General features: G+C 73.3%; 53 protein-coding genes, 4 tRNA genes and 1 pseudogene (2 of these 58 cut by a window edge). 28 read left to right on the top strand and 30 right to left on the bottom strand.

The window, feature by feature from the left end; genetic code table 11:
- Window positions 1-20, bottom strand: the beginning of a protein-coding gene (locus tag CHF15_RS20990; protein WP_089225371.1) for a hypothetical protein. 724 nt of this gene lie to the left of the window's left edge; the window shows 20 of its 744 coding nt (coding positions 1-20); it begins with the start codon at window positions 18-20; the stop codon falls past the left edge of the window.
- Between the two features lie 212 nt (window positions 21-232).
- On the opposite strand from CHF15_RS20990, the gene CHF15_RS20985 reads away from it, so the two are divergent.
- Window positions 233-679: an ATP-binding protein gene (locus tag CHF15_RS20985; protein ID WP_018558220.1), complete on the top strand. Its 447-nt coding sequence runs from the start codon at window positions 233-235 to the stop codon at window positions 677-679.
- 62 nt (window positions 680-741) lie between these two features.
- Here the strand turns inward: CHF15_RS20985 and CHF15_RS20980 are convergent, their stop codons facing one another.
- Together CHF15_RS20980 and CHF15_RS20975 are read right to left on the bottom strand one after the other, a co-directional pair.
- Window positions 742-2,229, bottom strand: a complete 1,488-nt coding sequence (locus CHF15_RS20980) for an aminopeptidase P family protein (protein WP_089225370.1) — start codon at window positions 2,227-2,229, stop codon at window positions 742-744.
- A 45-nt stretch (window positions 2,230-2,274) separates the two neighbouring features.
- A complete protein-coding gene (locus CHF15_RS20975; RefSeq protein WP_089225369.1) occupies window positions 2,275-3,666 on the bottom strand; it encodes a PP2C family protein-serine/threonine phosphatase in 1,392 nt (463 codons plus the stop codon).
- A 591-nt stretch (window positions 3,667-4,257) separates the two neighbouring features.
- Between CHF15_RS20975 and CHF15_RS20970 the strand changes: the two genes are divergently transcribed.
- Together CHF15_RS20970 and CHF15_RS20965 are read left to right on the top strand one after the other, a co-directional pair.
- Window positions 4,258-4,911: a bifunctional DNA primase/polymerase gene (locus tag CHF15_RS20970; RefSeq protein ID WP_089225368.1), complete on the top strand. Its 654-nt coding sequence runs from the start codon at window positions 4,258-4,260 to the stop codon at window positions 4,909-4,911.
- Between the two features lie 148 nt (window positions 4,912-5,059).
- The gene (locus CHF15_RS20965; RefSeq protein ID WP_245938941.1) at window positions 5,060-5,590 is read left to right on the top strand and encodes a hypothetical protein; all 531 of its coding nucleotides are present in this window, start codon (window positions 5,060-5,062) and stop codon (window positions 5,588-5,590) included.
- 215 nt (window positions 5,591-5,805) lie between these two features.
- Here the strand turns inward: CHF15_RS20965 and CHF15_RS20960 are convergent, their stop codons facing one another.
- The 3 genes from CHF15_RS20960 to CHF15_RS20950 all read right to left on the bottom strand — a co-directional run bounded on the left by CHF15_RS20960 (window position 5,806) and on the right by CHF15_RS20950 (window position 8,443).
- A complete protein-coding gene (locus CHF15_RS20960) occupies window positions 5,806-6,777 on the bottom strand; it encodes a DUF5926 family protein (protein WP_089225367.1) in 972 nt (323 codons plus the stop codon).
- Between the two features lie 110 nt (window positions 6,778-6,887).
- A complete protein-coding gene (locus CHF15_RS20955) occupies window positions 6,888-7,409 on the bottom strand; it encodes an ATP-binding protein (protein ID WP_089225366.1) in 522 nt (173 codons plus the stop codon).
- A 158-nt stretch (window positions 7,410-7,567) separates the two neighbouring features.
- Window positions 7,568-8,443, bottom strand: coding sequence for a glycerophosphodiester phosphodiesterase (locus tag CHF15_RS20950; protein WP_089225365.1), 876 nt, complete (start codon window positions 8,441-8,443; stop codon window positions 7,568-7,570).
- A 154-nt stretch (window positions 8,444-8,597) separates the two neighbouring features.
- Between CHF15_RS20950 and CHF15_RS20945 the strand changes: the two genes are divergently transcribed.
- From CHF15_RS20945 to pip, 6 genes are all read left to right on the top strand, one after another.
- A complete protein-coding gene (locus CHF15_RS20945) occupies window positions 8,598-10,190 on the top strand; it encodes a S1C family serine protease (protein ID WP_089225364.1) in 1,593 nt (530 codons plus the stop codon).
- Between the two features lie 61 nt (window positions 10,191-10,251).
- Window positions 10,252-10,338 (top strand) — tRNA-Ser (locus tag CHF15_RS20940).
- A 460-nt stretch (window positions 10,339-10,798) separates the two neighbouring features.
- Window positions 10,799-11,083: a hypothetical protein gene (locus CHF15_RS44430; RefSeq protein ID WP_143681601.1), complete on the top strand. Its 285-nt coding sequence runs from the start codon at window positions 10,799-10,801 to the stop codon at window positions 11,081-11,083.
- A 771-nt stretch (window positions 11,084-11,854) separates the two neighbouring features.
- A complete protein-coding gene (locus CHF15_RS20930; protein WP_143681600.1) occupies window positions 11,855-12,133 on the top strand; it encodes a hypothetical protein in 279 nt (92 codons plus the stop codon).
- A gap of 225 nt (window positions 12,134-12,358) precedes the next feature.
- The gene (locus CHF15_RS20925; RefSeq protein WP_089225361.1) at window positions 12,359-13,726 is read left to right on the top strand and encodes an FtsK/SpoIIIE domain-containing protein; all 1,368 of its coding nucleotides are present in this window, start codon (window positions 12,359-12,361) and stop codon (window positions 13,724-13,726) included.
- A gap of 76 nt (window positions 13,727-13,802) precedes the next feature.
- Window positions 13,803-14,765, top strand: a complete 963-nt coding sequence (pip, locus tag CHF15_RS20920) for a prolyl aminopeptidase (RefSeq protein WP_089225360.1) — start codon at window positions 13,803-13,805, stop codon at window positions 14,763-14,765.
- A 52-nt stretch (window positions 14,766-14,817) separates the two neighbouring features.
- On the opposite strand, the gene CHF15_RS20915 is transcribed toward pip, so the two are convergent.
- Window positions 14,818-16,302, bottom strand: a complete 1,485-nt coding sequence (locus tag CHF15_RS20915) for a multicopper oxidase family protein (RefSeq protein WP_089225359.1) — start codon at window positions 16,300-16,302, stop codon at window positions 14,818-14,820.
- Window positions 16,303-16,778: 476 nt separating this feature from the next.
- Between CHF15_RS20915 and CHF15_RS20910 the strand changes: the two genes are divergently transcribed.
- From CHF15_RS20910 to CHF15_RS20880, 7 genes are all read left to right on the top strand, one after another.
- A complete protein-coding gene (locus CHF15_RS20910; RefSeq protein ID WP_089225358.1) occupies window positions 16,779-17,084 on the top strand; it encodes a hypothetical protein in 306 nt (101 codons plus the stop codon).
- A 203-nt stretch (window positions 17,085-17,287) separates the two neighbouring features.
- Window positions 17,288-18,190 (top strand): Zn-ribbon domain-containing OB-fold protein, encoded by a 903-nt coding sequence (locus CHF15_RS20905; RefSeq protein WP_089225357.1) that lies wholly within the window; start codon window positions 17,288-17,290, stop codon window positions 18,188-18,190.
- A 16-nt stretch (window positions 18,191-18,206) separates the two neighbouring features.
- Window positions 18,207-18,593 carry a MaoC/PaaZ C-terminal domain-containing protein gene (locus CHF15_RS20900; protein WP_089225458.1) on the top strand — a complete coding sequence of 129 codons (387 nt, stop codon included), beginning with the start codon at window positions 18,207-18,209 and terminating at the stop codon, window positions 18,591-18,593.
- The gene (locus tag CHF15_RS20895) at window positions 18,590-19,780 is read left to right on the top strand and encodes a lipid-transfer protein (protein ID WP_089225356.1); all 1,191 of its coding nucleotides are present in this window, start codon (window positions 18,590-18,592) and stop codon (window positions 19,778-19,780) included. The genes CHF15_RS20900 and CHF15_RS20895 overlap by 4 nt, the downstream gene beginning before the upstream one ends.
- A gap of 109 nt (window positions 19,781-19,889) precedes the next feature.
- Window positions 19,890-20,909 carry a DUF1906 domain-containing protein gene (locus tag CHF15_RS20890; protein ID WP_245938939.1) on the top strand — a complete coding sequence of 340 codons (1,020 nt, stop codon included), beginning with the start codon at window positions 19,890-19,892 and terminating at the stop codon, window positions 20,907-20,909.
- Window positions 20,910-21,105: 196 nt separating this feature from the next.
- On the top strand, window positions 21,106-21,630 hold the full coding sequence (locus CHF15_RS20885) for a SigE family RNA polymerase sigma factor (RefSeq protein ID WP_089225355.1): 525 nt from the start codon (window positions 21,106-21,108) through the stop codon (window positions 21,628-21,630).
- Window positions 21,631-21,708: 78 nt separating this feature from the next.
- On the top strand, window positions 21,709-23,358 hold the full coding sequence (locus CHF15_RS20880; protein WP_089225354.1) for a long-chain fatty acid--CoA ligase: 1,650 nt from the start codon (window positions 21,709-21,711) through the stop codon (window positions 23,356-23,358).
- A 72-nt stretch (window positions 23,359-23,430) separates the two neighbouring features.
- Here the strand turns inward: CHF15_RS20880 and CHF15_RS20875 are convergent, their stop codons facing one another.
- Both CHF15_RS20875 and CHF15_RS20870 read right to left on the bottom strand, forming a co-directional pair.
- Window positions 23,431-26,769 carry a hybrid sensor histidine kinase/response regulator gene (locus tag CHF15_RS20875; RefSeq protein WP_179279890.1) on the bottom strand — a complete coding sequence of 1,113 codons (3,339 nt, stop codon included), beginning with the start codon at window positions 26,767-26,769 and terminating at the stop codon, window positions 23,431-23,433.
- 244 nt (window positions 26,770-27,013) lie between these two features.
- Entirely contained in the window at window positions 27,014-27,454 is a 441-nt protein-coding gene (locus CHF15_RS20870; protein ID WP_089225353.1) for an SSI family serine proteinase inhibitor, read from the bottom strand.
- Window positions 27,455-27,640: 186 nt separating this feature from the next.
- Here CHF15_RS20870 and CHF15_RS20865 point away from each other — a divergent pair.
- From CHF15_RS20865 to CHF15_RS20855, 3 genes are all read left to right on the top strand, one after another.
- A tRNA-Ser gene (locus tag CHF15_RS20865) sits at window positions 27,641-27,731 on the top strand.
- Window positions 27,732-27,912: 181 nt separating this feature from the next.
- A tRNA-Arg gene (locus CHF15_RS20860) sits at window positions 27,913-27,985 on the top strand.
- A gap of 265 nt (window positions 27,986-28,250) precedes the next feature.
- Window positions 28,251-28,463, top strand: a complete 213-nt coding sequence (locus CHF15_RS20855; RefSeq protein ID WP_089225352.1) for an EF-hand domain-containing protein — start codon at window positions 28,251-28,253, stop codon at window positions 28,461-28,463.
- 15 nt (window positions 28,464-28,478) lie between these two features.
- On the opposite strand, the gene CHF15_RS20850 is transcribed toward CHF15_RS20855, so the two are convergent.
- Together CHF15_RS20850 and CHF15_RS20845 are read right to left on the bottom strand one after the other, a co-directional pair.
- Entirely contained in the window at window positions 28,479-29,318 is an 840-nt protein-coding gene (locus tag CHF15_RS20850) for an MEDS domain-containing protein (protein WP_179279889.1), read from the bottom strand.
- A 110-nt stretch (window positions 29,319-29,428) separates the two neighbouring features.
- Window positions 29,429-30,310: an LLM class F420-dependent oxidoreductase gene (locus CHF15_RS20845; RefSeq protein ID WP_089225350.1), complete on the bottom strand. Its 882-nt coding sequence runs from the start codon at window positions 30,308-30,310 to the stop codon at window positions 29,429-29,431.
- Window positions 30,311-30,520: 210 nt separating this feature from the next.
- On the opposite strand from CHF15_RS20845, the gene CHF15_RS20840 reads away from it, so the two are divergent.
- The gene (locus tag CHF15_RS20840) at window positions 30,521-31,261 is read left to right on the top strand and encodes a response regulator transcription factor (protein WP_089225349.1); all 741 of its coding nucleotides are present in this window, start codon (window positions 30,521-30,523) and stop codon (window positions 31,259-31,261) included.
- 59 nt (window positions 31,262-31,320) lie between these two features.
- Here CHF15_RS20840 and CHF15_RS20835 read toward each other — a convergent pair whose 3' ends face one another.
- From CHF15_RS20835 to CHF15_RS20815, 5 genes are all read right to left on the bottom strand, one after another.
- Window positions 31,321-31,791, bottom strand: a complete 471-nt coding sequence (locus CHF15_RS20835; RefSeq protein WP_089225348.1) for a PPOX class F420-dependent oxidoreductase — start codon at window positions 31,789-31,791, stop codon at window positions 31,321-31,323.
- 25 nt (window positions 31,792-31,816) lie between these two features.
- Window positions 31,817-32,650 carry a YceI family protein gene (locus tag CHF15_RS20830; RefSeq protein ID WP_089225347.1) on the bottom strand — a complete coding sequence of 278 codons (834 nt, stop codon included), beginning with the start codon at window positions 32,648-32,650 and terminating at the stop codon, window positions 31,817-31,819.
- A gap of 146 nt (window positions 32,651-32,796) precedes the next feature.
- A complete protein-coding gene (locus CHF15_RS20825) occupies window positions 32,797-35,301 on the bottom strand; it encodes an MFS transporter (protein WP_245938938.1) in 2,505 nt (834 codons plus the stop codon).
- Window positions 35,302-35,312: 11 nt separating this feature from the next.
- On the bottom strand, window positions 35,313-35,768 hold the full coding sequence (locus CHF15_RS20820) for a MarR family winged helix-turn-helix transcriptional regulator (RefSeq protein WP_089225345.1): 456 nt from the start codon (window positions 35,766-35,768) through the stop codon (window positions 35,313-35,315).
- A 146-nt stretch (window positions 35,769-35,914) separates the two neighbouring features.
- Window positions 35,915-36,850: an aldo/keto reductase gene (locus CHF15_RS20815; RefSeq protein ID WP_089225344.1), complete on the bottom strand. Its 936-nt coding sequence runs from the start codon at window positions 36,848-36,850 to the stop codon at window positions 35,915-35,917.
- 106 nt (window positions 36,851-36,956) lie between these two features.
- Here CHF15_RS20815 and CHF15_RS44980 point away from each other — a divergent pair, with 106 nt between their 5' ends.
- Window positions 36,957-37,133, top strand: a complete 177-nt coding sequence (locus CHF15_RS44980; protein ID WP_018558259.1) for a hypothetical protein — start codon at window positions 36,957-36,959, stop codon at window positions 37,131-37,133.
- Between the two features lie 95 nt (window positions 37,134-37,228).
- On the opposite strand, the gene CHF15_RS20810 is transcribed toward CHF15_RS44980, so the two are convergent.
- The gene (locus tag CHF15_RS20810) at window positions 37,229-40,000 is read right to left on the bottom strand and encodes a helix-turn-helix transcriptional regulator (RefSeq protein ID WP_089225343.1); all 2,772 of its coding nucleotides are present in this window, start codon (window positions 39,998-40,000) and stop codon (window positions 37,229-37,231) included.
- A gap of 146 nt (window positions 40,001-40,146) precedes the next feature.
- Between CHF15_RS20810 and CHF15_RS20805 the strand changes: the two genes are divergently transcribed.
- Window positions 40,147-40,821 carry an esterase/lipase family protein gene (locus tag CHF15_RS20805; RefSeq protein WP_089225342.1) on the top strand — a complete coding sequence of 225 codons (675 nt, stop codon included), beginning with the start codon at window positions 40,147-40,149 and terminating at the stop codon, window positions 40,819-40,821.
- 85 nt (window positions 40,822-40,906) lie between these two features.
- On the opposite strand, the gene CHF15_RS20800 is transcribed toward CHF15_RS20805, so the two are convergent.
- The 10 genes from CHF15_RS20800 to CHF15_RS20760 all read right to left on the bottom strand — a co-directional run bounded on the left by CHF15_RS20800 (window position 40,907) and on the right by CHF15_RS20760 (window position 46,933).
- Window positions 40,907-41,662 carry a hypothetical protein gene (locus CHF15_RS20800; RefSeq protein WP_089225341.1) on the bottom strand — a complete coding sequence of 252 codons (756 nt, stop codon included), beginning with the start codon at window positions 41,660-41,662 and terminating at the stop codon, window positions 40,907-40,909.
- A gap of 69 nt (window positions 41,663-41,731) precedes the next feature.
- Window positions 41,732-42,637, bottom strand: coding sequence for an RNA polymerase sigma factor SigF (locus CHF15_RS20795; protein ID WP_089225340.1), 906 nt, complete (start codon window positions 42,635-42,637; stop codon window positions 41,732-41,734).
- A gap of 169 nt (window positions 42,638-42,806) precedes the next feature.
- Window positions 42,807-43,730 (bottom strand): RNA polymerase sigma factor SigF, encoded by a 924-nt coding sequence (locus CHF15_RS20790; protein WP_089225339.1) that lies wholly within the window; start codon window positions 43,728-43,730, stop codon window positions 42,807-42,809.
- A gap of 161 nt (window positions 43,731-43,891) precedes the next feature.
- The gene (locus CHF15_RS20785; protein ID WP_089225338.1) at window positions 43,892-44,188 is read right to left on the bottom strand and encodes a Dabb family protein; all 297 of its coding nucleotides are present in this window, start codon (window positions 44,186-44,188) and stop codon (window positions 43,892-43,894) included.
- 31 nt (window positions 44,189-44,219) lie between these two features.
- Window positions 44,220-44,384, bottom strand: a complete 165-nt coding sequence (locus CHF15_RS44975) for a hypothetical protein (protein WP_018558266.1) — start codon at window positions 44,382-44,384, stop codon at window positions 44,220-44,222.
- 357 nt (window positions 44,385-44,741) lie between these two features.
- A complete protein-coding gene (locus CHF15_RS20780) occupies window positions 44,742-45,107 on the bottom strand; it encodes a hypothetical protein (protein WP_089225337.1) in 366 nt (121 codons plus the stop codon).
- A 261-nt stretch (window positions 45,108-45,368) separates the two neighbouring features.
- Window positions 45,369-45,455 (bottom strand) — tRNA-Ser (locus tag CHF15_RS20775).
- Window positions 45,456-45,465: 10 nt separating this feature from the next.
- A complete protein-coding gene (gene tadA / locus CHF15_RS20770; RefSeq protein WP_089225336.1) occupies window positions 45,466-45,921 on the bottom strand; it encodes a tRNA adenosine(34) deaminase TadA in 456 nt (151 codons plus the stop codon).
- A gap of 38 nt (window positions 45,922-45,959) precedes the next feature.
- The gene (locus tag CHF15_RS20765) at window positions 45,960-46,502 is read right to left on the bottom strand and encodes a tRNA adenosine deaminase-associated protein (protein ID WP_089225335.1); all 543 of its coding nucleotides are present in this window, start codon (window positions 46,500-46,502) and stop codon (window positions 45,960-45,962) included.
- A gap of 221 nt (window positions 46,503-46,723) precedes the next feature.
- Window positions 46,724-46,933: a hypothetical protein gene (locus CHF15_RS20760; RefSeq protein ID WP_089225334.1), complete on the bottom strand. Its 210-nt coding sequence runs from the start codon at window positions 46,931-46,933 to the stop codon at window positions 46,724-46,726.
- A gap of 145 nt (window positions 46,934-47,078) precedes the next feature.
- On the opposite strand from CHF15_RS20760, the gene upp reads away from it, so the two are divergent.
- Window positions 47,079-47,714, top strand: coding sequence for a uracil phosphoribosyltransferase (upp, locus tag CHF15_RS20755; RefSeq protein ID WP_089225456.1), 636 nt, complete (start codon window positions 47,079-47,081; stop codon window positions 47,712-47,714).
- An 84-nt stretch (window positions 47,715-47,798) separates the two neighbouring features.
- Here the strand turns inward: upp and CHF15_RS20750 are convergent, their stop codons facing one another.
- A complete protein-coding gene (locus CHF15_RS20750; RefSeq protein WP_089225333.1) occupies window positions 47,799-48,476 on the bottom strand; it encodes a LytR C-terminal domain-containing protein in 678 nt (225 codons plus the stop codon).
- A 132-nt stretch (window positions 48,477-48,608) separates the two neighbouring features.
- Window positions 48,609-48,905, bottom strand: a complete 297-nt coding sequence (locus CHF15_RS20745; protein ID WP_018558273.1) for a type II toxin-antitoxin system VapB family antitoxin — start codon at window positions 48,903-48,905, stop codon at window positions 48,609-48,611.
- 97 nt (window positions 48,906-49,002) lie between these two features.
- Between CHF15_RS20745 and CHF15_RS20740 the strand changes: the two genes are divergently transcribed.
- Complete coding sequence (locus CHF15_RS20740) at window positions 49,003-50,553, top strand: helicase HerA-like domain-containing protein (RefSeq protein ID WP_089225332.1); 1,551 nt, start codon at window positions 49,003-49,005, stop codon at window positions 50,551-50,553.
- Window positions 50,554-50,555: 2 nt separating this feature from the next.
- Here CHF15_RS20740 and CHF15_RS20735 read toward each other — a convergent pair whose 3' ends face one another.
- Window positions 50,556-51,152: an HhH-GPD-type base excision DNA repair protein gene (locus tag CHF15_RS20735; RefSeq protein ID WP_089225331.1), complete on the bottom strand. Its 597-nt coding sequence runs from the start codon at window positions 51,150-51,152 to the stop codon at window positions 50,556-50,558.
- A gap of 142 nt (window positions 51,153-51,294) precedes the next feature.
- Between CHF15_RS20735 and CHF15_RS20730 the strand changes: the two genes are divergently transcribed.
- The 4 genes and pseudogenes from CHF15_RS20730 to CHF15_RS20715 all read left to right on the top strand — a co-directional run.
- Window positions 51,295-51,720: a DUF7144 family membrane protein gene (locus CHF15_RS20730; RefSeq protein ID WP_089225330.1), complete on the top strand. Its 426-nt coding sequence runs from the start codon at window positions 51,295-51,297 to the stop codon at window positions 51,718-51,720.
- 132 nt (window positions 51,721-51,852) lie between these two features.
- Complete coding sequence (locus tag CHF15_RS20725) at window positions 51,853-54,102, top strand: family 2 encapsulin nanocompartment cargo protein terpene cyclase (protein ID WP_089225329.1); 2,250 nt, start codon at window positions 51,853-51,855, stop codon at window positions 54,100-54,102.
- Window positions 54,103-54,470: 368 nt separating this feature from the next.
- Window positions 54,471-54,728, top strand: a pseudogene (locus CHF15_RS20720) (malto-oligosyltrehalose synthase); the annotation flags it as partial.
- Between the two features lie 273 nt (window positions 54,729-55,001).
- Window positions 55,002-55,071 carry the beginning of a hypothetical protein gene (locus CHF15_RS20715; RefSeq protein ID WP_089225328.1) on the top strand. 1,214 nt of this gene lie beyond the right edge of the window, so the window shows 70 of its 1,284 coding nt (coding positions 1-70); it begins with the start codon at window positions 55,002-55,004; its stop codon lies off the right edge, out of view.

Below are 55,071 nucleotides of genomic sequence, written 5' to 3'. Positions count from 1 at the left end.
GCGCGCACGGGAGAAGACATGACGGGCGTCATCCTCTCACCGCGCACCCCTCTTGCGAACGGCGGGGCCCGGAACACGCCGGTCTGTGCTATGGCGTCCGGTGCCGTTCCTACACCCGCCTGTGGAGCGGGGGCATCCGCCGTATGGCTGGCATCACGTCAACGCCACGCTTACCGACCGTGTTTCGGGGCAATACGTATCGGTATGTCGAGCCGCAGCCAGGAGGCTGAGCATGAGCATCTGGTGGTCCCTCCATTTGCGGCGCGAGGCTGCGAGCGTTCCGCTCGCCCGCCGGCTCCTGCTGGGGACGATGGAGACGGCCGGGGTGGACCCGGACATCTCCTACGACCTGTCCGTCGCCCTCACCGAGGCCTGTGCCAACGCCGTTGAGCACGCCGCCCACGGCGAGTACCGGGTGACGGCCCGCATCGAGGGCGACCGTTGCCGCATCGAGGTGGCGGACTCCGGCCCGGGCTTCGCCCCGGACCTGCGCCGTACGCACCACTCCGTACGCCCGCTGGCGAAGAAGGACCAGCACGCCGAGCACGGGCGCGGACTCTTCCTGATCGAGGCCCTGGTGGACCACGTCCACTTCCACAACCGTCCCGGACACGGGGCGGTGGTCAGTTTCGACAAGATCCTCAAGTGGCGGGACGACTCGCTGCTCAAGGTCTCCTGACGCACGGAGGCCGGGGCCGCACGGAGGTCCGTGCGCCCCGGCCGTCCGTCCGGGTGGCGGGGTCAGCCCTTGAGGGCCGCCATCCAGCGCTCGACCTCGTCGGAGCGGCGCGGCAGGCCGTCGCTGAGGTTCCGGTTGCCGTCCTCGGTGACGAGGATGTCGTCCTCGATGCGGACGCCGATGCCCCGGTACTCCTCCGGCACGGTCAGGTCGTCGGCCTGGAAGTACAGACCCGGCTCGACGGTGAGGACCACGCCCGGCTCCAGCGTGCCGTTGACGTAGGTCTCCGTGCGGGCGGCGGCGCAGTCGTGGACGTCCAGGCCCAGCATGTGGCCGGTGCCGTGCAGCGTCCAGCGGCGCTGCAGGCCGAGCTCGAGGACGCGCTCGACCGGGCCCTCCAGCAGGCCCCACTCGACGAGCCGCTCGGTGAGCACCCGCTGGGCGGCGTCGTGGAAGTCGCGGTAGGCCGCGCCGGGGCGGACCGCGGCGATGCCGGCCTCCTGGGCGTCGTACACGGCGTCGTAGATCTTCCGCTGGATGTCGGTGTACGTGCCGTTGACGGGCAGCGTGCGGGTGACGTCGGCGGTGTAGAGGGTGTGGGTCTCCACGCCGGCGTCGAGCAGCAGCAGGTCGCCGGGGCGGACCGGGCCGTCGTTGCGCACCCAGTGCAGGGTGCAGGCGTGCGGGCCGGCCGCGCAGATGGAGCCGTAGCCGACGTCGTTGCCCTCGACGCGGGCGCGCAGGAAGAACGTTCCCTCGATGTAGCGCTCGGAGGTCGCCTCGGCCTTGTCGAGGACCCGGACGACGTCCTCGAAGCCGCGGGCGGTGGAGTCGCAGGCCTTCTGCAGCTCGCCGATCTCCCACTCGTCCTTGACCAGCCGCAGCTCGGACAGGAACTCCTTCAGCTCGGCGTCGCGCTCGGCGGTGACCTTGTCGGTCAGCGCCGCCTCGATGCCGGCGTCGTAGCCGCGGACGACCCGGACCGGGCCGGTGGCCTCGCGCAGCACGTCGGCGACCTTGCGGACGTCGGCGCACGGCAGGCCCAGCAGGACCTCGCCCTCGGTCAGGCTGTGGCGGCGGCCCGTCCACAGCTCGCCCTGGCCGTCCAGCCAGAACTCGCCGTTCTCCCGGGAGGAGCGGGGGAGCAGGTAGGCGGTGGCGTCGTGAGATCCGTCACCGTTGGGCTCCAGGACCAGGACGGCGTCCTGGGTCTGGTCGCCGGTGAGGTGCACGTACTCGCTGGCGGCACGGAAGGGGTACTCCGTGTCGTTGGCGCGGGTGCGCAGGTTGCCGGCCGGTACCACCAGCCGCTCGCCGGGGAAGCGGGCGGACAGCGCCGCGCGCCGCTTGGCGGCGTACGGTGCCTGCTCGATCGGCTGCAGATCGCGCAGCTCGGTGTCGGCCCAGCCGGACTTCATCACCTCGGTGAGCTCGTCGGAGACGGCCGGGTACAGGCCGTTCTTCCGCCGCTTGATGGGCTCGTCGCCTTCCGGGGTCTCCGGAGCGCGGTCCTCGACCACGTCGTGCCTCCTCGCTGTAGACCACCCCATCGTAAGTGGGCGCGGAAGACGGCCGGCTGCGGTCCCCGCCGGGGCTCAGTCGAAGCGGGCGGCGAGCAGGACGACGTCCTCGGTCGGGTGGGGGTCCTCGTGGTCGTCGGGGAGCATGGTGTGCAGGACGTGCTCCGCCAGCTGCGCCGGGTCGTCCCGGGCGCTCCGCGGGGCGGACGCCGCGGCCGCGTGCAGGCGGGCGAAGGCGCGGTCGACGGGATCGCCGGTGCGGTGCAGCAGGCCGTCGGTGTAGAGCAGCACGGTCTCGCCGGCCAGCGCCCGGAACTCGACGCTGGGCGCCTCCCAGCAGCTGAGCATGCCCAGCGGCGCGGACAGCGAGGTCTCCACGTACTCGACCCGGTGCGCGCCGACGACCAGCGGGGGGCAGTGCCCGGCGCCGGCCACCACGACCTTCCGGGAGGCCGGCTCGGCATAGGCGAACAGTGCCGTCGCCGACCGGGCGGGCTCGGTCAGCCGCAGCAGCAGCTCCAGGTCGGAAAGGACCGCGACCGGGTCCTCGCCCTCCATCACCGCGTACGCCCGCAGCGAGGCCCGCAGCCGTCCCATCGCGGCGACCGCGCTCATGCCGCCGCCGCTCACCCCGCCGACCGACAGCCCCAGCGCCCCCTCGGGCAGCGGGAGGGCGTCGTACCAGTCGCCGCCGCCCCCGGCGGCCGGGCGGTGCCGCACGGCCAGCCGGACCCCCGGGACCCGCGGCAGGCGGGTCGGCAGCAGCTCCTCGCGGAGCGTGGCGACGGTGGCGCGGCTCCGGTCGAGTTCGAGCAGCCGGGCGAGATGCTCGGCGGCGTGGCGGCAGTACAGGCCGATGAGGTGGCGCCGGCGCTCGCCGGGTTCGGCGGGCTCGTCGTAGAACCACAGTGCCGAGCCCAGCCGGCCGGCGGAGTCGGCGGAAAGGCGCAGGGCGTAGCTGGCGCCGAAGCCGAGGCGCAGGGCGACCTCGCGGTGGCGCCGGCCGATCCCGGGCTCGCGGCACAGGTCGGTGTGGATCTCCTCCGCGGGCACCGCCTCGGGTGCCGCGGGCAGCGGGACGGTCTCCAGCGCGCCGAGTTCGGCCGGTCCGAGACCGAGGCCGACGACGGTGGGCGGACCCATCCGGTCGACGGGGGAGACGGCGGCCAGACCGCGCCGGGCGCCGACCAAGGCGCCGCCGGCGCGCAGCAGTTCCCGCAGCGCGTCCTGCAGCGTCGCGGTCCCGGCCAGCCGCTCGGTGAGCTCGTGCAGGGTGGTCAGGTCCGAGACCCAGGAGGCCAGCCGGTCCTGGGCGGCCGCGAGCGGGTCGGCCGGATCCGGCGTCGCGGAATGCGCGTTCGGGTCACCCGGCGGGCATTGCTGTTCGACCGTGGGGGAGGCAGTGTGCGCCGGTGCCGGAATGGGTGGGTCGATTCCGGCCACTTTCGGTAGGCGCGCCGCGCTCATGGCCGCCGGCTTTCACGCTTTTCGTCGTGACGCGGCGACGCCTCCGCAGAGCAGCGCATTTCCGTCAATAGCATCGCAAACCCCCAAGCTCGTGCTGCGCCGCTGTCAAGGGATTCCCTTCTACCGCCTACTCGTGGGTGTGTCCAGGATTGCCCAGGTAGATGGGCTGGTGTCGGCGAGTCCGAGGAGATGCAGGACTATGGCCGAAAAAGGGCACCGCGTGCCACAATTAGTTGTCGACTGAAGGGGTTCGACAGCGCGTCATATCCGTCGCAGTGGGTACGTACGGGATGGGAGTTGGCGGCCTCAGGAACCCGGCGCCCTGCCAGGGCGTCGTAGATGGAGACGGTCGACCCTCCCTCCCCGTGGCGGGGTTGTTGCACGGCCGGCGGGACCGCACAGAGCAGCAAACGCAAGCACACGCAGCAGTTCCCAGCACTCCGCAGGACGAACAAGCGCCAGTGTGCGCCACCCCCCGCCAGGTTCCACGCTCGGCTCGAGACGTGATGCGCTGCCTCGTAAGCGGTGTGTTCCAGATTACGTTGTGTCATGGGCAGATCCCTGAGCGCTAACGGAAAGGAACGAGCGCAGATGCGCGAGATCCTCGGAAAGCGACGCAAGAGCAGTCCCGAGCTGCTGCGTGCGGCGCTCACATGCGCCGAACGGTGGCACTGGCCCGTGGTACCCGGAGCCGGTACGGACGCAGGCGGCGGATGCGCCTGTCTGCGTCCCGACTGTCCGGTGCCGGGCGCCCATCCGCACGATCCGGGCCTCCTCGCGGCGACCCGCGATCCACGGATGGTCCGCTGGTGGTGGACGCGGCGGCCGGACCAGCCGCTCGTGCTCGCCACGGGCGACCGGGTCTCGGCGGTGAGCCTGCCGGCCGTCGCGGGGGCGCGGGCGCTGGGCGTCTTCGACAAGCTGGGGGTGCGCACCGGCCCGGTCGTGGCCACCCCCACGCGCCTGGCGGTACTGGTGGAGCCGTACTCCCTGGAGGAACTGGGGGAGTTGCTCGACCGCCACGAGTGGGTCCCGACCTCGCTGCGGTACCACGGCGAGGGCGGCTACCTGCTTTTGCCGCCCTCCCCGGCCGGATCCGGCGGCACCGCGGGGGCCCGCTGGGTCCGGCAGCCGGTGGTGGACCCGGGCGACCGGGCACCGTGGCTGCCCAGTGTGCGGGTGGTCGTCGACACCCTGGTGCAGGCGGGGCGCACGGCGCCGGACGGCAGCCGGCTCTCGTACTGACCGGTGCCCCGCGGCGGGGCTCGGAGAAGGTGCGTGACGGCCGCCGCCGCGGTCGGTCGTCACTCGTTCGGGTAAGAGCGGGGGCCGTTGCCCGGGGAACGGGCAACGGCCCCCGTCGCATGTCCGTTTCTCCCGCTATGTTCTGTGCATGATGCGTGCGCCGAACCTGCGGATGGCCGCCCTCGCCACGGTCGTGGCGGTCGCCGCGATGCTGCCCCTGACCGGCGCCACCGCCGGGCCCGTCCTCCCCGCCGTGCCCATGGACCTGACGACGGCCATCACCGACGGCAAGCCGCTGTCAAGCGACTCCAGTGTCTTCGACAGCCTGCCGAAGCTGGCCGGATCCGAACGCCAGACCGCATCCTGCGGGCCCCAACTCACCTCACCGCAGGGCCTGGAGGCGCAGACCTGCACCATCGGCGAGGACGGCGACACCTGGGCGCGCACGTACTACAGCAACTCCACGGGCCGGCCCCTGGACGGCGTGCTGACCCTCATGCTGCCCGACGGCCGCACGGTGCAGGTGCGGTGCGCCATCACCGCGGACCGGGGAAGCGGGAACTGCGAGACGCCGCGTGAGCCGACGGTGGCGGGGGCGGCGGAGCCGTACATGGCGGTGGCGGAGATCGCCGAGCAGGATGGGGAACACCCGCTGCTGCGCAGCGGATCCGGGCACTGAGCCGGACAACCGACCCGGACATGGAAACGTCCGGTCGCTGGCGACGGGGGATGCACCAGCGACCGGACTGTTTAAACGGTAACAAGACTTCGCCCGTACGCAAATCCGGGGTACGGGTTCAGGCCCGGGTTCCGGGCCCGGCCGGCAGCGGCTGTGACCAGGATCACCCGGTGGGGACGATGGCCCGAACTGCCGCCGCCGGCAAGGGAGACCGGTCAGCTCAGGGTGATCTGCCGGTTGGTGAAACCGCTGCGCGCCCGCCGCTCCTCCGCCGTCAGCGGGGCCGTCCGCTCCAGCGCCTCGGCCAGCCGCTCGCCGAAGGCCGCCGCCGGCTTCTCGACCTCGTCCGCCGAGACGCCCGTCGGCAGGTCCCACACCGGGACGACCAGCCCGTGCGCCCGGAACGAGCCCACCAGCCGCGTGTCCTCGCCCAGCGACGAGGCACCGGCGGCGTGCAGCCGGGCCAGCGCGTCGAGCAACTGCTCCTCGGGGTGCGGCATGACCCAGCGCAGGTGGTTCTTCTCCGGGGTCTCGCACCAGTACGCCGCGTCGACCCCGGTCAGCCGCACGGTCGGGATCACGGCCGCGTTCGCCCGCTCCAGCGAGGCGGCGACCTCACCGGTGGCGGACTCCGCGTGCTCCAGCCAGAACTCGAAGCCGGTGTGCACCACGGGCTCGAACGCGGCGCCCAGGTCCAGCAGATCCTGCAGCCGGGGACCGTCGGGTGCCGGGCGCTCGCCGCCCACCGGGTTGCCCGGCTCGGCCTGCAGCGAGCGGAGCAGGGTGTCGGCCAGGTCCCGGCTGATGTCCCCGGAGGCGGTGTCGTTCTGCAGGCCCAGCAGCACCGCGCCGGTGTCGCGGCGCAGCCCCGGCCAGGCCATCGGCAGCACGGTCGCCAGCGTGACGGACGGCACGCCCTCGGGCAGCGGGTCCCTGAGCGTCAACTCGGCCGTGGCGGCGGGCACCAGCTCGCGCAGCGCCACCCAGTCGCACTCGCCCGGCAGGCCCTCGAAGGGACGCCGCACCAGCTCGGTCACCGCATGTGCCGCCTCACGGCCGTGGCACGCCTTGTAACGCCGCCCCGAACCGCACGGGCAGGGCTCCCGGGCACCGACCGCGGGGATCTCCCCGTCGGTGATCTGCGGACGGGCGGGGGCCTTCGTCTTCGTCGGGCGCTTCTTCGCCATGGCTCGATCTCTCCCGGTAACGGCGGTGTTCCGGCCGTGAGCCTAGCGCCACGCCGTCCGTCCTCATCGGAGGTCGCGCCCGTGCGGACCGGGCAACTGCCCGGCGGGGCCTACGGAAGGTCGTCGAAGGGGTCCGCGAAGTCGATCGGGATGTCGAGCTGGGGCACGAGGTCGTCGCGTCGCGCGTGCCGGCTGCGCACCGCGAGCATCGCCCACACCGTGACCTCGCCGGGGGCGTCGCGCACGCCCCAGCGCAGCGACAGGTTCCGTACGATGCCCAGCCCGCGGCCGCCGCGGGCGGTGAGCGAGGGACTGGCCGGGAGCGGGCGGGTCGGCCCGCCGCCGTCGGTGACCTCCACCGTCAGCAGGCCGTCCTCGTCGATCCGCCAGGATGCCCTGATGCCGCTGCCGCCCGGGGACGGCGCGTCCTCGCCCAGCGGCCGGGCGTGCCGGCAGGAGTTGCTGAGCAGTTCCGACAGGATGAGCACCGCGTCGTCGACGGCCGGCTCCGCGACCCCGTGCGCGCACAGTTCCTTGCGCAGCCTGCGCCGCGCCTCGGCCACGCCCGCCGGACCATGAGGCAAGGCCATGGTCGAGGACGTCGGCACCTCCTGGGCCACCACCAACGCCACCCCCGAGACCTCCTTCACCCCACGCCACGGGATGGATGCCCTCTCGTTCTCGGCCGGAAACCGGCCAACTGCGATCTCTTGGGGCACACACAACGATCGAACAGGTTCCGAACGCGCCGGTGCACACCGCCCGGGACGGGCGATCGCCCCTATTCCCTTCAGCAGCGCCCGAGTTGGGCCAGCACCTGGCGCGGGCGGTTGGTGATGACGGCGTCGACGCCCAGCCGTACGCAGAGTTCGACGTCCTCGGGTTCGTTCACCGTCCACACGTGCACTCGGTGCCCGGCCTCGTGCAGCCGCTCCACGTACCCCGGGTTGGCGCGCAGGATGCGGATGCCCGGACCGGCGATTGCCACCCCCGCCGGCAGCCGGCCGTCGCGGTGCCGGGGCAGTACGTACTGCATCAGGAAGACGGTCGGCAGTTCGCGCGAGGCCATCCGGATCCGGCGCAGGGAACGCGAGGAGAAGCTCATGACGCGGACCCGGGACGGCTCGCCCGGCTCGGGCCACAGCATCCCGAACCGGTCCAGCAGCTCCACCAGCCGCTCCTCGACCTGGCCCGCCCAGCGCGTGGGGTGCTTGGTCTCGATCGCCAGCTCCACCCGGCGGCCGGTGTCCGCGACCAGTTCCAGGAGCCTCTCCAGGGTCAGCACCCGGCTGAGCTCGTCCGGGTCGCCGTCGAAGCGGTCGGGGGCCTCGGCGTCCGCGTCGAGGAGGGAGCGCAGCTCAGCGGAGGGGCGCCGCCGCGTCCCGCCGGCGCGTCCGGTGCCCGGCTCCGCCTTCCAGCTGCCGAAGTCCAGGCTCCTGAGGTCGGCCAGCTCCAGCGCGGAGACCGCGCCCCGGCCGTTGGAGGTGCGGTTCACCCGGCGGTCGTGCACGCAGACCAGCGTGCCGTCGGCGGTGAGGCGTACGTCGCACTCCAGGGCGTCCGCGCCGTCCTCGATGGCCTTCCGGTAGGCGGCGAGCGTGTGCTCCGGGGCGTCCTCGGACGCTCCCCGGTGAGCCACGACCTGGATCGCGCGGAGATCGGTCACCGGGCTATCGTGCCATCCGCCGGACCGGGATCCGCCGCTGCTTACGGCGGCCTGACACCCGGTGGGAAAAGCTGTGTCCATCATGACGGTCGTCGTACGTACCGTAGCCGTAACCGTACGCACGGCATACAACGCATATCCGAGGAGAACAGCCGTGAGCACCGAGAACGAGGTCGGCCCGGTCCCGGCGGCGCTGCCGACGCAGCCGCCCGCTGACACTGTGTCCGCCGCTCCCGCTGCGCCTCCCGCGCCCCCGGCCTCCGAGCCCGCCGCCACGCCGCCCGCCGCGCCTGCCGCTCCCCCGGTCCAGGCGCAGGCGCCGTCCCCGGGCCCGGCCGCCCCCGCGGTGGCGGAGGCTCCCCCGGCCCCCGCGGCGCCGGAGCCCGTGGCGCCGGCGGTGTCCCGGGCGCCCGAGGCCGCTCCCCCGGCCGCCCCCGCGGCACCGCCCGCCGAGGTGCACACCGCGCCCCTGCCGCCGGTCGCGCCGCCGCCCACCCAGCCGTACGGCGGTCCTGCCGGTCCTGCCGGTCCTGCCGGTCCCACCGGTCCCACCGGGCCCTTCGGCGCCATGGGCCCCATGGGCCCGTCCGGTCCCGCGGGCCCGGTCTGGGGCGCGCCGGTGCCGGCCGCCCCGGCGCCCAAGAAGCGCGGCACCGGCGGCCTGGTCGCCGCCGTGCTGGTCGCCGCGCTCGTCGCGGGCGGCATCGGCGGCGGGGTCGGCTTCTGGGCCGCGGACCGCAACGACAACGCCTCGACCACCGTCTCCTCGGTCGGCAACCCCAAGGACCTCAGCCGCGCGGCCGACTCGGTCGCGGGCATCGCCAAGCAGGCCCTCCCCAGCGTCGTGACGATCGAGGCCACCGGCCGCCAGGAGAGCGGCACCGGTACCGGCTTCGTCTACGACAAGGAAGGCCACATCCTCACCAACAACCACGTCGTCGCCCCGGCCGCCGACGGCGGCAAGCTGACCGCCACGTTCTCCGACGGCAAGAAGTACGAGGCCGAGGTCGTCGGCCGCGCCCAGGGGTACGACGTCGCCGTCATCAAGCTCAAGGGGGTCACCCCCGACAAGCTCACCCCGCTCGCCCTCGGCGACTCCGACAAGGTGGCCGTCGGCGACTCCACCATCGCCATCGGCGCCCCCTTCGGGCTCTCGGGCACCGTCACCACCGGCATCGTCAGCGCCCTGCACCGTCCCATCGCCTCCAGCGACGGCGAGGGTTCCAACGCCTCCTACATGAGCGCCATACAGACCGACGCCTCGATCAACCCGGGCAACTCGGGCGGACCCCTCCTCAACTCCGAGGGCGCGGTCATCGGCATCAACTCCGCCATCCAGTCCACCGGCGGGAACGACGGCGCCGCCCAGTCCGGCAGCGTGGGCCTGGGCTTCGCCATCCCCATCGATCAGGCCCGCCGTGTCGCCGAGGGCCTGATCAAGACCGGCGAGCCCGTCTACGCGGTCATCGGCGTGCACGTGGACTCCAGCTACAACGGGGAGGGTGCCAAGATCGCCACCGGCGCCGACGCCGTCACCGCGGGCGGCCCCGCCGACCAGGCCGGCCTGCGCGCCGGAGACGTGATCACCAAGTTCGACGACACGGTGGTCGACTCCAGCCCCACCCTCATCGGCGAGATCTGGCAGCACCAGCCCGGCGAGAAGGTCGACCTCACGTACACCCGTGGCGGCCAGACCCGCACGGCCACCGTCACCCTCGGCGAACGCAAGGGCGACAGCGCCAGCTGAGCCGACCCGTTAGGCTGTCCCCCGCGCCGCCCGGCCCACCACACCGGACTCCGCGGCGCGGGGAGAGTTGCCCGAGCGGCCTAAGGGAACGGTCTTGAAAACCGTCGTGGCAGCGATGTCACCGTGGGTTCAAATCCCACACTCTCCGCACAGGCCGGCGAAGGCGCTGGACAGAAGGGGTGCCCCAAGACACGGGGGCGCCCCTTCTTCGTGCGTGGTGGCGCCGTACCTTCCCCGTGGTTTCCCGTCTGATCGGGCACGGAAGGGGCACGCACGGGTCGCTCGCGCAACCTGAGGCCGGTGCCGGCCCAGAACAATCATGAAGGCGGGGGAAGGCCATGGGGACCTACCGGCAGACCGTTGTGGACCTGGATGCCTCACCGGAAGAGGCGGTGGCGTGGGGCGACCGTGGTAGGGAGTGGCTTGAGGCGGAAGGGCTCATCCGTCCGGTGCCGTGGCAAGACGGTGTGGTGCAGTTGGCCGGGCCACGCTGGCGGGAGGCCGTCGACCTGGTCCCGCCGGACTGGCGGGCCCGGATAAAGGAGTTGGAGGAGGAGCCTTGCGGGGAGTTGCGGGTCGTGGCGGGTCGCACCGTCTTGCTTGCCGGTATGGGCAGAGTCCCTGACCCGATCTGTCCTCGCTGCCAGAGCGCGACCTCCACCTGGTCCGGTGAGGTCATCGACACCTGGTACACCACGGGCGCCGCTGACCTCGGCTGCCCGGCTTGCGCTCGCCGCGTCCCGCTTCCCGACTGGGACTGGACACGCGACTACTTCGCCTTCGCCTACCTCGGCTTCGAGTTCGACGACTGGCCGCCCCTTGATCCCCATTTCACCGCCGCCTTCGGAAAGGTGCTGGGGCACCGCATCCGGGTGCTCGCGGGAAAGTGGTGAGACCAGAGCAGAGGTCGGCGTACCGGCTTCGGGCGGGAGATGCCATGGGGCGAGAGTCGGGGCCCGTACGCTGACCGCGAATGGGGCCGGCTCCTCCCCTGCCCCATGGCGGTTGCGTGGTTGCCTGAAGCCGACCTGAGGCCGTGGAGCCGACCGCCCGAGCCACGCGCCGCCCGTTCTTCCCTTCGTGGCTCGCGCGGCGAGCGGAGCGAGCCCTTGACGAGGTGGAGAAAACCGTCGTGGCGGCGATGCCACCGCGGGTTCAAATCCCGCACTCTCCGCGCACGGGCTCGGCGAAGGCGCTGGACAGAAGGGGTGCCCTCAAGACACCGGGGCCTTCTTCGTGGTTCCGCGTCTGATCGGGCACGCCAGGGGCGCGTCGGTCGTCAGGCGCCAGCCGGCCTCGGTGGTCCGCCAGGCAGCGCGGCTCCCGGTCGGCGGCCTTATCGGTCGCCTACACGCTGGGGGAAGGTATGAAGAACCGTCAGCCATCGCAACGATGTCGCCGTGGGTTCACATCCGAGGCGCTGAACGGAAGGGGTGCCCCAAGACACGGGGGCGCCCCTTCTTCGTGCGCGACCGGCACTCTGCTCCCTCTCGCTCGCCCTCCCGGTTTTCACCGGCCGCGCCCGGAGCGCGGAACGCGGGCTCGCACCTGGTGATGTGCGATGTCGATGGGGTCTGTTCCCGATCTTCACACACGGCACTTGCCGAACATAGGCTCGCCCGGCTCGGTTCGTTCGTCGAGGAGACGGTGGCATTTTGGTCGGCATGCGCACGACGCGTTGGTGGGTTGCCCACTGGTCCGGGGCATTGCTCTCCCTGATCTGCATGGTGTCGGCCGTGTGGTGGCTGATCGCGATGGAGTACGACGCCCAGCTTCCCGCGTGGACCCGGGTGGGACGGATGGTGCAGAGGTCGCGCCCCGAACGCATCGCGCCCGTGCTCATCGTTTTGGGCGCTTTCGCTCTGCTGTACTTCGGACACGAGCTCCGCTCCGCCCTGCGTGACCGCCGCCGATCGCGGGTTCCGCACGTCGACGCCCGGTGACCGGCGGGTGTGAACCTCCGGCCGCTCGGGCGCGCGTGGAACGCGGTCATCGTCCGGACGGGGCGCGGCCCCGCGGGTGGAACCCCGGTGTCGGTGACCGGGGGGCGGGGGCGGGGCTGGGAGAATACGCTTAACGGTCAAACCGGTCATGGGATCTGCTCGCGTGCCGCGGGCGGGCACTGAGCCGGTGCCGGCCGCCGTCCCGAACGGCAAGGGCTGATCACCATGACGGGTGTCGCGCTCCTGGGTCTGCTGCTGGCCACGGCCGGTGGCCTGGCCTACGGCCGTCAGCGGTTCCCGGTCGCGTTCTGGCTGCTGTTCGGGCTGCCGCTGGCCTGGGGGCGGTTTCTGTCGACCTACGGTTCCACGATGGTGGCCTGCGGGCTGGCCGTACCGCCGTCGCGGGCGCGGGCGCTGGCGGGGTGGGCGGTGGGGCGCCGGGAGGCCCGGCCGGTGCCGCCGAGGATCCGCCGGTTGGGCGGCTCGCTGACCGGCCTGCGGGTGCGGCTGCGGCTGCCGGGCGGGCTGGAGCCGGCCGACGTGACCGCCGCGTCCAGCCGCCTGCGCCACGCGTGGGGCGTGCACGCGGTGCACGTGGTCGAGCTCGGGCCCGGGGTGGTCGAGTTGCGGATGACCGGCTACGACGTGCTCCGCGACGTACGGATGCCGCGTCGCCTGCCGTCCGGGCCGATGGTGGTGCCGGTGGCGCTGCGGGACGACGGGACCGCCTTTGTGCGCAACTACCGGGAGATCCCGCACGCCCTCACCCTCGGGGCGAACCAGTCGGGCAAGTCGGTCTACCAGCGCAACCTGATCATGAACCTGGCCAGGCTGCCGGTGGCCCTGGTGGGGATCGACTGCAAGGGCGGGGTGGAGCAGATCCCGTACGCGGCCCGGCTGTCGGCCCTGGCGACCGACCGGGAGCAGGCGGCGGAGCTGCTGGACGCGCTGGTGGGGGAGATGGAGCACCGCTTCGCGCTGCTCAAGGAGTGCCAGCGCACGGCGCTGGACAGCCCCGACGAGGAGGTGGCCTCCGACATCTGGGGGCTGCCCGCGTACGTGCGGCCGGTGCCCGTCGTGGTCCTGGTCGACGAGGTCGCCGAACTCTTCCTCAGCGCGACGAAGAAGGACGAGGAACGCCGGGACCGGATGGTGGCGAACCTGATCCGGCTGGCCCAGCGGGCCCGCGCGGTCGGCATCTACCTGGAGATCTGCGGGCAGCGCTTCGGGGTCGAGCTCGGCAAGGGCGCCGCCACCCTCCGGTCCCAGCTCTCCGGGCGCGTCGTGCACCGCGTCAACAAGCAGACCGCCGAGGTGGGTCTGGGCGACATCTCGTCCGAGGCGACGACCGCCGCGACCGCCATCGCGCGGGACCGGGTGGGCGTCGCGGTGGCGGGCGACGCCTCCGGCGGCTGGTCCCACATCCGTACCCCGCTGGTGTCGATCGCCGAGACCGCGGCCGTCTGCCGGGCCCACGCCCACCTGGTGCCCGACCTGCCGGCCCTGGACCGCCACCGTCCCTCCGCGCGGGGCGAGGAGGACGGACCGGCGGAGCCCGGGCCCTTCCCCCGGCCCCGCTCGGGCCCCGAGTGACGCCGGGCCCGGCGGCGCGTCGCGTGAACGGCTAGCCTCGCGGGGTCGTTCGCCGGTGCAAAGGAGGGGGATCGTCATGGCAGCAGCGGGATTTCCGCCGATCGAGCCGTACGCGTCGGGGCTGCTCGACGTCGGAGACGGGCAGCGCGTCCACTGGGAGACCAGTGGCAACCCGGAGGGCAAGCCGGTCCTGTGCGTGCACGGGGGCCCGGGCTCCGGGGGCAAGAGGGGCAGCAGGAAGACCTTCGATCCGGCGGTGTACCGGATCGTGCTCTTCGACCAGCGGGGGTCCGGGCAGAGCCTGCCGCACGCCTCGGACCCGGCGGTGTCGCTCGAGCACAACACCACCGAGCACCTGATCGCCGACATGGAGCGGCTGCGCGAACACCTGGGTGTCGAGCGGTGGATGCTGTACGGGGGCTCGTGGGGCTCGACGCTGATCCTGGCGTACGCGCAGCGGTACCCCGAGCGGGTGTCGGAGATCGTGATCGTCGGGGTCACCACGACCCGGCGGGAGGAGATCGACTGGCTCTACCGCGGCGTGGCCCGGCTGGTGCCGGGCCCGTGGGAGGCGTTCCGGGACGGGGTGCCGCCCGGGGAGCGGGACGGCGACCTCCCGGCCGCGTACGACCGGCTGCTCGGCAGCCCGGACCCCGCGGTGCGGGAACGCGCCGTACGCGACTGGATCACCTGGGAGAACGCGGTCATCGCCCACGAGACCAACGGCAAGCCGGGGGCCTACGGCGACCGGCCGGACGACGACCTGGTCGCCTTCGTACGGATCTGCGCACACTACTTCGCCAACGGCGCCTGGCTGGAGGAGGGGCAGTTGCTGCGGGACGCGCACCGGCTCGCCGGGATCCCGGGGGTGCTGATCCACGGGCGTCTTGACCTGGGCAGTCCGCTGACGACCGCGTGGGAGCTGGCGAAGGCGTGGCCCGGAGCGGAACTCCAGGTGATCGACGACTCCGGACACACGGGCAGCCCCGCCATGGGCGAGGCGGTCGTGGCGGCGGCGCGGCGCTTCGGCGCGCGCTGACCGTGCGCGGGAGGGCGCGGGAGGGCGCGGCCGTACCGCCCCTCCCGCACGGTCACTTGCCGCGGTCGCGGGGCGGGACGATGTCGAGGATCGCCATCATCCCCATGTCCTCGTGGTTGAGGATGTGGCAGTGCAGCACCGTCCGGCCGGTGAAGTCCGTGAAGGGGACGCGGATGACGACGTTGCCGCGGGCGGGCACGTTGACCGTGTCGAACCAGCGGTGATCCGGGTCGGTGGCCTTCCCGTCGGTGCTCATCAGCTGGAACTGGTTGGTGTGGACGTGGAAGGAGTGCTCCTCGTCGGAGTCGTTGCGGACGGTCCACTCCTCGACGGTGCCGAGGACCGAGGTGAAGTCCACCCGGTTCGGGGCGTACTTGCGGGCGTTGATGTAGAACTCGTCGCCCGCGTCGTTCTCGGTGAACACCACCGTCTTGCGGTCCGCGATCACGGCGTGCGCCAGGTCCTCGTTGGGCGCGAAGTCCGTCGGGATGCGTGCCGGGGCCATCGGGGTGCCGCCGGTCACGACGGTGGCCAGGTCGGTACGGGGGAACCGGTTGCCGGCCTTGCCGGTGTCGTAGGCGAGGGTCTCCAGGGTGGTGGTGCCTGGCCGGCCGCCGGCCTGCACCAGGACGTCGAAGCGCGCGCCGGCGGCGATGACCAGCGTGTCCGCCGCGTAGACCCGCCGGACCGGGTAGCCGTCCTGGGCGATCACATGGAAGCGGCCGCCCTTCAGGTGCAGGCGGTAGTAGATGTTGGCCCCGATGTTGGCCAGCCGCCACAGCTGGGTCTCGCCGGGCCGCAAGGAGATCACCGGGTTCTGCCGGCCGTTGACGGTGCGGTTGGTGCGCGTCCCGATCTTCAGCTTGTGGGTCCTGATCGAGTCGCCGTGGATCTGGAAGTCCTTGAGCGCGACGACGTGCTCGGTGATCCCGCGCAGGGACGGGGGCAGGTAGCGCCGCAGGCCGTCCACGACGATGACGCCCGACTCCCCGCCCGCGACCTGGGCGGCGGACATCATGTCGGCGTGCGAGTGGTACCAGTAGGTGCCGGGCGTGACGGTGCGCGGCAGCCGGTAGGTGTAGTGGTGGCTCCCGCCGTACTTGATGGCGACGAAGATGTCGTCGGCGGGGCTGCGCGGCGAGACGTGGAGCCCGTGCACATGGACGTTGGTGTCCTCGCGCACCCGGTTGGTCATGGTGAGGTCGATGCGGTCGCCGGGCCGGACGCGCAGCGTCGGCGGCATGTACATCCCGTTGTAGGTGAGGGCGTACAGCCGGTGGTCGCCGACCTGGACCTTGCGGCGCTCGACGACGATCGTGGCCTTGAGGACGCCGTCGCGGCTGACCAGTTCCGGGGGGTCCTGCAGCCGCGGGCCGGGTCCCGCCGGGGGTGCCTGCCGGTCCTGCGGGGCGGGTGGCGGCGTGGCGTGGGGGTGCCCGGACGGGGCGTGCCCCGCGCAGCCGGCGAGCCAGGCGGCGGCCAGGAGCAGCAGGGCGACCAGCCGGGCCAGCGGGGATCGGGTACGGGACCGGGTCACATCTCTCCCCAGGGAAGCGGTGCGGCCGGGCGGGGACGTCCGGGCGCGGGGCGCGACGGGCGACGGGGTCCGTCAGCCGGAGCGTAGGAAGCGGACGGCTGGCTTCCGGCGCGCCACGCACCACTGAGGGGCGGCATCCGCTCGAACGGCAGCACGGCAGCACGGCGGCATGGCAGCACCTCGGGCCGCGGCCGGTCCGGGGAGGGCGGGGCGTCGAGATTGGCCGAAAGCCGTGCTGTAACGATTCCGCGCCCGCGGGGGGCCGGGTTGCGGCGCCCGGGACGCGGGCGGGCGGGCCTGCCGGGGCGGTTGTGGAGGTTTGTCGACAGATCGTCACGCTTGCGAGCGAAAGGGATCAAGGTCCGGCTTGTCCGCCGTGGTGCTGGGCAACTCTGGTTGCGGCGACGTCGCAGAGCCGGCGGAGCGGTCGGCCGACCGCGCCGCGCACCTCGTATCCACTCCTCGGAGGGAAACACATGGCAAGCATCCGTACCGCCCGAGTCATGGCCGCCCTGGCCGCACTGCCGCTGGCGGCGGCGCTGTTCGCCGGCACGGCGGTGGCCGACAACGGCGCCGTGGCGGGTGGCACCTCCAACGCGACCGTGGTGAGCAACAGCGGCGGCAACGTGGGCCGCGACAACTTCGGGACGGTGACGACCACGCAGCAGGCGGCGACCGGGGCGGGGGCCTCCAATCAGAACAGCACGGCCAGCGTGGTCGGTTCGGCCTTCACCACCATCAACCAGCCGACGCTGAACATCCACTTCGGGCCCATGTGGTGAGCGGGCCGGCCCGTCGCCGGGGTGGCGGGCCGGGGGGCTGAAAGGGTCGACTGCGCGACGGCAGCCTCACTGCCGTCGCGCAGTCGTGTCCGGCGTTGTCCACAGCCTGTGGACAACCTCTTCCGGTCCGGACGTCTTGACAGTGGTGCCGCCCTCTCGCCAATCTGACGATCAGTCAGAAACAGGGGGCGGTGACGGCGGCCATGACGACCGAGGACGACCTGTACGAGCGGCTGGCGACGTACGAAGGGCGCCCCGCCGCCGTCGCGGGCGAGGGCGGGGACCCCGTCAACGCGCCCATGATCAGGCACTGGTGCGAGGCGCTGGGCCATCCCGTCCCGGCGGACGGCACGGCACCCGCCCCCATGCTGCAGGTGTGGACCATGCGCGGGCTCTCCACCCACCCGGGCACCGCCGGGGGCGGCTCCCGCGCCGGCGCCTACGACGAACTCCTCGCGCTGCTCGACGGGGCGGGCTGCACCGCGGTCGTCGCCACCGACTGCGAGCAGGAGTACCTGCGGCCGCTGCGACCCGGCGAGCGGATCACCTTCGACGCGGTGATCGAGTCCGTGTCGCCGCGCAAGACCACCCGGCTCGGCAGCGGTCACTTCGTCACCACGCGGATGGACGTCCGCGCGGACGGCGAACTCGCCGGCCGCCACCGCTTCCGCATCCTCAAGTACGCCCCCGCGCGGGCGCCGGGCGAGCGGCCGCGGCGGCCACGCCCGGTCGTCAACCGCGACAACGCCGGGTACTGGGAGGGCGTCGAACGGCACGAGTTGCTCATCCAACGCTGCTCCTCCTGCGGCACCCTGAGGCTGCCGTGGCTCCCCGGCTGCAACACATGCGGCTCCGACGCCTGGGACACGCTACCGGCCTGCGGGCGCGGCACCGTCTTCAGCCGTGTCGTCGTCCACCACCCGCCGTTCCCCGCCTTCGCCCCCCCGTACGCGGTCGCCCTGGTCGAACTCGCCGAAGGCGTCCGCCTCCTGGGCGGCGTCGTCGGCGTGCCGTACGACAAGGTGCGCATCGGCATGCCGGTGGCGCTCGAGTTCCGGCACGCCGACGGGGAGCCGGCCGTGCCCGTCTTCCGCGCGGAGGTGTGAGATGACCGGACCGGGGGTGCGGACGGGCGACGTCCTGCCGGAGTTGCGGATCCCCGTGACGCGGACGCTGGTCGTCGCCGGGGCGATCGCCACCCGCGACTTCCAGGACGTCCACCACGACCCCGACGCGGCGCGGGCCAAGGGCTCGCCGGACGTCTTCCTGAACATCCTCACCACGGGCGGGCTGGTCGGCCGCTACCTCGCGGGGCACTTCGGCCCCTCCGCGGTGCTCCGCTCGCTGCGGGTGCGGCTGGGGGCGCCGGCCCACCCGGGCGACGAGCTGGTGTTCACCGGGAACGTCACCGCCGTGCGCGGTACGGAGGCGACCGTGGAGGTCCTCGGCACGCTGCGGCAGGGGCGGCACGTCACCGGCACCGCGGTGGTGGAGGTGGGCGGCGGATGAGTGTACGACGGCGCGACGGCCTGGGCGGCCGGGCCGCGATCGCGGGGATCGGCGCCACGGAGTTCTCCAAGGACTCCGGGCGCAGCGAGCTGAAACTGGCCGTGGAGGCCGTGCGGGCGGCCATCGAGGACGCCGGGCTGACGCCGGCCGACGTCGACGGCATGGTCACCTTCACGATGGACACCAGCCCGGAGATCACCGTCGCCCAGGCGGCCGGCATCGGCGAACTCGGCTTCTTCTCCCGCGTCCACTACGGGGGCGGGGCGGCCTGCGCCACCGTGCAGCAGGCCGCGATGGCCGTCGCGACCGGCGTCGCGGACGTGGTCGTCTGCTACCGGGCCTTCAACGAGCGCTCGGGCCGCCGCTTCGGCTCCGGCGTCCAGCAGCGCGAACCCTCGGCGGAGGGCGCCGCGCTCGGCGTCAACCTGCCGTCCGGGCTGCTCACCCCCGCGTCCTGGGTCGCCATGTCGGCAGAGCGCTATCTCCATACATATGGTCTGGAACCAGAGGTTTTCGGCCATGTCGCCGTCGCCGGGCGCCGGCACGCCGCGACCAACCCGGCCGCCTGGTTCCACGGCCGGCCCATCACCCTGGCCGACCACGCCGCCTCGCGGTGGATCGTCGAACCGCTGCGCCTGCTCGACTGCTGCCAGGAGACCGACGGCGGCCAGGCCCTGGTCGTCACCTCCGCCGAACGCGCCCGCGACCTGCGGCACCCGCCGGCGGTGGTCCGGGCGGCGGCGCAGGGCGCGGGGCGCGGCCAGGAGCAGATGACGGGCTACTACCGGCCGGACCGTGATCTGTGCGGGCTGCCCGAGTCGGCGGTCGTGGCCCGCCAGCTGTGGCGCACCTCCGGTCTCGGGCCGAAGGACGTCGACACCGCCGTGCTCTACGACCACTTCACCCCTTTCGTCCTGATGCAGCTGGAGGAGTACGGGTTCTGCGGGCGGGGCGAGGCGGCCGCCTTCGCCGCCGACGGCGGACTGGAACTGGGCGGGAGGCTGCCCGTCAACACCCATGGCGGCCAGCTCGGCGAGGCGTACCTGCACGGTATGAACGGCATCGCGGAGGCGGTGCGGCAGTTGCGCGGCACCGGCGTCAACCAGGTCCCCGGCGCGGCCCACGTCCTCGTCACGGCCGGTACGGGGGTGCCGACCTCCGGACTGCTGCTCGGCGCGGCGGACTGAGCGGGCCCCGGGCCCCGGCGGCCCATCCGGGGCCGGGTGTTGCTGCGTACGGCTGACAGCGGGGCGTGGCTCCCCCGCCGGCGGGTAGCCGCCCGCGTTCACTCGACCCATGCGCGAACACAAGCCGATCATCCGACACGGGGCGATCGTGGCGATGGTGCTTGCCTGCCTCCTGGCCGGGCCCACCGCGGCCGAGGCCGTCGCACCGCGTCCCGCGGGGCCGGTCGCCAAGCCCGCCTCGGTGACGGCTTCCACGCCCGCCCAGGCCCGGACGTACCGGCAGGCCCGGGCGCCCGGCGACGGCGGTGACGACGGCCCGTTCGGCTTCGCCGACACCGGCCTCCTCGACGGCCTGGACCTCCCCTACGGCCTCGGCGGCGACGAGGGCGCCCCCTCCGGGGGCGGCCCGGCCCGGGTCTACCGCGGCTACGGCTTCGACACCTGCCGCACGCCTCCGCTGTCCACGATGCGCGCCTGGCTGCGCTCCAAGTACCGCGCCGTCGGCGTCTACTACGGCGGCCGCGCCCGCGCCTGCAGCACCCAGCGCCACCTCAACCGCAAGTGGGTGCGCTCGGTGCACCGGATGGGCTGGCGCATCCTGCCGATCTACGTGGGCTCGCAGTCGCCCTGCGTACGCGGCAAACACCTGCGCAACCACCGGATCAGCACCGACGACCCCTGGGGCCAGGGCGCGGGCGAGGGCTGGGACGCCGTGCGCAGGGCCGCCGCCCTCGGCTTCGAGCCGGGCAGCGCGCTCTATCTCGACATGGAGGCGTACAACGCCAAGCGGTCCCGCTGCGCCGACCAGACCCTCGACTTCATCCGGGCCTGGGACCGCGAGGTCGACGACGCCGGCTACCTGCCCGGCCTCTACAGCAGTTCGGAGTCGGGCATCCGGCACATCGAGCGGGCCCGCCGGGAGGGCTACGACGACCTGCCGCGCGCCGTCTGGTTCGCCCGCTGGCAGGGGAAACCGGCGGTGCGCAGCGAACCGGTGCTCGACCGGGACGCCTGGCATCCGCACGGTCGCATCCACCAGTACTCGGGCAGCGTGCGCGAGAAGCACGGCGGCCGGCGGCTGGCGATCGACCGCAACCGGCTGGACGGGCCGGTGGCCGTCGTCGGATGACGCGGCGGACGACGCGGCGGACGGCCTGGCGCGCGGCCGCGAGGGCGCCGTCCCTGCGGGGTGACCCGTAGGGGCGGCGGGCGCGGCCTCAGCCCTCCGGAGGTGGGGCGGGCCCCCGCCCTACGACTTCAGGGTGACCCCGCTTCGGCACCTGCGGCGGATCCCCCGCACGCGGACCGGCTCCTAGCGTGGAGCCATGACCACGCCCGTGTGCACAAGTGCCTCGCAGGCCCAGTTCACCCGCTACGTCCGGGCCAAGGGCCCGGCGCTGCTGCGGACCGCGCGCTCGCTCACCGCCAACCCCTGCGACGCCGAGGACCTGTTGCAGACCGCCCTGACCAAGACCTACCTGGCATGGGACCGGATAGACGACCACCGGGCGCTGGACGGCTACGTGCGCCGCACGCTGGTCAACACCCGCACCTCGCAGTGGCGCAGGCGCCGGGTCGAGGAGTACGCCACCGACGAGCTCCCCGAGCCGTGCGGCCACGCCGTCGCGGGCCCCGACGCGGCCGAGCAGCAGGCCCAGCGCGACGCCCTGCTGCGCGCGATCGCCCGGCTCCCCGCACGCCAGCGGGCGATGGTCGTCCTCAGGTACTACGAGGACATGAGCGAGGTGCAGACCGCCGAGGCGCTCGGGGTCTCGGTGGGCACGGTCAAGAGCGCGGTGTCGCGGGCCCTGGGCAAACTCCGGGAGGACCCCGAATTGCGCCTGGGGTAGTGACATACCGATCGGTATGCCAGCAGAATCTCAGCACCCACCTACCCACGCGTAGCCGCTTCAACGAGGAGGCGACCGGTGCTGAGCACAATGCAGGACGTTCCCCTGCTGGTGTCCCGGATCCTGACCCACGGCTCGACGGTGCACGGCCGGTCGCAGGTCACGACCTGGACCGGCGAAGGCGAGCCGCAGCGCCGCTCGTTCGCCGAGATCGGTGCCCGCGCCGCCCGGCTGGCGCACGCGCTCCGCGACGAGCTCGGCGTCGAACCGGACGACCGCGTCGCGACCCTGATGTGGAACAACGCCGAACACGTGGAGGCGTACTTCGCGATCCCCTCGATGGGCGCGGTCCTCCACACGCTCAACCTCCGGCTCCCCGCCGAGCAGCTGGTCTTCATCGCCAACCACGCGGCCGACCGCGTGATCCTGGTCAACGGCACGCTCATCCCGCTGCTGGCGCCGCTGCTGCCGGCGATGGAGTCCGTCGAGCACATCGTGGTCGTCGGCCCCGGCGACACCTCGCCGCTGGAGGGCTGCCGGCCCGCCCTGCACTCCTACGAGTCCCTCATCGAGGGCCGCCCGGACCGCTACGACTGGCCCGAGCTGGACGAGCGTTCCACGGCCGCCATGTGCTACACCTCCGGCACCACCGGCGACCCCAAGGGCGTGCTGTTCTCGCACCGTTCGATCTACCTGCACTCCCTGCAGGTCAACATGGCCGAGTCGATGGGCCTGACCGACAGCGACACCACGCTGGTCGTCGTGCCCCAGTTCCACGTCAACGCCTGGGGCCTGCCGCACGCCACCTTCATGACCGGCATCAACATGCTGATGCCGGACCGCTTCCTGCAGCCCGGCCCGCTCGCCGAGATGATCGAGGCCGAGCGCCCCACGCACGCCGCCGCCGTCCCCACCATCTGGCAGGGCCTGCTCGCCGAACTCTCCGCCAACCCGCGCGACATCGGCAGCATGGGCCACGTCACCATCGGCGGCTCCGCCTGCCCGCCCTCCCTGATGGAGGCGTACGACAAGCTCGGCGTCCGGCTCCTGCACGCCTGGGGCATGACCGAGACCTCCCCGCTGGGCACCATGGCCCACCCGCCGGCCGGCCTCACCGAGGAGGAGCAGTGGCCGTACCGGATCACCCAGGGCCGCTTCCCCGCCTCCGTGGAGGCCCGGCTGGTCGGCCCGTCCGGCGAGGTGCTGCCCTGGGACGGCGAGTCCGCGGGTGAACTGGAGGTCCGCGGACCGTGGATCGCCGCGGCCTACTACGGCGGCGCCGACGCCGAGGCGCTGCGCCCCGAGGACAAGTTCAGCCCCGACGGCTGGCTGCGCACCGGGGACGTCGGCACCATCACCCACGACGGCTACCTGACGCTGACCGACCGCGCCAAGGACGTCATCAAGTCGGGCGGCGAGTGGATCTCCTCCGTCGAGCTGGAGAACGCCATCATGGCCCACCCGGCCGTCGCCGAGGCCGCGGTGGTGGCCGTACCCGACGAGCGCTGGGGCGAACGGCCGCTCGCCACGGTCGTCCTCAAGGACGGCAGCACGGTCGGCTACGAGGAGCTGCGGACCTTCCTCGGCGCGAGCGTCGCCCGCTGGCAGCTGCCCGAGCGCTGGGCCGTCATCCCGGCGGTGCCGAAGACCTCGGTCGGCAAGTTCGACAAGAAGGTGATCCGCCGCCAGTACGCGGCGGGAGAGCTGGACGTCACCAAGCTCGTCTGACGACGCGCCACGCGTACGCCGGGCCCCGGGGGATGCGCCCCCGGGGCCCGGCGCACGTCGAGCGGTGGGCCCTCAGGAGCCGATCTTGCCGAGCATGTCGACGATGCGTCCCTGGACGTCCGTGCTGGTCGAGCGCTCCGCGAGGAAGAGCACCGTCTCGCCGGACGCCAGCCGCGGCAGTTCCGCCGGGTCGATGTCGCCCGCGGTGTAGACGACCATCGGCGTGCGCTCCAGCCGGCCGTTCGTGCGCAGCCAGTCGACGATCCCCTGCCGCCTGCGGCGGATGAGCATCAGGTCCATCACCACGAGGTTCGGGTGCACCTGCGCGGCCAGCGTCATCGCGTCCGCCTCCGACTGGGCGTGCGCGACGTGCATCCCGCGCCGCTCCAGCGTCGCGGTGAAGGCCTGCGCGATCGCCGTGTGGGCCTCGATCAGCAGCACCCGCGGCGGGTGCTGCTCGCTGTCCCGCGGCGCCAGCGCCTTGAGGAGCACGGCGGGGTCGGCCCCGTACGCGGCCTCGCGGGTCGCCTGGCCGAGGCCGGCCGTGACGAGCACCGGCACCTCGGCCTGCGCCGCCGCCTGACGCAGCGACTGCAGGGCGGTCCGGGTGATCGGCCCGGTGAGCGGGTCCACGAACAGCGCGGCGGGCGGCTCGGCGACCTGCGCGTCGACCTCCTCGCGCGAGCGGACGACGACCGGACGGTAGCCGCGGTCGGTCAGCGCCTGGCGGGTGGCGACGTCCGGCTCGGGCCAGACCAGCAGACGGCGCGGCTCGTCCAGGACGGCGCCGGGCTCGTGGGAGTTCTCCTCCGTGACGTCGACGGCGCCGTTGGGACCGTCGAGCGGCTCGGGGCCCTCGGTGGCCTCCGTGGGAGCGCCTATGGCGTACGCCCGGCCGGGGGTCTCGGTGCCGTTGACGGCCGCGGGCGCGGCGGGCTGCGCGGGCCCGGGTTCCACGGGGGTGGCCAGCTTGCGGCGCCGCCCGGAGCCGTTCGAGGGCTGGACGATCTGCTCGTTGATCTGCTGGGCGAAGGCGACGCCCTGCCCGAGGGTCCGCACGCTGATCGCCCGGCCCTGCGTACCGCCGTCGTTCTGCGGGGCCTGCGCCTCGGGCTGCGGTTGCGGCGGCACGGGCGGCAGCGCTTGGGGCGGGACCATGGGCTGCGGCTGCGGCGGCGCAATCGGCTGGGGCTGCGGCCCGGGCTGCGGCACGTGCTGTGCCACGGGCTGCGGTTCCGGGCTGCGCTGCGTCTGCTCGGGGATCATCGGCGGCTCGATGGCCAGTGGTTCCGGCTGCGGAGCCGGGGCCGGCGGGGGGAGCCGCCGCGGGTCGACGATCGCCGACGGGCGCGGGGTGCTCTCCACGATGCCGCGCGGACGGCGGGCCGAACCCTGGGCCTCCGGCCACTCGGTCGCCGGGGTGGCGGGCACGGAAGGGGCCGGGGCGGAGGGGGCGGCCGGCAGCGCGGGGAGTTCGGGCGCGGCCGGGGCCTCCGCGACGGTGGCCCGGCGCGCACGGCGTCCGTTGCCCGGCGCGCTCTGCTCGGGCGCGGGTGCCGCCGGCAGCGCGGGAACCAGCCCCGCCTGCGGCTCCTGCGGCCCGCCGCGGCGGGCCCTGCGGCCGGTCGGCTGCTCCTCCGGGTCGGCGGGGGCCGGGGGGAGGGCGGGCTGCGCCTGGGGCTGCGGCTCCTCGGGTCGGCGCAGGGCGCGGCGCCGTCCGGTGGGGGTCGGTGCGTCGGTGGTCGGCACGGCGGGCAGCGCGAGCGCGGCCCCGGGGACCGGCGCGGGAGCCGCCGTCGGCGCGGCCTGCTGCGGCGGCTGCGGGGCCGGGACGGCCACCGGCGCCGGCGACGGGGAGGGCGCCTGCGGCAGGGCGGCGCGTCCGGTACCGCGCACCGGCTCGGCCGGCACCGGCATGACGGTCGTCTCCGACTCGCGCCGGGGCTCCTTGACCGCCGTCTTCGCCCCGCCCTTGCCGACCGGCACCTCCATTACGTACGCGCTGCCCTGGCCGGGCACCTCGTGCGTCTGGAGCACGCCGCCGTGCTTCTCGACGATGCCGCGCGCGACCGGCACGTGCACCGGGTTGTCGCCCGCGTGCGGTCCGCGCACCTCGATGCGGACGGAGTCGCCGCGCTGCGCCGCCGCCACCACGATCGTGGAGTCGACGCCGCCGACCACGACCGGCATGTTGCCCGCCGCGTCGACGCCCGCCACGTCCGCGATCAGGTGGGACAGCGCCTGGGACATCCGCTCGGCGTCCACCGTCGCCTCGATCGGCGGGGCGTGCACCGCGTACTGGGCCCGCCCGGGACCGATCAGCTCGACCGCGGCCTCGACACCGGACGCCACGACCTTGTCCATCGAGGTCGTCTCGCGCTGCAGCTTCTCCTCGCCGCGGTCGAGCCGCTGGAAGGACAGCACGCTGTCGATGAGCGTGGTGATCCGCGCGTAGCCCGCGGTCAGGTGGTGCAGGATCTGGTTGGCCTCCGGCCACAGCTGCCCGGCCGGGTCGTTGGCCAGCCCGGCGAGCTCGGCCCGCAGTTCGTCCAGCGGCCCGCGCAGGGCGTCGCCGAGCAGCGACTGCAGTTGCGCGTTGCGGGCGGCGAGCGCGTCGAAGCGCGTGCGGTCGGTGAAGGTCATCACCGCGCCGACCAGCTGCTCGCCCTCCCGCACCGGCGCCGTGATCAGGTCGACCGGCACCGAGCGCCCGTCCTTGCGCCACAGCACCTGGCCGCGGACCCGGTGCTTCAGCCCGGAGCGCAGCGTCTCGGAGAGCGGCGTCTCCTCGGCCGGGAGCGGGCTCCCGTCCGGACGGGAGTGGTGCACCAGCGGGTGCAGCTCCTGCCCGCCGAGGTCGGTGGCCCGGAAACCCAGGATCTGCGCGGCCGAGGGGTTGACCAGGACGATCTTGCCGTCGGTGTCGACGCCGATCACGCCCTCGCTGGCGGCGCGCAGGATCATCTCGGTCTGACGCTGCTGGCGGGCGAGTTCGGTCTCGGTGTCCAGCGTTCCGGTGAGGTCCCGGACGACCAGCATCAGCAGCTCGTCGCCGGTGTAGCTGTAGGTCTCGGCGAAGGGTGTGCGGGCGTCGTCGAGGTTCGCGCTCGTGACCTCCACCGGAATTTCACTGCCGTCGGTCCGCCGGGCGATCATCCGGGTCGGCTTCGTGCGGCCCACGTCGTCGTCGGGGCGGCGCATCGAACCGGGGATGCGACGCGCGTCGAACGCCGGCAGGAGATCGAGCAGCCCGCGGCCCACGAGGGCGGTGCCCGGCGACTCGAAGGTCTCCAGGGCGATGGAATTCGCGTTGACGACGGTCCCGTTGGCGTTCACCAGCAGCAGGGCGTCGGGGAGCGCGTCGAGTATTGCCGCGAGGCGAGCAGCGCCTCGGGATGGCCTGCTGCTCACGAGACGCGTCCTCCCTGAAAACCGCACTTGCCGCCGCGCCACCACCCGCGAAGGGGCTTCCACCGGTGCTGGCCCATCTTGCCGCCGACCGGGGGGCATGTCACTAGAGCGAGTGTACGGGCAGAGGTTGGCAGCGAGGCGCCGGATACCCATGTCCCGTACGCGTGAGTAGTGTTCGCGTCCGAGGCGTGCGGATGTGGTGTCGGTCACCCCCGCGGGTCACACACCCGTCCCACACACCGGCTCACCCGCCCAGGTCGCCGGACCCGTCGCGGACCGCGGGCGCGGGCAGCACCGGGGCCATCCGCCCCCAGCGCGCCGTCTCGCAGCCGTTGCTGCGGTCGTAGCGGGCGTCCACGGGCCGGCCGCGCCAGCTGCCGCGCACCGTCGCCCGCTGCGGGCCGCTGTAGATCATCGTGCACATCGTGCCCTTGGGCGAGGGGCCCACGGGCCCGCCCAGCCGCTCCAGGCGGGCGCACGCCTCCGACGCCTCGGGGTGGGTCCCGCCGACGGGATCGCAGCGCAGGTCGTACTCCGACAGGCGGCCGCCCCCGTCGTCCACGGTCACCCGCAGTACGTCGGGCGGCGCCGCCGGCCCCGGAGGGCAGGCCAGGGCCGGCGCGGCCACCGTCAGCGGCAGGCCGAGCGCGAGCGCGGCGGTCATGGGCACACGAGCCAATCGCATGCTCCGTCCCTACCTCCCCGCGGCGGCCCGCGCCCGCCAATCCACCCGATCGTGGGCGCGCCGCCGCGGCGCCCGCCGCAACGCCTTTGCCCTGGCCGCACGAGGCCTAGTAATCTGGTCAGCGATTGGTCCCAGCCCGGTGGGCTGTGCCATCATCTGCACACACCCGCTCGCGCGGGCACGTCAGGAGGCGTCGCCTAGTCCGGTCTATGGCGCCGCACTGCTAATGCGGTTTGGGCTTTACCGTCCATCGAGGGTTCAAATCCCTCCGCCTCCGCCTCACAGAAGCCCCGGCCACCCGGCCGGGGCTTCTGCCGTTCCCGGCCCCTCCGCTGGACCGCCGTTGTGGCGTTTGTGCAGGTCAGGCCGTGTGTGGCTAATGGATTTCACCTCACGGCGCGGGTCATGTAATGTTGTTCCCGCAACGCCGACCGGCAAGAAAACGCCGGGAAGCACAAGCACTCGTAGCTCAACGGATAGAGCATCTGACTACGGATCAGAAGGTTGCAGGTTCGAATCCTGCCGAGTGCACAGCGAGCCGAAGGCCCCCGGGATCACCCGGGGGCCTTTCGCGTTGCCGCCCGCGCGCGCGGATCCTTCCGCGTCACCCGGAGTCAGGGGGCGCGGCCCGGACGCGTCATGCGTGCGTGGGCGGCCCCCGGCACGTCGGTGAAGGTGCCCGGCGCCGCTGCCGGCGGCCGCTGTGATCCACCTCCGCCCGGCCGCCGGCGGGGCTGTTGCGGCGGCTAGGGTGTGCGCAGTCAGGACCGAGTACACACAAGGAGGGGTGGTCACGATGGCGGACATCGAGGCGGCCAAGAAGGCGTTCACGCGATTCGATGTCGACGGGGACGGGCTCATCACGGCCGGCGAGTACAAGAGCGTGATGGCGCAGCTCGGGGACTTCAACGTGACCGAGACCGTGGCGCAGAGCGTCATCAGGGCCGTCGACGCCAACGGCGACGGCAAGATCTCGTGGGACGAGTTCTGGGCGGCCCAGCAGGCCTGACACCGGGCCGGGGGTTCAGGTCTCCTCGAGGAGGAGCTGGGGGACCTCGGCCGCGCCGCAGAGCCGCAGGGTGCGCGCGTGCAGTCGCGGGCAGCGGATGGTGACGCGGTCGGCGGGGCCGAGGGACGCCACGTGGCGGATCAGGACGGATGCGCAGCGGGCGTCGATGAAGGACAGCCGGGTGAGGTCGACCCGGCACGGCGGGCCGGAGGGCGCCGCGAAGGCGTGACGGACGGCCAGTTCGAAGTCGTCGCGGGTGGCGAGATCGGCGTCGCCGCGGAGGGCCAGGGTGCCGCCGGCGTGCTCCGCGCGCAGGGAGCCGTGGCGCGGGCGTACGCAGACCGGGTGGGCGGCCCGGACCCGGTCGAGGAGCGAGGCGGCGCAGCGCCGCTGGTCGTACTCGCAGATGGCGGTGAGGCCGAGGTCCGCGAGGAGCGGGGTCATGGCGGCCTCGTGGCCGAGCAGGCGGTCGCGGTCGAGGCCGGGACCCAGTGCCCAGGACATGTCGCCGGCGACCCGGAGGCCGGAGAAGCCCTGTCCGTGGGCGGCGTTCGTCGCCGCGGTCCAGGCGGCGGCCGTGTCGTAGCCGGGTACCGCGGGGGTGATGACGAGCGCGCTGTGACGCATCGCCTCGGCGGCGCGGATGCCCTGCGCGGTGAGGCGGGTGACGGCCTCGGCCGGGGGTGTGCCGGGGCCGGTGAGGAGCAGCACGCGTTCGCCGCGGGCCAGGCCGATCGCGGTGAAGGCGGCGCGGATCTCCCAGCGGTCGTCCTCGTCCTGGAAGCCCAGGCAGGCGTGGTCGCCGGACGCCATGCGGTCGACCGGGACGGTGCGGGGCACGGTGCCGCTGTCCATGGGGCCGAACATACGCCCGGCCCCGTGAGGCGGCCGGGCGCTGAACGCCTTTGAGCGGAGCGTTCCGTTCCTGTTCGGTGGGATGTCGCCGGTTGCCTCCGGGCGGACCGTCAGTGACCGGCGGGCTTCAGTGCCGCCGCCAGCCTGCGCCACTGCTCGCGCGGCAGTCCGGACCGGTCCTCACCCGAGGCCAGCACCTGGACGGCGACGTGGTCGGCACCCGCGTCGAGGAAGGCGTCGATCCGCTGCCGGACCCGCTCCTCGTCGCCCCAGCCGAAGAGCGCGTCGACCAGGCGGTCGCTGCCCCCGTCGGTGAGGTCGTCCTCGTCGAAGCCCAGGCGCAACCAGTTGCCCGTGTAGTTGGGGAGCGTCAGGTAGAACGCCAGCATCTCCCTGGCGGTCTCGCGGGCCCGCGTCGGGTCGGTCTCCAGGATGACCGTGAACTCCGGTGCCAGCAGGGGCCCTTCGCCCAGCGTGGCGCGTGCCTCGGCGGTGTGCTCGACGGTGACCAGGTACGGGTGGGCGCCCGCCGAGCGGTCGCGGGCGAGTTCCAGCATCCGCGGGCCCAGGGCGGCGAGCACCCGCTTCCCGGCCGGCGCACCGGCGGCGTCCAACTCGTCGAGATAGCCGGTCATCGCGGCGTACGGGCGCTTGTACTGCTCGACGAGGCGGGCGTGGCTCACGCCGATCCCCAGGAGGAAGCGCCCGGGGTGGGCCGCCTCGAGCGTGGCCTGGCGGGCGGCGGTGTCCTCGGCCCCGTACTGCCAGATGCTGAGGATGCCGGTCGCGACGGTGATCGAGGAGGTGGCCTCGATCAGGGGGGCCGCGTGCTCGACGCCGCTGCTGCCGCCGAGCCAGAGGGCGCCGTACCCCAGTTCCTCCAGTTCGGCGGCGGTCTCGGCGAGTTCGGCCGCGCGAGCCGGGTCGGGGTCGCGTAGCCCGCCGCTCCACAGGCCGTAGCGTCCGATCGCCGGCGTCCGGCTGTCGCTCATGGGTCTTCTCCCGCCACGAAGTCCGTGTGAAGTTCGACTGAAGTTCGACGTCCTTCGTAGCAAAACGCGGTCCGCGGCCCGCGCATTCCCCGCCCGGCGGCGCGTCAGGGTGGTGTACCGGCCCCGCGGAAGATCCCTCGACAGGCGATTCTCAGGGAAATCACAGACGGCGGAAAGGGTGTTCTCAGGGGCGGCGCACAGGATGCGGGCATGACCGCGTCTCCCTCCCCCGCCGCCGACCTCACACGCCCCGACGGCTCGCCCGTCCGGGTGCTCGTCGTCGACGACGAGAACGACCTCGCCGACCTGCTCTCCATGGCCCTGCGCTACGAGGGCTGGGACGTCACCACCGAACACACCGGCTCCGACGCGCTGCGCACCGCGCGCGAGCTGCGACCGGACGCCGTGGTCCTCGACGTCATGCTGCCCGACATGGACGGGCCCGCGGTCCTGGCCCGGCTGCGCCGCGAACTGCCGGACGTGCCGGTGCTGTTCGTCACCGCCAAGGACGCCGTCGAGGACCGCATCGCGGGCCTCACCGCGGGCGGGGACGACTTCGTCACCAAGCCGTTCGGCCTGGAGGAGGTCGTGGCCCGGCTGCGCGGACTGCTGCGCCGGGCGGGGGCGGCCGCCGTCCGCCAGGACTCGCTGCTGGTCGTGGGCGACCTCGTGCTCGACGAGGACAGCCACGAGGTCAGCCGCGGCGGCCAGGGCATACATCTCACGGCGACCGAGTTCGAGCTGCTGCGGTACCTGATGCGCAATCCGCGCCGGGTGCTGAGCAAGGCGCAGATCCTCGACCGCGTCTGGTCCTACGACTTCGGGGGTCAGGCCAACGTCGTCGAGCTCTACATCTCCTACCTGCGCAAGAAGATCGACGTGGGCCGGCCCCCGATGATCCACACCCGGCGCGGCGCCGGCTACCTGATCAAACCGGGCGAAGCGGTCTGAGCCGTCCCAGCCGGCGCCCCCCGCGGTCGCGGGACGGGCAGGGGGCGCCGGGGCCGGCTCTAGTCCTTCGGGGCCAGCCGCGCCGGGAAGCCGCCCGTGGCGATGGGGCCCCAGTGCTCGGGGGTCACGCGGACCAGGGACTTGCCCTGCCTGACCATGGCCGCGCGGTACTCGTCCCAGTTCGGGTGCTCGCCCGCGATGTTGCGGTAGTACTCCACCAGGGGCTCGACGGAGTCGGGGGAGTCGATGACCTCGGCGGTGCCGTCGACCTGCACCCAGGGGCCGTCCCACTCGTCCGACAGGACGATGACCGAGGCCCGCGGGTCGCGGCGGGCGTTGCGGGCCTTGGCCCGTTCGGGGTAGGTCGAGACGACCAGGCGCCCCGCGTCGTCGACCCCGCAGGTGACGGGGGAGCCCTGGGGGCGGCCGTCGGCGCGGGTGGTCAGCAGCAGGGCGCGGTGGCGCGGTCGTACGAATTCCAGCAACTGGTCGAGCTGGACGCTGGTGTTGGTCGCGATGTTGGCAGCCATGGACGGCAGCCTATGCGGCCCGCGGTCATCCGGCGGGGAGGGCCGTCCCCTGGACCGCCTGGATGTCGAGGGTGACCCTGAGCGTCGTCCCCATGGTGGCGATGCCGGCCCGGACGACCTGGTTCCAGTTCATCGCGAAGTCCTCGCGGCGCAGTTCCGCCGTGGCGCGGAAGGCGGCGCGCACGCCGCCCCAGGGGTCCGGCCCGGTGCCCAGGCAGGCGAGGTCCAGGTCGACGGGACGGGTGACGCCGCGCATCGTCAGCTCCCCGTGGACGGTCCACCGGTCGGCGCCGGCCGGCTCCAGCGAGGTGCTGCGGTAGGTGACGGTCGGGTGCTCGCGGACGTCGAGGAAGTCGGCGGAGCGCAGGTGCTCGTCGCGGGTGCCGTTCCCCGTGTCGATTGACGCGGCGTCGATCACGGCCTCGACGGACGACGCGAGCGCCTGCTCCGCGACGTCGATCCGGCCCGCGAAGGTCCGAAAGCGGCCGTGCACGCTGGACAGGCCCAGGTGCTGGGCGACCGCGCCGACCTCGGAGTGCGCCGGGTCGATCGTCCACGGTCCGGGCGGCGGCAGTTCGGGGCCGCCCGCGCGGTCCAGCAGCAGGGTCCCGAGGTCCGCCGAGCCGGAGGCCGTCACCAGTGCCGTCGCGGCGGCCGGGCGGTAGCCCACGGCCGTCACGATCACGGTGTACGCCCCGGGGGCCAGCGCCGCGGTGCGTACGGCGCCCTCGGCGTCCGCGGGCTCCCGCGCGATCTGCTGCCCGGTCATGTCGGTGACGGTGACGACGGCGTGCGCCACCGCCCAGCCGTCCTTCGTCCGGATCCGCCCGCGCAGCCCGGTTCCTGCCCTTGTGTCCATGTACCTCGCTCGCCTTCGGTGCGTTCCCCCGGCCGGGCCCGGTCCGGACGGTCCCGGCCGTCCCCTGCCCGGCCGTCCCGACCGGACCCGTTTGTCCCCCGTCCACCGGTCCGCGCGTCTCCGCGGCGCACGGACCGGCCGATGGTTCACCCCTCGGGGTGCTTCAGTTCGACGTCGAAGCCCTCCGCGGAACCGGCCTCGGAACCGGCCTCAGGACCGGCCGCGGCGCCGTTGCCGACGGTGACCTGGGTGGCCACCGGCGGGTAGCCGCCGGCGACCAGCGAGTACTCGCCGGCGTCCAGGTCGCCGAAGGCGTACGCGCCGTCGGCGCCGGTGGTGGCGGTCGCCACCACGTTCCCGGCCGCGTCGATCAGGGTGACGCGGGCCTCCGGGAGCGGCGTCCGCGCGGTGCCGCCGAGCACGGTGCCCTGCAGTCGGGCTCCGGCGCGGAGCGGGACCTCGACGTGGGTCGGGCCGTTGCCCGCGACCTCGACCGGCAGTGCGGCCGGCCGGTAGCCGGTGGCGTTGACGGCCAGGGTGAAGTCGCCCGCCGGCAGGTCCTCGAAGCCGAACGCGCCGTCGGCGCCGGTGCCGCCGGTGGCCAGGACCTCGCCTCGGACGTCGGTCACCACGACCATGGCGCCCGCGACGGGTATGCCGGTCGCCTCGGCGACCACGGTGCCGCTGAGCCCGCTGGTGCCGGCCAGGACCACGTCGTACGGGACGGGTTCCTCGCCGACCACCACGGTGGAGGCCTGCGGCTGGTGGCCGTCGGCGGCGGCGATGAGGACGTACGAGCCGGCGCCGGGCGCGATCAGCTCGTAGCCGCCGTCCGCGCGGGTGGAGGCGCGGCCGAGCTGGCGGCCGGTGAGCGAGATCAGGGTGAGCGTGGCCCGTTCGACGCCCGCGCCCTCGGAGCCGCGCACCTGGCCGTGGATCGCGGTGCCCTCGGCCGGCAGCGGGATCACCGGCGCGGCCACGCCGACCGCCTCGGCGGTCTCGGCCGCGGTTTCGGCGAGGGTCTCGGCCGCGGAGGCCTGGGCCGGTACGGCCGAAGTCTGCTCGGCGTGGCCGGGGACGCCGGCCGCCTGCTGCAGACCGCTCGCGGTCTTGAGCGGTACTTCCTTGATGAAGATCACCAGCAGCAGCGCGAGGAACGCCACCGGGGCCGCCACCAGGAAGACGTCGCCGGCCCCGTGGCCGTACGCGCTCTCCACGACGTGGCGGACCGGCGCGGGCAGCGTGGCCAGGTCCGGGATGGCGCCGGCGGACTCGCCGGTGGACTTCACGCCCAGGGCGGCCAGGCCGTCCGCGACGTAGTGCGTCACGCGGTTGCCGAGCACCGCGCCCAGCGCGGAGACGCCGATCGCGCCACCGAGGGTGCGGAAGAAGGTGACGACGGAACTGGCGGCACCGAGGTCGGCGGCGCCGACCTGGTTCTGCACGGCGAGCACCAGGTTCTGCAGCATCATCCCGACGCCGAGGCCCAGCAGCGCCATGAAGAGCGCCAGGTGCCAGTACGGGGTGTCGGAGCGCATCGAGCCCAGCAGGGCGAGGCCGCCGGTGAGCAGCACTCCGCCGGAGACCAGGAACGCCTTCCAGCGGCCGGTGCGGGTGATGATCAGGCCGGAGACCGTGGAGGAGAGGAAGAGACCGGCGATCAGCGGGATGGTCATGACGCCGGACATCGTCGGCGACTCGCCCCGCGCCAGCTGGAAGTACTGGCTGAGGAAGACCGTGCTGCCGAACATCCCGGTGCCGACGAACATCGAGGCGACCGAGGTGAGGCTGATGGTCTTGTTGCGGAACAGCCGCAGCGGCATGATCGGCTCGCTCGCGCGGGACTCGACCAGGACGAAGACCAGGACGAGCAGCAGCGCGCCCGCGAGCATCGCGTAGGTCTGCCAGGAGATCCAGTCGTACTTGTCGCCGGCGAAGGTGACCCAGACCAGCAGCAGGCTGACGGCGGCGGTGACGAAGAAGGCACCCGCCCAGTCGACCTTGACCCGGCGCCTGGCGACCGGCAGGTGCAGGGTCTTCTGCAGCACGATCAGCGCGATGATCGCGAAGGGCACGCCGACGTAGAAGCACCAGCGCCAGCCGAGCCAGTCGGTGTCGACGATGACGCCGCCGAGCAGCGGGCCGCCGACGGTGCCCAGCGCGAAGGCCGCACCGAGGTAGCCGCTGTACCGGCCGCGCTCCCGCGGAGAGATCATCGCGGCCATGATCACCTGGGTCAGCGCGGTCAGACCGCCGGCGCCGATGCCCTGGACGACACGGCAGGCGATGAGCATGCCGGCGTTCTGCGACAGACCCGCGACGAGCGAGCCCACCACGTAGATCACCAGCGCCAGCTGGACCAGCAGCTTCTTGCTGAACAGGTCCGAGAGCTTGCCCCACAGCGGGGTGGTCGCGGTGGTGGAGAGCAGGGCCGCGGTGACGACCCAGGTGTAGGCGCTCTGCCCGCCGTGCAGATCGGAGATGATCTTCGGCAGGGCGTTGGAGACGATCGTGGACGACAGGATCGCCACGAACAAGCCGAGGATCAGCCCTGTCAGGGCCCGTACGATCTGCCGGTGCGACATGGGGGCCGCGTGTCCTGCGTGGGCATCGGTCCCCCGCACACCGGCCGGTGATGCGGTTGTTGCCATCGTCATCCTCTTCACGTCGTGGAATGTGTACGGGGGCGGCAGTCGGCGGCGAAGTCCCTGCGCAGCCGGTCCAGCAGCCGGGAGAACTCGGTGACGTCCTCGTCCGGCCAGTCCCTCAGGTGGTGGGCCAGCGCCTCGGCGACCCCGTCCTGGGCGGCGCGCAGCATGTCCGCGCCCCCGGGGGTCAGGCGCAGCAACCGCGACCGCTTGTCGTGCGGGTCGGGGAGCCGGTCGATCCAGCCGCGCTCGGCGAGGTGGGCCACGTGTCTGCTGGTGACGGACATGTCGACCTCCAGCAGCTCGGCCAGCCGGCTCATCCGGAGCTCGCCGTGGCGGCTGATCACCGAGAGCACGCCGAGCGATGCCGGCGGGCACTGCGGTGGACAGGCCCGGCTGAGTTCGCGGGCGACCACCGGGATCGCGCGCAGCTGGCTCGCGAGTTCCGCGAACTGCTCCTGCGTTGCCATGGCGCCTCGCTTCCCGACCCTTGTTGGTTGCCTCAAGCAACCTTAGGAACGTTGGTTGCTGCAGGCAAATTCTTTCGGGTAAAAACCTCCAAAAGGAACGACCCGCCTCCGGTCAAGGAGGCGGGTCGTCGGATAAAAGCCGCAGGTCAGACAGATGCCGTGGTGAGCTGCTCCAGCTCCGCGGCGGTCAGCTCCAGGGCCATCGAGGCCAGCAGCGCGGTCAGCTGCCCGGGCGTACGGGCGCTGGCGATCGGCGCCACGACGGTCGGCTGCGACCGCAGCCAGGCCAGCGCGACGCTCGCCGGCTCCACGCCGTGCGCCGCCGCGACCTCGTCCAGCGCGGCCAGCACCCGCGGCCCGCGCTCCGACCCCAGGTAGGCGCCCGCGCCCTCCGCCCGGGGGCTGTCCACCGTGACGCCGGGCCGGTACTTGCCGGTGAGGAAGCCCCGCGCCAGACCGAAGTACGGCACGGAGGCGAGACCGTGCGCCTCGACGACCTCGCGCAGCGGACCTTCGTACCCCTCGCGCTCCACCAGGTTGTAGTGCTGCTGCAGCGCCACGTACTTGGTCAGGCCCTCGCGGTCGGCGAACTCCAGCGAGGCCGCCAGCCGCTCGGGGCTGATGTTGGAGGCCGCGACGTGGCGGACCTTGCCCTCGCGGACCAGCCCGTCCAGAGCGGTGACGATCTCCTCGACCGGGGTCTCGGGGTCGTCGTAGTGCGTGTAGTAGAGGTCGATCCGGTCGGTGCCCAGCCGGCGCAGCGACTCCTCCGCGGCGGCCTTGACCGTCGCGGCCTTCAGGCCCTTGAAGTCGGGGTGGGAGGCGACCTTGGTGGCGACGACGACGTCGTCGCGGCGGCCGCGCTTGGCGAGCCAGGAGCCGATCACGGTCTCGGACTCCCCGCCGCTGTGGCCCGGGACCCAGGCCGAGTACACGTCCGCGGTGTCGACGAAGTTGCCGCCCGCCTCCGTGTAGGAGTCCAGCACCTCGAAGGAGGTCGCCTCGTCCGCGGTCCAGCCGAAGACGTTGCCGCCGAGACAGAGGGGGGAGACGTCGAGATCAGAGTTGCCGATGAGTGCCATGTGGTCTTGGACGCGGCGGGGACGGGCGGTATTCCCCGGCTGTTCCCCTCGCCAACGGCGGACCTGGGGTGACCTCGCCGACCTGACTTCGCTAGGGTCCTGCCCCATGACTACCCCTGACAACAACTACGACCCGGCCGGCAACACGCAGATGTTCCGCGCCTTCGTCGACGAGGAGCCCGCCCAGGTCCAGGCCGCGGGCGGCAACAAGACCGGGCTGATCGTCGGCGTCATCGCGGCCGTCGTCGTGATCGCCGCCGTGGTCTGGTTCGCGGTCGCCTGACCGGCGCGCCACACCACGTCCACTGACACCGGACGCCGGCGGTCGCCGGCCGTCCGGCGGTCGTCGTGCGCCGGTGCCCGGCGGGCCCGCCCCGCTCAGCGGAACAGCGACGCCAGCTCCACGCGCGAGCGGACCCCGAGCCGGCTGAAGATGTTCCGCAGGTGGTACTCGACCGTCCGCGTGCTGAGCAGCAGCAGATCGGCGATCTCGCGGTTGGTGGCGCCCTGCGCCACCAGCTCGCAGATCCTCGTCTGCTGCGCCGTCAGCTCCCGGCGGCCGCCGGGCTCCCGGTCCACCGGGCCCACCCGGTCACCGGCGGCGCGCAGTTCGGCCGCGGCCCGTTCCGCCCAGGGGCGGGCGTCGAACTGCCGGAACACGGACACCGCGTCCCGCAGCAGGCCGCGGGCCTCGCCGGGCCGGCGGGTGCGTCGCAGCCGGGAGGCGTAGAACAGCTCCGTCTTGGCCAGTTCCAGGACGGTGTCGTCGCCCTGGTGCAGCCGCAGCGCCTCCCGGAAGTGGGCCACGGCGCTGGCGTCGTCCTCCGCCAGCAGCCCGTGGCAGCGGTGCGCCAGCGCCAGCCGGACGCTGCTGCGGCTCGCCGCCGCCCAGTGCTCGTACGCGCGCAGCGCCCCCGCGGCCTTCGCCCGCTGCCCGCAGCGCACCGCCGCCTCGACGAAGTGGGGCGCGGCCATCCCCCGGACCGCCAGATTCACCTGGCCCGCGCCGCCGCGCATGCGGGCGAAGCGGGACAGCGCGTCGGCGGGCCGGTCCGCGGCGAGGTCCGCGCAGGCGGACACCCAGCAGTTGAAGGCCCCGGGACGGCCCAGCCCCCGTACGGCGACGGCGCGTTCGGCGGCCGCCATCCGCAGGCCCGCGGTGGCGCTGTCGCCCTGCAGCGCCGCGAGCAGCGCCAGCACCGAGAGGTGGTCGACGGAGAGGTTGCGCTGGCCGGTCGCCTCCGAGAGCCGCAGCCCCTCCTCGGCGGCGGCCCCGGCGGCGGCGTACCGGTCGAGCGCCAGCGCGCACAGCGCCTCGTAGACCAGTGCCGCGGGCACCAGCGCGCCCGCCCCCTGACGACGCGCCCGGTGCACGGCCGAGGTCGCCAGGGCGTGCGCCCTCGGTGCGTCCCCCAGGGTGTACGCGGCCTGGGCGGCCCAGATCGCGGACTCCGGGTCGGCCAGCGTCTCGGCGAGCCGGACCACCCGGCGCAGCGCCCACTGCGCGCGGTCGTGCCGGCCCCGGAAGGTCGCCGCGAGCCCCGCGAAGTGGTCGAAGACCAGCCGCTGTTCGGGTGGGTCGTCGCTGCGGCGCAGGGCGTCGGCACGGTCGGCGAGGGCGAAGAACGCGGCGAAGTCGCCCGCCAGGCACGCCGCCTCGCCCGCGAGCATCAGGGCCCGTACGGCCGGTGCGCGCCGGCCGGCGGGGAAGCCGCCGACCGCCGCGGTCAGATCGCGGCAGGCCACGGCGGGCACCCCGTCGCGCAGTTCGATCTCGCCCCGGACCAGCGTGCCCGGTGCCCCGCCGGGTACCGGTCCGCCCTGCGCTCCGGCCCGGCGCAGCAGGCCGCGCGCCCGCCGGGTGTCCCCGGCGGCCTGGGTGTCGGCGGCGGCCGCGACCAGCCAGCGGACCCGGGTGTGCGGACGGGCGGCGGCCTCGGCGCCCCGCTCCCACGCGGCGGCGGCCGCGGCGTGACCGGCGGACCGGCGGGCGGACCCGGCCGCGGCCTCCAGTTCCCGTTCCGGCCCCGTTGACGGGCCGGCGGAGCGGCCGAGCCGGTGGAGCGCCCGGAACAGCCCGGCGGCCGGGGGGTCCAGCACCGAGGCGAGCGTCCCGTACGCGGCCAGCCGGTCGGCGGGGGAGAGCAATCCGGTCAGCGAGGCGCGCAGCAGCCGTCCCGGTACGGTCGCCGTCCCGTCGCGCACCTCGACCAGCCCGCGGGCACGGGCCTCCTCGACACCGCCGGCGCCCGGCCCGCGGCGGCGGGCGGCGGATTCCAGCACCGCTACGGCCAGCGGCCCGCCGCAGAGCAGGAGCGCCACCACGGCACGGGCGCCCGGCGTGAGCGCCCGGAAGCGCTCCCGGTGCCGCTCGCGCAGCCTGCTCCCCTCGGGCAGCGCGGGCGGTTCGGGCAGCCGCCCGGCCACGGCCGCCCCGGCGAGTTCCACCAGGGCCAGCGGGTTGCCGGCGGCCAGGCCGAGCACCGTGACCGCGTCCGAACCGTGCGGTGGCAACCCGGGGAAGCGGTCGGCGAGCGTCCGGCGCGCGGCGTCCGGTGGCAGCGGTCCCAGACGCAGGACGTCCAGACCCTCCAGCGCGGCGGAGACGGGGCAGCCCTCGTCGGCCGCGAACACCACGGCGGCGTCGATGCCGGTGAGGCGGCGCGCCGCCATGCCGAGCGCGCGCAGCGTGGCGGGGTCCAGCCACTGCGCGTCGTCCACGCACCACAGCAGCGGCGCCGGGCGGGCGAGTTCGGCGACCAGACCGGACAGCGCCGCGCCCAGTGCGAGTTCGCCCCCGGCGGGCTCCCTCCCGGCGAGGACCTCGGCCAGCGCAGCGCCGTACGGTCCCGGCAGGGCCCGCACGCGTGGGGCGACCTGCAGCAGGGTGCGGTGCAGGCCGGCGAGCGGGACCCGTGCCTCGGCCCGTGCCCCGTCGGTGCGCAGCACGGTCGCGCCGGCCGCCGCCGCGGTGCGCGCCGCGGCGGTGAGCAGCGAGGTGCGTCCGGTGCCCGGTCCGCCGAGCAGCAGCAGCGCCCGTCCCCCGCCCTGCGGGGCCCGGCCCGACAGGGCGTCCAGGAGGGTGCGTTCGCGGTCCCGGCCGTACAGCGCCGGCGGCCACGCGGCGGGTTGGCTCCGTCCGGCCTCCATGACGCCAGTGTCTGCTGGCGTACATCGGGAGGGAAGGGCCGTGCGTCATGTTCCGTTCATGACAGGAGCGACACTGGTGATTCCACCGGTCCGTCGCCCGCAATTCGCTCCGAGACTCCTGTCGACCCCCACGACAAGGAGTTCAGATGCGACGAATATGGGCGATCCTGCTCACCGTGGCGGCTGCCGTCGGCCTCGGTACCTTCGTGGCGCCGGGCACGGCGAACGCCGCGACCCACACCCCGGTCGTCTTCGTGCACGGCTACACCGGCAGCGCGAGCAACTGGGACTACGCGGAGACGGTCTTCGTGGCCGGCGGCTACAGCCGCAGCGAGCTCTTCGCGTACGAATACAACTGGGCGCAGTCGAACAAGACCAGCGCCGCGGGACTGGCGAGCTATGTGCGCCAGGTGCTGGCCCGCACCGGCGCGACCAAGGTCGACATCGTCAACCACTCGATGGGCGGCCTGGTCACCCAGTGGTACCTCACACAGCTCGGCGGCAGCTCGTCCGTCCGCCGGGTCGCCTCGGTCGCGGGCGCGAACCACGGCACCACCTTCGCCTCGGCCTGCGTGATCTACGCGTCCTGCGTCGAGATGCTCCCGGGCTCGTCCTTCGTCCGCACCATCAGCAGCGGTGACGAGACGCCGGGCAGCACGGTCTACGCGACCTGGTACTCGCCGTGCGACGGGGTCATCATCCCCTACACCAGCACCCCGCTGAGCGGCGCGAACAACCACCTGGTGGCGTGCACAACCCACATCGGGTTCCTCAGCGACACCGGCAGCCTCGGCCAGATCCGCTCCTACCTGGCCGGCTGACGCACCACCACGCCCTCCCGCGGACGCGGGGGCCGGTCCCGGGACGGACCGGCCCCCGCCCGCGCGTGCCTGGGGCGGCCGGCGCTCAGGAGTCCGCGACCGAGACGTCCCGGGTCTCGACGTGCATGCCCGCCGGCACCCGCCACGCCTCTACGCAGACCTCCCAGGTCCCCTTCGCGCTGCCGCCGCCGGGGACCGGCACCGGCGCGGCGCGGCTGCTCCGCACCGTGGCCCAGTCGACGCCCAGCAGGCCGATGACGTGGGTGCCGAAGGTGATCGTGCCCGCCGTCGCGGCGCGGTCCCCGGTGTTGGCGAGGGTGACGGTGACCTTCTCGCACCAGCGGTCGGCGGCCGCCGCGCGCTCGACCGCGTCCACCACCAGGCGTGCGGGCGCGCCGGGCGCGGACGCGGACGGGGAGGAGGCCGAACCGCCGGGAGCCGGACGCCCCGTGGGGCCGCCGGAGGGCGTCTCGGACGGCCCGGTGCCGCCCTGCCCCGACGGGGTGCCCGTGCCGCCGGGCCGCTGCGGGGCGTCCGCCGGCGGCGAGGAGCCCGCGCCGCCGGGGCCGTCCGGTGCGCGGGGTGCGTCCGGAGCGGCGGGCGACGTGCGGCCGGACGCGGACGGGGAAGCCGTACGGCCGTCCAGCGGCACGAGGTCCACGTCACCGGAGGGCGGGGCGTTCACCCCGGGCCCGCCGGCCGGGCCCGGGGCGCCGGCGGCCACGTAGCCCGCGCCGTTGCTCTCGCAGTCCGGGCCCAGCGCGGCGAAGGCACCCAGGCAGACGACGGCCGCCGAGGCGGCGGCCAGCGCGCCCCGGCGGCCCGGTGTTATGTGCACCATCCCGCCAGTGTACTGACGAACCGTCAGGAATGAACCGGCCGGTCCGCCTCCGCCGGCCGGTCCCCGCCCCTACTGCTCGGCGGTCAGGCCCTCGCGCAGCTGCGCCAGGGTCCGGGTCAGCAGCCGGGAGACATGCATCTGGGAGATGCCGACCTCCTCGCCGATCTGCGACTGCGTCATGTTGGCGAAGAAGCGGAGCATGATGATCCGCCGCTCCCGGGCGGGCAGCTGGGCGAGCAGCGGCTTGAGCGACTCGCGGTACTCCACGCCCTCCAGCGCGGTGTCCTCGTAGCCCAGCCGGTCGGCCAGCGAGCCCTCGCCGCCGTCGTCCTCCGGGGGCGGGGAGTCCAGCGAGCTCGCGGTGTACGCGTTCCCGACCGCGAGGCCGTCGACCACGTCCTCCTCGGAGACGCCGAGCGCCGCCGCGAGTTCGGAGACGGTGGGCGAGCGGTCCAGCCGCTGGGCCAGCTCGTCGCTGGTCTTGGTCAGTGCCAGCCGCAGTTCCTGCAGCCGGCGCGGGACCCGCACAGACCACGAGGTGTCGCGGAAGAAGCGCTTCACCTCGCCGACGATCGTGGGCATCGCGAAGGTGGGGAATTCCACGCCGCGGTTGCAGTCGAAGCGGTCGATCGCCTTGATCAGCCCGATGGTGCCGACCTGGACGATGTCCTCCATCGGCTCGTTGCGGCTGCGGAAGCGGGCCGCCGCGTAGCGCACGAGCGGCAGGTTCAGTTCGATGAGCGTGTCCCGTACGTACGCCCGCTCCGGGCTGTCGTCCGGCAGCTCGGCGAGCCGCAGGAACAGCGAGCGGGAGAGCGTGCGGGTGTCGACGCTCGTGTCGATGGCCTCGATCGTGCTGTCGACGGCGGTGGTGTCGGCGACGGCGGTGCCGGCGGTGTCGATGGCCTTGCCGTCAGGAGCATCGTGCGGCGCTTCGGTGTTCAGCACCTTCGGACTGCCCACTTCTACGGACATGCCACCCCCTTGAGGTCGCGGACGGGTGTCGCGGGCGACGGTTCGTTCCCCCACTGGAATACCGGAGGCCGGACCGCGACAAACGCAGTTCCCGCAGAATGTCACATGTCGGCAACGCGCTGTAGCGCCATGTCGACTTATTTCTCAGGGGGTGGGTAGTCCGTAAGGGTTACGATTCGAGCTGGTTTGCGGATCGGAGCCGGGCGAAGCTGCGCGAGAGCAGCCGGGACACATGCATCTGCGAAACCCCGAGTTCGGCACTGATCTGCGATTGCGTCAGATTCCCGAAGTAGCGCAGCAGCAGGATCCGCCGTTCCCGCTCGGGGAGCTGCACCAGCAGGTGCCGCACCAGGTCCCGGTGCTCCACGCCGGTCAGGGCCGGGTCCTCGTAGCCGAGCCGGTCCAGCAGCCCGGGCGCCCCGTCGCCGCCCTCCTGGGCCGCCTCCAGGGACGTGGCGTGGTACGCCCGCCCGGCTTCCAGGCAGGCCAGCACCTCGTCCTCGGAGAGCTTCAGCCGCTCGGCGATCTCCGCGGTGGTGGGGGTGCGCCCGTGGGCCACCGTCAGGTCCTCGATGGCGCCGCTGACCTGGACCCACAGCTCGTGCAGCCGGCGCGGGACGTGGACGGTGCGGACGTTGTCCCTGAAGTAACGTTTGATCTCGCCGACGACGGTCGGCATCGCGAAGGTCGGGAACTGCACCCCGCGTTCCGGGTCGAAGCGGTCGATGGCGTTGATCAGCCCGATCGTGCCGACCTGGACGACGTCCTCCATCGGCTCGTTGCGGCTGCGGAAGCGGGCCGCCGCGTAGCGCACCAGCGGCAGGTTCACCTCGATGAGGGCGGCCCTGACCCGGGAGTGCTCCGGGGTGCCGGGCTCCAGCCCCGACAGCTGCTCGAACAGCACCTGCGTCAGGGCCCGCGCCTCGACCGCGTTGCTGTTGGTGCTCCCCCTGCTGCTACCGCTACCGCTGCCGTTGCCGCTGCCGGTCGGCGTACCGGTCGTGGTGCCGGTCCCGCCGCCGCCGGTCGTCGTGCCGGTCCCGCTGCCGTCTCCGGAGGTCGATGGTGACGCGGGTCGGGCCGACACGGACATGCCACTCCTCATCGGTCCACTCATCCGGCAAAAGCGGTCATAGCATCACAATTCATGTGGACTGTGTGCAAGCGAGGCGCGGCCCTCAATGAAAAAGCCCTCCGCCCGGCGGGCGGAGGGCTGTGCGTCAGGAGCGGGGCCCGAGGGGCCGCCGCGGGGGGTCACTCGAACACGTAGTCGGCGACCACCCAGGTGGAGAACTCGCGCCACAGCGCCACCCCTGCCTGGTGCGCGGGGTGCTCCAGATACGTCTTGAGCGCGGCGGCGTCCGCCACCGAGGAGTTGATCGCGAAGTCGTAGGCGATCGGGCGGTCCGAGATGTTCCAGCCCAGTTCCCAGGAGGCCAGCTCGGGGATCTGCCCGCCGAGCCGCTCGAAGGCGTCGACGCCGGCCACGACCCGGGGGTCGTCGCGTTCGACGCCCGCGTCGAGCTTGAAAAGGACCAGGTGGCGTATCACGGTGCTGTGCTCCTCACCGGCTCCCGGCCGGTCAGTTGACCAGCGCGGTCATGAACTCCCCGACGCCCTTGGCGGCGTCCGATATGCCCTGGAAGCCTATCTGCACGAGATCGGCTGCGCGGGCCGGCGACGTCACGATCGTATAGAGCACGAAAGCCACGATGACGTACATGGTGATTTTCTTCGCCTGCGCCATGGCTGGAGTGTATCCACCGGATGGCCCAATCAGACCGGGTGACGGAAGGCCTCCTTGCGGGTGATCCACGGCCCCGTCCCGCTCCGCGTGTGACGCTCGCCACAGCCGGTCCGGAAGGCCGGAAAACACCGAGAACGCCCGGTCCGGAAGGGGCGTCGGCCTCGGTCGCGGGTGTGCGTGGCCCGACGGTTCGGCCAAGGTCTCGCTGCTCGGCGCGGTCACCGTCAGGCAACCCCGGCCCAGAGCTGTGGCGGTGGGATCCGGACCCAGGAAGAAGCCGTCATCTCGCCCCGGCTGCGGCCGGGATGCCGACTGCTGCCGCAGCGCGGCCGCGCGACCGACGTGCCGACCGGACCGTCAGCAGTCCTCGTTCCTCATGACCGCTCCGAAGACGATGAGCTGCTCGGGAGTCTGCTTCGCACTGCAGATCTTCCACACCTCGCCGTCACCGATGGGGCGGTGCTTTCCGCTCGCGTCGAAGAGCTGCACGTCGGCGTCGGGGCCGAGTTGCTCGATCGCTCCCTTGACGCTGCCACCCAGGAAGAGGGGCAGCGGAACGTCGCCCGGGCCGGAACGCGAGGCGGTCGGCGTCGTCGGGGGCCGGGACGGAGCGGCGTGGCCCCGGGACTCCTGCGGCTGGGGGGAGGCGCTGCAGGCGGTGAGCCCGGCGAGGACGGCGAGGACGGTGAGAGCGAGAACCGGTGTGACGGAGCGGGTGCGCATGTCTCCCTCGAAGGTGGCCGTGATCCGGCGATCATCATTGCTGCCCTGTCGGCACAAGGGAAGTGGCGGGCGGCGCCCACCGCACCGGGTCGGGGGCCGGTGCCGTAGACGGCTGTCCGGCGCTTGGACGGAGCGAGGCGGCGGATGCGGCGGTGGTGCGAGCACGCCGGCCCGGAGGCATCGGGACCGGACATGAGGCACAAAGCCGAAGGGCGGCATCCGGGAAGTTGTTCCCGGATGCCGCCCTTCGCTTGCTCAGAGCGGTAGCGGTGGGATTTGAACCCACGGAGGAGTTGCCCCCTCACACGCTTTCGAGGCGTGCTCCTTAGGCCGCTCGGACACGCTACCGAGACAGAGCTTAGCGGACGTCCGGGGGTGCTCCGAAATCCTTTGTCCGGAAGAAGCGGGTGAGGAGCTCGCCGCACTCCTCGGCCAGCACGCCGTGGATCACTTCCGGACGGTGGTTGAGGCGGCGGTCGCGGACGAGGTCCCACAGGGAGCCCGCCGCCCCGGCCTTCTCGTCCACGGCGCCGTAGACGACGCGCTCGAGGCGGGAGGCGACGACGGCCCCGGCGCACATGGTGCAGGGCTCCAGGGTCACCACCAGCGTGCAGCCCGTCAGCCGCCACTCCCCGAGCGCCTTCGCGGCCTCGCGGACCGCGAGCACCTCCGCGTGGGCGGTCGGGTCGCCGACCGCCTCGCGCTCGTTGCGGCCACGGCCGATGACCGTGCCCTGCGGGGACAGCACGACCGCGCCCACCGGCACGTCGCCGGTGCGCGGGGCGAGACGGGCCTCCTCGAGGGCGAGCCGCATCGGGGAGACCCAGGGGTCGCGCAGCGGGTCGGTACCGGTCAGCGGACCGCCTCCAGCACGTCGGCGCAGCCCAGCGAGTCGGCGATCTCCCCGAGCGCCTCCCCGGTGAGCGCGCCGTCGCCGCTGAGGGCCAGCAGCTCCTTGTCGCTCATGCCGAAGTCCGAGAGGAGCTCGGCGTCCCCGAGCGGGCCCACGGGGACGTGCGCCTCGGTCGGGCCGGGCACCACGTCGTCGTCGAGGTCGTCGGCGTCACCTTCCTCGGTGCCGTCGAGGTCGACGATCTCGTCCAGGTCCTCGGGGTCGCGCCCCAGCATTTCGTCGGTGAGCAGGATCTCCCCGTACGAGCTCCGCGCCGCCGTGGCGGCGTCGGACACGTAGATCCGCGGGTCCTCCTCACCGTCGACACGGACGACGCCGAACCAGGCGTCCTCCTGTTCGATGAAGACCAGGACCGTATCCTCCCCGGCTGAAGCCGCCCGGGCCAAGTCGGTCAGGTCGGCGAGGGTTTCCACATCGTCGAGATCGGTCTCGCGCGCTTCCCAACCGTCCTCGGTGCGCGCGAGCAGTGCGGCGAAGTACACCGTGACTCTCCCACAGGTCTCAGGCCGTCCGGACTTACGGGCGGGGGCCGAATGTTCCGGCGCAGGTCCCCGCCCACACTCGGCATCGTGGCAGAAACCTCGGCTTTGCGAAGGGTCTTCCGCGCGTGCCGCGTGCCAGGCCTTCCGGCTTTTTTCCGCGCGGCGGCCTGCGGGGACCCCGTCGGCGCCCGCCAGGTGGCGGCATTGTGCCGACCTGGGGACTACCAGCGGAACGTTCGCATCCGCATCTGCTGGCGCGCGCGTGCCGCGCGTGCCCGGCGTGGCTGGACGCGGTCACGGAGCTCCTTGGCCTCGTTCAGCTCGCGCAGGAACATGGCGCGCCGCCGTCGGCGTTCGGCGTCGCGCTCCTGCTGCGTACGGGCCTCGCCCGTGTCGTCCGCGCCGGCGCCGTCGCTGCCGCGCTCCGTCATGGGGCACCACCCCTAGGGATCCACGTGCCCGGCCGGGACAGTCCGGGCGTAAGTGCACGCATTCCCCCTCTCGGGTGGTTCGAAGCGTGACCGGCGGCACGGACCGGGCAGGCCGGGGCACAGGCCGAACGTTAGAGTCGTGGACATGCGGATCCACGTCGTCGACCACCCCCTGGTGGCGCACAAACTCACCACCCTGCGCGACGAGCGCACCGACTCGCCGACCTTCCGTCGGCTGGCCGACGAGCTGGTCACCCTGCTCGCCTACGAGGCGACCCGTGACGTGCGCACCGAGCAGGTGGACATCAGCACGCCCGTCGCGGGCACCACGGGCGTGCGCCTGTCCCACCCGCGTCCGCTGGTCGTGCCGATCCTGCGGGCCGGCCTCGGGATGCTGGAGGGCCTGGTGCGCCTCCTGCCGACCGCGGAGGTCGGCTTCCTCGGCATGATCCGCGACGAGGAGACCCTGGAGGCGAAGACCTACGCCACCCGGATGCCGGAGGACCTGTCGGGGCGGCAGGTCTACGTCCTGGACCCGATGCTGGCCACCGGCGGCACGCTGATCGCCGCGATCGACCTGCTGATCGAGCGGGGCGCCGACGACGTGACGGCCGTGGTGCTGCTCGCCTCGCCGGAGGGCGTCGAGGCGATGGAGCTCGCGCTGGCGGGCAAGCCGGTCACCGTGGTCACCGCGGCGGTCGACGACCACCTCAACGAGCAGGGCTACATCGTCCCGGGCCTGGGCGACGCGGGTGACCGCCTCTACGGCACGGCCGGCTGACGCCGCCGTCCCACGACGCACGGAACCGGCCGCCGGGGCCTGACGCCCCGGCGGCCGGTTCCGTCGTACGGCCGTGCGGCCGCGCTAGCAGGTTCCGGCGCTCGGCGCCGCGCTCGGGCGGGCCAGGGCGGCGAGGGCCTTCTCCACGGCCTTGTCGCCGGAGAGCTTGGTGAAGCCCTTGCCGAGCATGACGTCCACCGTGCCGGTGGTGCGCTTGGAGCCGGCGGCCGCGGGCTTCAGCGTCGTCGTGCCCTTGATCTGGGCGCCGACCAGCTTCATCGCGGCCTCGGCCTTGGGCCCGTGGCCGCCGATCAGCAGCGCGGCCACCTTCACCTTGCGGTCGTACTCGGGGTCGGCGTTGCCGAAGGTGCCCACCTTGAAGCCGCGCGCGGCGAACTCGTCGGCGGTGTCCTTGGCCAGGCCGCCCTTGGCGGTGGCGTTGTAGACGTTGATCGTCACCTCCCCGGGTTCCGGGAAGGCGGTGGGTGCCGCCGAGGCGGAGCCCGGGGCGGCCGCGGCCTTGCAGGTGCGCTGCTTGGCGGCGTTCTCGGCCTGGGCGGCCGTGTCCTTCGCCGGCGTGGACTTGCCGCCGAAGACGTCGACCAGTTGGAGCGTGCCCCAGCCGGCCAGGCCGACCACGGCGACGGTCGTCACGACGACCGCGACGATGCGCACCTTGCTCCGGGGGCGGCGCATCCGCGGGTACTGGTTCCCGGTGACCCGGTACTTTCCGCCCATGCCCGGGGGCGTCAGCATGCTCATGTGCGCAGCGTAGTGCGATCGGGCGGCCGGGCCTACTAAACGATCAACCAATCGGGGCCAATGGGGGGGAGTTGAACCCGAAAGGGCGAAGGCGTCCCCCGCGGAGGCGGGCCGGGCCGAGCGCTCCGGAGGTCAGTCCATCTCCAGCACCCGGGCGTGCAGCACCTGGCGTTGCTGCAGCGCCGCGCGCACGGCCCGGTGGAGACCGTCCTCCAGGTAGAGGTCGCCCCGCCACTTCACGACGTGCGCGAACAGGTCCCCGTAGAAGGTCGAGTCCTCGGCGAGGAGGGTCTCCAGGTCGAGTTGCCCCTTGGTGGTGACCAACTGGTCGAGGCGTACCGGACGTGGGGCGACGTCCGCCCATTCACGGGTGCTTTTCCGGCCGTGGTCGGGGTACGGCCGCCCGTTTCCGATGCGCTTGAAGATCACACGGAAAGCCTACCGGGCAAGGGCGTACGGGCGCAGCAACGGCGCAGGAGTGCGATGGTGGGCAAATACGGTGATAGCGGGAGCAGCGGAGCAGCCCATGACCACGCCGAGCCCGCCCGGCGCCGCCCGGGCCATCGCCGAGGGGTACGCCTTCGCCGGTCCGGCCCTCGAACTCGGCGCCCTGCTGTGGGAGGACCGGCCACTGCCCGGGGCGCCCGTGCGCGTCCCGCTGGCGGTGCTCAACCGGCACGGCCTCGTCGCGGGCGCCACCGGCACCGGCAAGACCAAGACGCTCCAACTCGTCGCGGAACAGCTCTCCGCGCAGGGCGTGCCGGTCTTCCTCGCCGACGTCAAGGGCGACGTCTCCGGCATCTGCGCCCCGGGCCTGCCCGGCGACCGCGTCGCCCGGCGGGCCGCCGAGGTGGGGCAGGACTGGAGCCCGGCCGGCTGCCCCGCCGAGTTCTACGCCCTCGGCGGCATGGGCCGGGGCATCCCGCTGCGGGCCACGGTGACGAGCTTCGGTCCCGTGCTGCTGTCCAAGGTGCTGGGGCTCAACACCACGCAGGAGCAGTCGCTCGGCCTGATCTTCCACTACGCCGACACCAAGGGCCTGGAACTGCTGGACCTCAAGGACCTGCGGGCCGTGGTCACCTTCCTCACCTCCGACGAGGGCAAGCCGGAGCTGAAGGGGATCGGCGGGGTCCCGCCGGCGACGGCCGGGGTGATCCTGCGCTCGCTGACGGCCTTCGAGGCACAGGGGGCGGGGGCCTTCTTCGGCGAGCCGGAGTTCGACACCGCCGAACTGCTGCGCAGCGACGGCGACGGGCGGGGCGTCGTCTCCGTTCTGGAGCTGCCCGCCGTGCAGGACCGGCCGCAGCTCTTCTCCACCTTCCTCATGTGGCTGCTGGCCGACCTCTTCGAGGAACTGCCCGAGGTCGGCGACCTGGACCGGCCCAAGCTGGTGTTCTTCTTCGACGAGGCGCACCTGCTCTTCACCGGGGCGAGCAAGGCCTTCCTGGAGGCCATCACGCAGACCGTGCGGCTGATCCGCTCCAAGGGCGTCGGCATCTTCTTCGTGACGCAGACCCCGAAGGACGTGCCCTCAGAGGTGCTCGGCCAGTTGGGCAACCGGGTGCAGCACGCCCTGCGCGCCTTCACCCCGGAGGACGCCAAGGCGCTCAAGGCGACGGTGCGCACCTTCCCCACCTCGCCGTACGACCTGGAGGAACTGCTCACCGGGCTCGGCACCGGCGAGGCCGTGGTCACCGTCCTCGACGAGGACGGCGCCCCCACCCCGGTCGCCGCGGTGCGGCTGCGGGCACCGCGGTCGCTGATGGGCCCCGCCGATCCGGCGGCGATGGACGCGGCGATCGGGAACTCGCCGCTGTACGGGCGCTACGCGCAGGCGGTGGACCGGGAGTCGGCGTACGAGCGGCTGGCCGGACGGCCCGAGGCGGCTCCCGCGCGGCCGTACCCGCCGGGCCCTGCCGGCCGCGGGCGCCGGGAGCGGCCGCAGGAGGAGACGGGGATGGTGGAGCAGGTGATGGGCAGCGGGGTCTTCCAGTCGCTGGCCCGCTCCATCGGCACCCAGATCGGGCGGGAGATCACCCGGTCCCTCTTCGGCACGTCCAAGCGCCGCCGTCGGTAGGGTCAAGAGCCCTTCGCGGCCTTCGCCTCCTTGGCGGCCCGCTTCTGCTCCTGCTTGAAGGCCCGCACCTTGTCCAGCGACTCCGGGCCGGTGATGTCGGCGACCGACCGGTGGGAGTCCCGCTCCCCGTATGCGCCCGCCGCCTCGCGCCATCCCTCCGGCGTCACGCCGAGCTGCTTGCCCAGCAGCGCGAGGAAGATCTGCGCCTTCTGCTTCCCGAAGCCGGGCAGCTCGTTGAGCCTGGCCAGCAGCTCGCGGCCGTCGGAGACGTCGCGCCAGACCGCCCCGGCGTCACCGTCGTAGTGCTCGACGAGGTACTGGCACAGCTGCTGGACCCGCTTGGCCATCGACCCCGGGTAGCGGTGGACGGCGGGCTTCTGCGAGAGCAGCTCGGAGAAGGCCTCGGGGTCGAAGGCCGCGATCTCCCCGGCGTCGAGGTCGTCGCGGCCCATGCGCTGCGCGATGGTCCAGGGGCCGGAGAAGGCCCATTCCATGGGGATCTGCTGGTCGAGCAGCATGCCGACCAGGGCCGCCAGCGGGCTGCGGGAGAGCAGGGCGTCGGCCTCGGGCTGCTGGGCGAGGTGGAGTGTCGTTGCCATGCACCGATGATCTCGCCTGCCGGGGTTTGCCGCCCGCGGGTCACCCGGACGGCGCAGCGCGGATGGCCGTACCGACCGGCCGGGCGGACCGTGTGGAGTGTCCGGGCAGCGAGCCCGGGCAGCGAGGGACGGGAGCCATCTCATGAGCCAGCAGACACAGCCGGTCACCGAGCGCCCTCACTCGGGGCTGGCGTCGGGGGGTACCACCTTCGCCGGGGTGCTGCTCATCGTCTCCGGTGTCGTGATGATCCTGGAGGGCATCTCGGCCATCGCCCAGGACGACGTCTGGGTCCGGCTCGGCGACTACGTCTTCAAGTTCAACCTGACGGCTTGGGGCTGGATCCACCTCGTGCTCGGCGTGCTGGTCATCGTGGTCGGTGCCGCCCTGCTCCAGAACGCCCCCGACTGGGCCCGGGTCGCCGGTGTCGCCCTGGCGGCGTTCAACATCATCGTGAACTTCGCGTGGATGCCGTACACGCCGGTGTGGGCGATCATCGTCATCGCCATCGACGTCTTCGTCATCTGGGCGCTGTGCAGGAGCTGGGGGGAGCACCCCAAGCGGGCCTGACGTCCGCGGACGAGCGGGGCCGGCCCGGGCGTACGGGCCGGCCCCGGATGTTTCCCCGGGGTGTTTTCACCCGTTCGTATGGGTTGCCCGTCATGCCGGATAGCGCCCGTGGCCCCGGGTAGCGCTGAACGAGTGACGCAGCCATTTGAACTGCCCGACTTCTACCTGCCGCACCCCGCGCGACTCAACCCCCACGTGGAGCAGGCCCGGGAGCACTCCCGAGGGTGGGCGCGGGAGATGGGGATGCTCGAGGGCTCGGGCATCTGGGACACCGGCGACCTCGACTCGCACGACTACGCGCTGCTGTGCGCGTACACGCACCCGGACTGCTCCGGGCCGGCCCTGTCGCTGGTGACGGACTGGTACGTGTGGGTCTTCTTCTTCGACGACCACTTCCTGGAGGCGTTCAAGCGCACGCAGGACCGCGAGGGCGGCAAGGCGTACCTGGACCGGCTGCAGGCCTTCATGCCGATGGACCTGGAGCAGGGCATGCCCGAGCCCCGGAACCCGGTGGAGGCGGGCCTCGCCGACCTGTGGGCGCGCACGGTGCCGGCGATGTCCGCGGACTGGCGCAGGCGTTTCGCCGAGAGCACCGAGCACCTGCTCAACGAGTCCCTGTGGGAGCTGTCCAACATCAACGCGGGCCGGGTGCCCAACCCGGTGGAGTACATCGAGATGCGCCGCAAGGTCGGCGGCGCGCCCTGGTCGGCGGGGCTGGTGGAGTACGCCGCCGGGGCGGAGGTGCCGGCCGCGGTCGCCGGGGCGCGGCCGCTGCTCGTGCTGCGGGACGCCTTCTCCGACGCGGTGCACCTGCGCAACGACCTCTTCTCGTACCAGCGGGAGACCGAGGAGGAGGGCGAGCTCAGCAACGGCGTACTGGTGCTGGAGACCTTCCTCGGCTGCACGACGCAGGAGGCCGCCGAGTCGGTCAACGACCTGCTGACCTCACGGCTGCAGCAGTTCGAGAACACCGCGCTCACGGAGCTGCCGCCGCTCTTCGCCGAGCACGCGCTCGACCCGGTGCAGTGCGCGCGGGTGCTGGCGTACGTCAAGGGCCTGCAGGACTGGCAGTCCGGCGGCCACGAGTGGCACATGCGCTCCAGCCGCTACATGAACGGCGGCGGGGCGGGGGCGGGGGCGGGGGCCGGAGCCGAGGCGCCAGGGGCCGGGTGGTCGCCGTTCGCGCTGCCCGGGGGGCTCGGGCTGTCGGCGGGCACCGTACGGACCACCGGCCGCGCCGAGGCGGCCCGCGTCCGCGGGTTCACCCACGCGCCACGGAGCACCGGGCCGGTCCCGCTGCCCGACTTCCTCATGCCCTTCCCGGCCGCGCTCAGCCCGCACCTGGACGCGTCCCGGCGCCATGTCGTCGACTGGGCGCACCGGATGGGCCTGCTGCTGCCGCAGCCCGGGGTCCCGCACTCCCACGTGTGGGACGAACACAAGCTGGTCGCCTTCGACTTCCCGCTGTGCGCTGCCGGCATCCACCCCGACGCGACCGCCGAGGGGCTGGACCTCACCTCGGGCTGGCTCACCTGGGGCACCTACGCCGACGACTACTTCCCCGCCGTGTACGGCCGCACCCGCGATCTGGCCGGCGCCCGCGCGGCCAACGAGCGGCTGTCGGCCTTCATGCCGGTCGACGGCACCCCGGCCCCGGCCCCGGTCACCGCCCTGGAACGGAGTCTGGCCGACCTGTGGACGCGGACGGCCGGGACGATGGAACCGCAGGCGCGGCGCCGCTTCCGCACCGCCGTCGAGAACATGACGGCGAGTTGGCAGTGGGAACTGGCCAACGCGGCGCAGAACCGCATCCCCGACCCCGTCGACTACCTGGAGATGCGCCGGCACACCTTCGGTTCCGAACTGACGATGAGCCTGTGCCGGCTGGGCCACGGCGCGCCGGTGCCGGAGGAGGTCTACCGCAGCGGGCCGATGCGGTCGCTGGAGAACTCCGCCGCCGACTACGCCTGCCTGATGAACGACGTCTTCTCGTACCGGAAGGAGATCGAGTACGAGGGCGAGATCCACAACGCCCTGCTGGTCGTGCAGAACTTCTTCGACTGCGACGAACAGGCCTCGCTCGCCGTCGTCCACGACCTGATGACCGAGCGGATGCGGCAGTTCCAGCACGTGGCCGAGAACGAACTCCCCGTGCTGTACGACGACTTCGCCCTCGGCGCGGACGCGCGGTCGGTGCTGGACGACTATGTGCGCGAGCTGCAGAACTGGCTCGCGGGCATCCTGGCCTGGCACCGCGGCTGCCGCCGCTACGACGAGGCGGAACTGCGCCGCCCGGTGGGGGGCGTCGGCGCCCGGCTGGCCGCCGGGCCGACCGGGCTGGGCACGTCGGCGGCACGCCTGGCGGTCCTGGCCGCGCGCTGACCCCGGGGGCGGGGCAGGGGGCGCCGGGCGCGCGCCACCCTGCCCTTCGCCGGGTCGCCGTGCGGGGGGTGTGTTCGGCCCGCGGTGTGTGGCTCGCGGACGAGGGGTGGCCGGTGCGGGCCGCATTGCGACGGCCGCGGTCGGGTCGGTGGCGGCGGAGGCGCGTCTTTCGTGCGGCCCGCTGGAGGAGGTGCTGCCCGAGGCGTACCTGGCAGTCCTGGCCGCGCGCCATCCTGCCCTTCGCCGGGTCGCCGTGTGGGGGTGTGTTCGGCCCGCGGTGTGTGGCTGGCGGACGAGGGGTGGCCGGTGCGGGCCGCTTCGCGACGGCCGCGGTCGGGCCGGTGGCGGCGGAGGCGTGGGCTTCGTGCGGCCCGCTGGAGGAGGTGCTGCCCGTCCTGCGCGTCGAACGCGACCGCGCCGCCGGCGAGAGGGTGCCGCGCTGCCACGACCACGCCTTCCCCCTGCGCCCCGGCACCGAGGAGCTGCAGTGGTACGGGCTCGCCTGGTGGCGGCAGCCCCGTACCGAGCCGAACCGCCGGCGCTTCCTCACCGTCTCCGAACTCATCGCGGTCCGCGTCGAGGACGACGAGGTCTTCGCCGCCACCCACGCCACCCTGCTGCGGCTGACCCCCTGTGCCTGGTCCTGTCCGGCTCCGGACCTGCCGGGTCGCGGTACGGCCGGCCCGGCGGCGCAAATCGTTTGCCCTGCCGGGCGGGGGATGTGACGATCCCGCACATGACCGAAAGCCACTGCCACGGAAAGGGCGCGCGCCGCCCGCACCGGTGAGCCCCGAGGTGCCGGCCCTGCCGCCGGACCCCCTCGCGCACGGTCCCTCCCCGCCCGCAGCCGGAGACACCCCGGCCGCCCCGCCCTGCACGGACACAGGAGGACCGACACCGTGAACGAAGCACTGACCGCGATACGCCGGCTGGTCGACGCCGGCGACGCCCGTGGCGCCATCCGCGAAC

Origin of the sequence: Actinacidiphila glaucinigra (genome assembly GCF_900188405.1) — a bacterium.
Taxonomy (GTDB): domain Bacteria; phylum Actinomycetota; class Actinomycetes; order Streptomycetales; family Streptomycetaceae; genus Actinacidiphila; species Actinacidiphila glaucinigra.
This window is presented reverse-complemented; position numbering and strand designations above follow the sequence as displayed.

Excerpts from the sequence above, each read along its gene's own strand:
- CHF15_RS20985 (WP_018558220.1), top strand. The coding sequence starts at position 233 with ATGAGCATCTGGTGGTCCCTCCATTTGCGGCGCGAGGCTGCGAGCGTT.
- CHF15_RS20980 (WP_089225370.1), bottom strand. The coding sequence starts at position 2,229 with ATGGGGTGGTCTACAGCGAGGAGGCACGACGTGGTCGAGGACCGCGCT.
- CHF15_RS20975 (WP_089225369.1), bottom strand. The coding sequence starts at position 3,666 with ATGAGCGCGGCGCGCCTACCGAAAGTGGCCGGAATCGACCCACCCATT.
- CHF15_RS20970 (WP_089225368.1), top strand. The coding sequence starts at position 4,258 with ATGCGCGAGATCCTCGGAAAGCGACGCAAGAGCAGTCCCGAGCTGCTG.
- CHF15_RS20965 (WP_245938941.1), top strand. The coding sequence starts at position 5,060 with ATGATGCGTGCGCCGAACCTGCGGATGGCCGCCCTCGCCACGGTCGTG.
- CHF15_RS20960 (WP_089225367.1), bottom strand. The coding sequence starts at position 6,777 with ATGGCGAAGAAGCGCCCGACGAAGACGAAGGCCCCCGCCCGTCCGCAG.
- CHF15_RS44430 (WP_143681601.1), top strand. The coding sequence starts at position 10,799 with ATGGGCAGAGTCCCTGACCCGATCTGTCCTCGCTGCCAGAGCGCGACC.
- CHF15_RS20930 (WP_143681600.1), top strand. The coding sequence starts at position 11,855 with ATGCGCACGACGCGTTGGTGGGTTGCCCACTGGTCCGGGGCATTGCTC.
- CHF15_RS20925 (WP_089225361.1), top strand. The coding sequence starts at position 12,359 with ATGACGGGTGTCGCGCTCCTGGGTCTGCTGCTGGCCACGGCCGGTGGC.
- pip (WP_089225360.1), top strand. The coding sequence starts at position 13,803 with ATGGCAGCAGCGGGATTTCCGCCGATCGAGCCGTACGCGTCGGGGCTG.
- CHF15_RS20910 (WP_089225358.1), top strand. The coding sequence starts at position 16,779 with ATGGCAAGCATCCGTACCGCCCGAGTCATGGCCGCCCTGGCCGCACTG.
- CHF15_RS20905 (WP_089225357.1), top strand. The coding sequence starts at position 17,288 with ATGACGACCGAGGACGACCTGTACGAGCGGCTGGCGACGTACGAAGGG.
- CHF15_RS20895 (WP_089225356.1), top strand. The coding sequence starts at position 18,590 with ATGAGTGTACGACGGCGCGACGGCCTGGGCGGCCGGGCCGCGATCGCG.
- CHF15_RS20890 (WP_245938939.1), top strand. The coding sequence starts at position 19,890 with ATGCGCGAACACAAGCCGATCATCCGACACGGGGCGATCGTGGCGATG.
- CHF15_RS20885 (WP_089225355.1), top strand. The coding sequence starts at position 21,106 with ATGACCACGCCCGTGTGCACAAGTGCCTCGCAGGCCCAGTTCACCCGC.
- CHF15_RS20870 (WP_089225353.1), bottom strand. The coding sequence starts at position 27,454 with ATGCGATTGGCTCGTGTGCCCATGACCGCCGCGCTCGCGCTCGGCCTG.
- CHF15_RS20855 (WP_089225352.1), top strand. The coding sequence starts at position 28,251 with ATGGCGGACATCGAGGCGGCCAAGAAGGCGTTCACGCGATTCGATGTC.
- CHF15_RS20850 (WP_179279889.1), bottom strand. The coding sequence starts at position 29,318 with ATGGACAGCGGCACCGTGCCCCGCACCGTCCCGGTCGACCGCATGGCG.
- CHF15_RS20845 (WP_089225350.1), bottom strand. The coding sequence starts at position 30,310 with ATGAGCGACAGCCGGACGCCGGCGATCGGACGCTACGGCCTGTGGAGC.
- CHF15_RS20840 (WP_089225349.1), top strand. The coding sequence starts at position 30,521 with ATGACCGCGTCTCCCTCCCCCGCCGCCGACCTCACACGCCCCGACGGC.
- CHF15_RS20835 (WP_089225348.1), bottom strand. The coding sequence starts at position 31,791 with ATGGCTGCCAACATCGCGACCAACACCAGCGTCCAGCTCGACCAGTTG.
- CHF15_RS20830 (WP_089225347.1), bottom strand. The coding sequence starts at position 32,650 with ATGGACACAAGGGCAGGAACCGGGCTGCGCGGGCGGATCCGGACGAAG.
- CHF15_RS20825 (WP_245938938.1), bottom strand. The coding sequence starts at position 35,301 with ATGGCAACAACCGCATCACCGGCCGGTGTGCGGGGGACCGATGCCCAC.
- CHF15_RS20820 (WP_089225345.1), bottom strand. The coding sequence starts at position 35,768 with ATGGCAACGCAGGAGCAGTTCGCGGAACTCGCGAGCCAGCTGCGCGCG.
- CHF15_RS20815 (WP_089225344.1), bottom strand. The coding sequence starts at position 36,850 with ATGGCACTCATCGGCAACTCTGATCTCGACGTCTCCCCCCTCTGTCTC.
- CHF15_RS44980 (WP_018558259.1), top strand. The coding sequence starts at position 36,957 with ATGACTACCCCTGACAACAACTACGACCCGGCCGGCAACACGCAGATG.
- CHF15_RS20810 (WP_089225343.1), bottom strand. The coding sequence starts at position 40,000 with ATGGAGGCCGGACGGAGCCAACCCGCCGCGTGGCCGCCGGCGCTGTAC.
- CHF15_RS20805 (WP_089225342.1), top strand. The coding sequence starts at position 40,147 with ATGCGACGAATATGGGCGATCCTGCTCACCGTGGCGGCTGCCGTCGGC.
- CHF15_RS20800 (WP_089225341.1), bottom strand. The coding sequence starts at position 41,662 with ATGGTGCACATAACACCGGGCCGCCGGGGCGCGCTGGCCGCCGCCTCG.
- CHF15_RS20795 (WP_089225340.1), bottom strand. The coding sequence starts at position 42,637 with ATGTCCGTAGAAGTGGGCAGTCCGAAGGTGCTGAACACCGAAGCGCCG.
- CHF15_RS20790 (WP_089225339.1), bottom strand. The coding sequence starts at position 43,730 with ATGTCCGTGTCGGCCCGACCCGCGTCACCATCGACCTCCGGAGACGGC.
- CHF15_RS44975 (WP_018558266.1), bottom strand. The coding sequence starts at position 44,384 with ATGGCGCAGGCGAAGAAAATCACCATGTACGTCATCGTGGCTTTCGTG.
- CHF15_RS20780 (WP_089225337.1), bottom strand. The coding sequence starts at position 45,107 with ATGCGCACCCGCTCCGTCACACCGGTTCTCGCTCTCACCGTCCTCGCC.
- tadA (WP_089225336.1), bottom strand. The coding sequence starts at position 45,921 with ATGCGGCTCGCCCTCGAGGAGGCCCGTCTCGCCCCGCGCACCGGCGAC.
- CHF15_RS20760 (WP_089225334.1), bottom strand. The coding sequence starts at position 46,933 with ATGACGGAGCGCGGCAGCGACGGCGCCGGCGCGGACGACACGGGCGAG.
- upp (WP_089225456.1), top strand. The coding sequence starts at position 47,079 with ATGCGGATCCACGTCGTCGACCACCCCCTGGTGGCGCACAAACTCACC.
- CHF15_RS20750 (WP_089225333.1), bottom strand. The coding sequence starts at position 48,476 with ATGAGCATGCTGACGCCCCCGGGCATGGGCGGAAAGTACCGGGTCACC.
- CHF15_RS20740 (WP_089225332.1), top strand. The coding sequence starts at position 49,003 with ATGACCACGCCGAGCCCGCCCGGCGCCGCCCGGGCCATCGCCGAGGGG.
- CHF15_RS20735 (WP_089225331.1), bottom strand. The coding sequence starts at position 51,152 with ATGGCAACGACACTCCACCTCGCCCAGCAGCCCGAGGCCGACGCCCTG.
- CHF15_RS20730 (WP_089225330.1), top strand. The coding sequence starts at position 51,295 with ATGAGCCAGCAGACACAGCCGGTCACCGAGCGCCCTCACTCGGGGCTG.